This window comes from Sphingobium sp. CFD-2 (genome assembly GCF_024611135.1).
Taxonomy (GTDB): Bacteria; Pseudomonadota; Alphaproteobacteria; order Sphingomonadales; family Sphingomonadaceae; genus Sphingobium; species Sphingobium fuliginis.
In genome coordinates this window covers 3,433,807-3,488,141 of record NZ_CP084405.1, presented here as the reverse complement: position 1 = coordinate 3,488,141, position 54,335 = coordinate 3,433,807, and the positions used below count along the sequence as shown (strand labels likewise).

The 54,335-nt window shown below is 65.1% G+C and carries 59 protein-coding genes and 1 tRNA gene (2 of these 60 only partly in view); 34 read left to right on the top strand and 26 right to left on the bottom strand.

Annotated features, from left to right (window positions below; translation table 11 throughout):
• Positions 1-411, bottom strand: partial view of an alpha/beta fold hydrolase gene (locus tag LDB29_RS17265; protein WP_257554972.1) — the 5' end (the start) only. Its footprint begins 642 nt before the window's first position; 411 of the gene's 1,053 nt are visible here — the first part of the coding sequence; its start codon is at positions 409-411; the stop codon falls past the left edge of the window.
• 385 nt (positions 412-796) lie between these two features.
• Here LDB29_RS17265 and LDB29_RS17260 point away from each other — a divergent pair, with 385 nt between their 5' ends.
• Genes LDB29_RS17260 through LDB29_RS17250 form a run of 3 tightly spaced genes read left to right on the top strand, consistent with a single transcriptional unit; the run spans position 797 to position 2,886 of the window.
• Positions 797-1,321, top strand: a complete 525-nt coding sequence (locus tag LDB29_RS17260; RefSeq protein ID WP_157220401.1) for a hypothetical protein — start codon at positions 797-799, stop codon at positions 1,319-1,321.
• 12 nt (positions 1,322-1,333) lie between these two features.
• Entirely contained in the window at positions 1,334-1,972 is a 639-nt protein-coding gene (locus LDB29_RS17255; protein ID WP_257554967.1) for a cysteine hydrolase family protein, read from the top strand.
• A 2-nt stretch (positions 1,973-1,974) separates the two neighbouring features.
• Positions 1,975-2,886 carry an alpha/beta fold hydrolase gene (locus LDB29_RS17250; RefSeq protein WP_157220498.1) on the top strand — a complete coding sequence of 304 codons (912 nt, stop codon included), beginning with the start codon at positions 1,975-1,977 and terminating at the stop codon, positions 2,884-2,886.
• A gap of 101 nt (positions 2,887-2,987) precedes the next feature.
• Here LDB29_RS17250 and LDB29_RS17245 read toward each other — a convergent pair whose 3' ends face one another.
• The 3 genes from LDB29_RS17245 to LDB29_RS17235 are packed head-to-tail and all read right to left on the bottom strand — an operon-like array spanning position 2,988 to position 4,866.
• The gene (locus LDB29_RS17245) at positions 2,988-3,416 is read right to left on the bottom strand and encodes an epoxide hydrolase N-terminal domain-containing protein (protein WP_257554962.1); all 429 of its coding nucleotides are present in this window, start codon (positions 3,414-3,416) and stop codon (positions 2,988-2,990) included.
• Positions 3,413-3,556: a hypothetical protein gene (locus LDB29_RS17240; protein ID WP_257554960.1), complete on the bottom strand. Its 144-nt coding sequence runs from the start codon at positions 3,554-3,556 to the stop codon at positions 3,413-3,415. The genes LDB29_RS17245 and LDB29_RS17240 overlap by 4 nt, the downstream gene beginning before the upstream one ends.
• 23 nt (positions 3,557-3,579) lie before the next feature.
• The gene (locus LDB29_RS17235) at positions 3,580-4,866 is read right to left on the bottom strand and encodes a carbohydrate porin (RefSeq protein WP_257554958.1); all 1,287 of its coding nucleotides are present in this window, start codon (positions 4,864-4,866) and stop codon (positions 3,580-3,582) included.
• A 204-nt stretch (positions 4,867-5,070) separates the two neighbouring features.
• Between LDB29_RS17235 and LDB29_RS17230 the strand changes: the two genes are divergently transcribed.
• The 3 genes from LDB29_RS17230 to LDB29_RS17220 all read left to right on the top strand — a co-directional run bounded on the left by LDB29_RS17230 (position 5,071) and on the right by LDB29_RS17220 (position 8,468).
• On the top strand, positions 5,071-6,021 hold the full coding sequence (locus LDB29_RS17230) for an enoyl-CoA hydratase/isomerase family protein (RefSeq protein ID WP_257554957.1): 951 nt from the start codon (positions 5,071-5,073) through the stop codon (positions 6,019-6,021).
• Complete coding sequence (locus LDB29_RS17225) at positions 6,018-7,094, top strand: TonB-dependent receptor (protein WP_257554956.1); 1,077 nt, start codon at positions 6,018-6,020, stop codon at positions 7,092-7,094. The genes LDB29_RS17230 and LDB29_RS17225 overlap by 4 nt, the downstream gene beginning before the upstream one ends.
• 411 nt (positions 7,095-7,505) lie before the next feature.
• Positions 7,506-8,468: an alpha/beta fold hydrolase gene (locus tag LDB29_RS17220; RefSeq protein WP_257554955.1), complete on the top strand. Its 963-nt coding sequence runs from the start codon at positions 7,506-7,508 to the stop codon at positions 8,466-8,468.
• A 3-nt stretch (positions 8,469-8,471) separates the two neighbouring features.
• Here LDB29_RS17220 and LDB29_RS17215 read toward each other — a convergent pair whose 3' ends face one another.
• A complete protein-coding gene (locus LDB29_RS17215; RefSeq protein WP_257554953.1) occupies positions 8,472-9,710 on the bottom strand; it encodes an integrase arm-type DNA-binding domain-containing protein in 1,239 nt (412 codons plus the stop codon).
• A gap of 166 nt (positions 9,711-9,876) precedes the next feature.
• Positions 9,877-9,963: transfer RNA gene (locus LDB29_RS17210), tRNA-Leu, on the bottom strand.
• Between the two features lie 142 nt (positions 9,964-10,105).
• Between LDB29_RS17210 and LDB29_RS17205 the strand changes: the two genes are divergently transcribed.
• From LDB29_RS17205 to LDB29_RS17195, 3 genes are all read left to right on the top strand, one after another.
• Positions 10,106-10,861, top strand: a complete 756-nt coding sequence (locus tag LDB29_RS17205; protein WP_257554951.1) for an alpha/beta fold hydrolase — start codon at positions 10,106-10,108, stop codon at positions 10,859-10,861.
• Complete coding sequence (locus LDB29_RS17200; protein WP_257554949.1) at positions 10,861-11,733, top strand: tetratricopeptide repeat protein; 873 nt, start codon at positions 10,861-10,863, stop codon at positions 11,731-11,733. Before LDB29_RS17205 ends, LDB29_RS17200 begins: the two co-directional genes overlap by 1 nt.
• Before the next feature lie 77 nt (positions 11,734-11,810).
• Positions 11,811-12,020, top strand: coding sequence for a hypothetical protein (locus tag LDB29_RS17195; RefSeq protein WP_257554947.1), 210 nt, complete (start codon positions 11,811-11,813; stop codon positions 12,018-12,020).
• 3 nt (positions 12,021-12,023) lie between these two features.
• On the opposite strand, the gene LDB29_RS17190 is transcribed toward LDB29_RS17195, so the two are convergent.
• Positions 12,024-12,728 (bottom strand): SIMPL domain-containing protein, encoded by a 705-nt coding sequence (locus LDB29_RS17190; RefSeq protein WP_257554945.1) that lies wholly within the window; start codon positions 12,726-12,728, stop codon positions 12,024-12,026.
• A gap of 103 nt (positions 12,729-12,831) precedes the next feature.
• On the opposite strand from LDB29_RS17190, the gene LDB29_RS17185 reads away from it, so the two are divergent.
• From LDB29_RS17185 to LDB29_RS17175, 3 genes are read left to right on the top strand one after another with little or no spacing between them, the layout of a single operon-like run.
• A complete protein-coding gene (locus LDB29_RS17185) occupies positions 12,832-13,266 on the top strand; it encodes a VOC family protein (RefSeq protein ID WP_257554943.1) in 435 nt (144 codons plus the stop codon).
• Between the two features lie 3 nt (positions 13,267-13,269).
• Positions 13,270-13,992 (top strand): hydroxyacylglutathione hydrolase, encoded by a 723-nt coding sequence (gene gloB, locus LDB29_RS17180; RefSeq protein WP_257554941.1) that lies wholly within the window; start codon positions 13,270-13,272, stop codon positions 13,990-13,992.
• Between the two features lie 54 nt (positions 13,993-14,046).
• On the top strand, positions 14,047-14,463 hold the full coding sequence (locus LDB29_RS17175; RefSeq protein ID WP_048577989.1) for a hypothetical protein: 417 nt from the start codon (positions 14,047-14,049) through the stop codon (positions 14,461-14,463).
• A 57-nt stretch (positions 14,464-14,520) separates the two neighbouring features.
• Here LDB29_RS17175 and LDB29_RS17170 read toward each other — a convergent pair whose 3' ends face one another.
• Positions 14,521-16,299 carry a long-chain fatty acid--CoA ligase gene (locus LDB29_RS17170; protein ID WP_257554937.1) on the bottom strand — a complete coding sequence of 593 codons (1,779 nt, stop codon included), beginning with the start codon at positions 16,297-16,299 and terminating at the stop codon, positions 14,521-14,523.
• Positions 16,300-16,564: 265 nt separating this feature from the next.
• Positions 16,565-17,065, bottom strand: coding sequence for a flavin reductase family protein (locus LDB29_RS17165; protein WP_257554935.1), 501 nt, complete (start codon positions 17,063-17,065; stop codon positions 16,565-16,567).
• A 167-nt stretch (positions 17,066-17,232) separates the two neighbouring features.
• Here LDB29_RS17165 and cofE point away from each other — a divergent pair, with 167 nt between their 5' ends.
• From cofE to cofC, 3 genes are read left to right on the top strand one after another with little or no spacing between them, the layout of a single operon-like run.
• On the top strand, positions 17,233-17,991 hold the full coding sequence (gene cofE, locus LDB29_RS17160; RefSeq protein ID WP_257554934.1) for a coenzyme F420-0:L-glutamate ligase: 759 nt from the start codon (positions 17,233-17,235) through the stop codon (positions 17,989-17,991).
• Positions 17,988-18,923, top strand: a complete 936-nt coding sequence (gene cofD, locus LDB29_RS17155) for a 2-phospho-L-lactate transferase (protein ID WP_257554932.1) — start codon at positions 17,988-17,990, stop codon at positions 18,921-18,923. Before cofE ends, cofD begins: the two co-directional genes overlap by 4 nt.
• Positions 18,924-18,928: 5 nt before the next feature.
• A complete protein-coding gene (gene cofC, locus LDB29_RS17150; RefSeq protein WP_257557049.1) occupies positions 18,929-19,507 on the top strand; it encodes a 2-phospho-L-lactate guanylyltransferase in 579 nt (192 codons plus the stop codon).
• Positions 19,508-19,701: 194 nt separating this feature from the next.
• On the opposite strand, the gene LDB29_RS17145 is transcribed toward cofC, so the two are convergent.
• Complete coding sequence (locus LDB29_RS17145) at positions 19,702-21,963, bottom strand: NADP-dependent malic enzyme (RefSeq protein ID WP_257554930.1); 2,262 nt, start codon at positions 21,961-21,963, stop codon at positions 19,702-19,704.
• A gap of 283 nt (positions 21,964-22,246) precedes the next feature.
• On the opposite strand from LDB29_RS17145, the gene mutS reads away from it, so the two are divergent.
• A complete protein-coding gene (gene mutS / locus LDB29_RS17140; protein WP_257554928.1) occupies positions 22,247-24,898 on the top strand; it encodes a DNA mismatch repair protein MutS in 2,652 nt (883 codons plus the stop codon).
• A gap of 9 nt (positions 24,899-24,907) precedes the next feature.
• Entirely contained in the window at positions 24,908-27,667 is a 2,760-nt protein-coding gene (locus LDB29_RS17135; RefSeq protein ID WP_257554926.1) for a [protein-PII] uridylyltransferase, read from the top strand.
• A gap of 57 nt (positions 27,668-27,724) precedes the next feature.
• Here the strand turns inward: LDB29_RS17135 and LDB29_RS17130 are convergent, their stop codons facing one another.
• From LDB29_RS17130 to LDB29_RS17115, 4 genes are all read right to left on the bottom strand, one after another.
• The gene (locus tag LDB29_RS17130) at positions 27,725-28,225 is read right to left on the bottom strand and encodes a L,D-transpeptidase (protein WP_044660570.1); all 501 of its coding nucleotides are present in this window, start codon (positions 28,223-28,225) and stop codon (positions 27,725-27,727) included.
• Positions 28,222-29,280: a GTP cyclohydrolase II gene (gene ribA, locus LDB29_RS17125; protein ID WP_025551736.1), complete on the bottom strand. Its 1,059-nt coding sequence runs from the start codon at positions 29,278-29,280 to the stop codon at positions 28,222-28,224. Before ribA ends, LDB29_RS17130 begins: the two co-directional genes overlap by 4 nt.
• On the bottom strand, positions 29,280-30,077 hold the full coding sequence (gene xth / locus LDB29_RS17120; protein ID WP_044660572.1) for an exodeoxyribonuclease III: 798 nt from the start codon (positions 30,075-30,077) through the stop codon (positions 29,280-29,282). Before xth ends, ribA begins: the two co-directional genes overlap by 1 nt.
• Positions 30,078-30,590: 513 nt before the next feature.
• The gene (locus LDB29_RS17115) at positions 30,591-31,244 is read right to left on the bottom strand and encodes an outer membrane lipoprotein carrier protein LolA (protein ID WP_257554923.1); all 654 of its coding nucleotides are present in this window, start codon (positions 31,242-31,244) and stop codon (positions 30,591-30,593) included.
• Between the two features lie 335 nt (positions 31,245-31,579).
• On the opposite strand from LDB29_RS17115, the gene LDB29_RS17110 reads away from it, so the two are divergent.
• Positions 31,580-32,023 (top strand): hypothetical protein, encoded by a 444-nt coding sequence (locus LDB29_RS17110; protein ID WP_257554920.1) that lies wholly within the window; start codon positions 31,580-31,582, stop codon positions 32,021-32,023.
• Positions 32,024-32,044: 21 nt separating this feature from the next.
• On the opposite strand, the gene LDB29_RS17105 is transcribed toward LDB29_RS17110, so the two are convergent.
• From LDB29_RS17105 to LDB29_RS17080, 6 genes are all read right to left on the bottom strand, one after another.
• The gene (locus LDB29_RS17105; protein ID WP_025549602.1) at positions 32,045-34,366 is read right to left on the bottom strand and encodes a DNA translocase FtsK; all 2,322 of its coding nucleotides are present in this window, start codon (positions 34,364-34,366) and stop codon (positions 32,045-32,047) included.
• Between the two features lie 231 nt (positions 34,367-34,597).
• Complete coding sequence (locus LDB29_RS17100) at positions 34,598-35,089, bottom strand: GNAT family N-acetyltransferase (protein ID WP_257554918.1); 492 nt, start codon at positions 35,087-35,089, stop codon at positions 34,598-34,600.
• Positions 35,090-35,099: 10 nt separating this feature from the next.
• Positions 35,100-36,029, bottom strand: coding sequence for a DMT family transporter (locus tag LDB29_RS17095; protein ID WP_257554915.1), 930 nt, complete (start codon positions 36,027-36,029; stop codon positions 35,100-35,102).
• Positions 36,030-36,069: 40 nt separating this feature from the next.
• Positions 36,070-36,294, bottom strand: a complete 225-nt coding sequence (locus tag LDB29_RS17090) for a hypothetical protein (protein ID WP_137710059.1) — start codon at positions 36,292-36,294, stop codon at positions 36,070-36,072.
• A gap of 50 nt (positions 36,295-36,344) precedes the next feature.
• A complete protein-coding gene (ispG, locus tag LDB29_RS17085; RefSeq protein ID WP_044660577.1) occupies positions 36,345-37,505 on the bottom strand; it encodes a flavodoxin-dependent (E)-4-hydroxy-3-methylbut-2-enyl-diphosphate synthase in 1,161 nt (386 codons plus the stop codon).
• Between the two features lie 180 nt (positions 37,506-37,685).
• Positions 37,686-38,990 (bottom strand): OmpP1/FadL family transporter, encoded by a 1,305-nt coding sequence (locus LDB29_RS17080; protein ID WP_257554910.1) that lies wholly within the window; start codon positions 38,988-38,990, stop codon positions 37,686-37,688.
• Here LDB29_RS17080 and LDB29_RS17075 point away from each other — a divergent pair.
• Positions 38,989-39,189: a hypothetical protein gene (locus LDB29_RS17075; RefSeq protein ID WP_257554908.1), complete on the top strand. Its 201-nt coding sequence runs from the start codon at positions 38,989-38,991 to the stop codon at positions 39,187-39,189. The genes LDB29_RS17080 and LDB29_RS17075 overlap by 2 nt on opposite strands.
• A gap of 199 nt (positions 39,190-39,388) precedes the next feature.
• Here the strand turns inward: LDB29_RS17075 and pgmG are convergent, their stop codons facing one another.
• The 3 genes from pgmG to LDB29_RS17060 are packed head-to-tail and all read right to left on the bottom strand — an operon-like array spanning position 39,389 to position 42,092.
• On the bottom strand, positions 39,389-40,828 hold the full coding sequence (gene pgmG, locus LDB29_RS17070; RefSeq protein ID WP_257554906.1) for a phosphoglucomutase/phosphomannomutase PgmG: 1,440 nt from the start codon (positions 40,826-40,828) through the stop codon (positions 39,389-39,391).
• 20 nt (positions 40,829-40,848) lie between these two features.
• Positions 40,849-41,286 carry a DnaJ domain-containing protein gene (locus LDB29_RS17065; RefSeq protein ID WP_140042747.1) on the bottom strand — a complete coding sequence of 146 codons (438 nt, stop codon included), beginning with the start codon at positions 41,284-41,286 and terminating at the stop codon, positions 40,849-40,851.
• A complete protein-coding gene (locus tag LDB29_RS17060; RefSeq protein WP_257554902.1) occupies positions 41,286-42,092 on the bottom strand; it encodes a division plane positioning ATPase MipZ in 807 nt (268 codons plus the stop codon). The genes LDB29_RS17065 and LDB29_RS17060 overlap by 1 nt, the downstream gene beginning before the upstream one ends.
• A gap of 109 nt (positions 42,093-42,201) precedes the next feature.
• Between LDB29_RS17060 and panC the strand changes: the two genes are divergently transcribed.
• Positions 42,202-43,047 (top strand): pantoate--beta-alanine ligase, encoded by an 846-nt coding sequence (gene panC / locus LDB29_RS17055; protein WP_257554899.1) that lies wholly within the window; start codon positions 42,202-42,204, stop codon positions 43,045-43,047.
• Positions 43,048-43,085: 38 nt separating this feature from the next.
• Here the strand turns inward: panC and LDB29_RS17050 are convergent, their stop codons facing one another.
• Both LDB29_RS17050 and hemE read right to left on the bottom strand, forming a co-directional pair.
• On the bottom strand, positions 43,086-43,526 hold the full coding sequence (locus LDB29_RS17050; protein WP_025549611.1) for a CopD family protein: 441 nt from the start codon (positions 43,524-43,526) through the stop codon (positions 43,086-43,088).
• Positions 43,527-43,540: 14 nt separating this feature from the next.
• The gene (hemE, locus tag LDB29_RS17045) at positions 43,541-44,602 is read right to left on the bottom strand and encodes a uroporphyrinogen decarboxylase (protein ID WP_257554896.1); all 1,062 of its coding nucleotides are present in this window, start codon (positions 44,600-44,602) and stop codon (positions 43,541-43,543) included.
• A 287-nt stretch (positions 44,603-44,889) separates the two neighbouring features.
• Between hemE and LDB29_RS17040 the strand changes: the two genes are divergently transcribed.
• From LDB29_RS17040 to LDB29_RS16990, 11 genes are all read left to right on the top strand, one after another.
• Positions 44,890-45,711 carry a pyruvate, water dikinase regulatory protein gene (locus tag LDB29_RS17040; RefSeq protein WP_025549613.1) on the top strand — a complete coding sequence of 274 codons (822 nt, stop codon included), beginning with the start codon at positions 44,890-44,892 and terminating at the stop codon, positions 45,709-45,711.
• Positions 45,712-45,715: 4 nt separating this feature from the next.
• Entirely contained in the window at positions 45,716-46,309 is a 594-nt protein-coding gene (locus LDB29_RS17035) for a nucleoside triphosphate pyrophosphatase (RefSeq protein WP_025549614.1), read from the top strand.
• Positions 46,306-47,127: a shikimate dehydrogenase gene (locus tag LDB29_RS17030; protein ID WP_025549615.1), complete on the top strand. Its 822-nt coding sequence runs from the start codon at positions 46,306-46,308 to the stop codon at positions 47,125-47,127. Before LDB29_RS17035 ends, LDB29_RS17030 begins: the two co-directional genes overlap by 4 nt.
• A gap of 19 nt (positions 47,128-47,146) precedes the next feature.
• Positions 47,147-47,740 carry a dephospho-CoA kinase gene (coaE, locus tag LDB29_RS17025; protein WP_025549616.1) on the top strand — a complete coding sequence of 198 codons (594 nt, stop codon included), beginning with the start codon at positions 47,147-47,149 and terminating at the stop codon, positions 47,738-47,740.
• Between the two features lie 45 nt (positions 47,741-47,785).
• Positions 47,786-48,478 (top strand): DNA polymerase III subunit epsilon, encoded by a 693-nt coding sequence (gene dnaQ / locus LDB29_RS17020; RefSeq protein ID WP_025549617.1) that lies wholly within the window; start codon positions 47,786-47,788, stop codon positions 48,476-48,478.
• Positions 48,479-48,573: 95 nt separating this feature from the next.
• Entirely contained in the window at positions 48,574-49,170 is a 597-nt protein-coding gene (gene hpf, locus LDB29_RS17015) for a ribosome hibernation-promoting factor, HPF/YfiA family (RefSeq protein WP_099185541.1), read from the top strand.
• A gap of 119 nt (positions 49,171-49,289) precedes the next feature.
• Positions 49,290-49,757 carry a PTS sugar transporter subunit IIA gene (locus LDB29_RS17010; RefSeq protein ID WP_025549619.1) on the top strand — a complete coding sequence of 156 codons (468 nt, stop codon included), beginning with the start codon at positions 49,290-49,292 and terminating at the stop codon, positions 49,755-49,757.
• The gene (locus LDB29_RS17005) at positions 49,717-50,226 is read left to right on the top strand and encodes a PaaI family thioesterase (RefSeq protein ID WP_037482870.1); all 510 of its coding nucleotides are present in this window, start codon (positions 49,717-49,719) and stop codon (positions 50,224-50,226) included. The genes LDB29_RS17010 and LDB29_RS17005 overlap by 41 nt, the downstream gene beginning before the upstream one ends.
• Entirely contained in the window at positions 50,216-50,566 is a 351-nt protein-coding gene (locus LDB29_RS17000; protein ID WP_025549621.1) for a DUF1491 family protein, read from the top strand. Before LDB29_RS17005 ends, LDB29_RS17000 begins: the two co-directional genes overlap by 11 nt.
• A gap of 176 nt (positions 50,567-50,742) precedes the next feature.
• Positions 50,743-51,390 (top strand): cell wall hydrolase, encoded by a 648-nt coding sequence (locus LDB29_RS16995; protein ID WP_025549622.1) that lies wholly within the window; start codon positions 50,743-50,745, stop codon positions 51,388-51,390.
• Positions 51,391-51,490: 100 nt separating this feature from the next.
• Positions 51,491-51,985 carry an MmcB family DNA repair protein gene (locus LDB29_RS16990; protein WP_025549623.1) on the top strand — a complete coding sequence of 165 codons (495 nt, stop codon included), beginning with the start codon at positions 51,491-51,493 and terminating at the stop codon, positions 51,983-51,985.
• Positions 51,986-52,100: 115 nt separating this feature from the next.
• On the opposite strand, the gene LDB29_RS16985 is transcribed toward LDB29_RS16990, so the two are convergent.
• Positions 52,101-52,724: an ankyrin repeat domain-containing protein gene (locus LDB29_RS16985; protein ID WP_257554886.1), complete on the bottom strand. Its 624-nt coding sequence runs from the start codon at positions 52,722-52,724 to the stop codon at positions 52,101-52,103.
• A 47-nt stretch (positions 52,725-52,771) separates the two neighbouring features.
• On the opposite strand from LDB29_RS16985, the gene LDB29_RS16980 reads away from it, so the two are divergent.
• The 3 genes in view from LDB29_RS16980 to LDB29_RS16970 are tightly spaced (at most 3 nt apart) and all read left to right on the top strand, a layout consistent with a single transcriptional unit that may run on beyond the window.
• Positions 52,772-53,428: an SCO family protein gene (locus LDB29_RS16980; RefSeq protein ID WP_257554884.1), complete on the top strand. Its 657-nt coding sequence runs from the start codon at positions 52,772-52,774 to the stop codon at positions 53,426-53,428.
• 3 nt (positions 53,429-53,431) lie between these two features.
• Positions 53,432-53,857 (top strand): YcgN family cysteine cluster protein, encoded by a 426-nt coding sequence (locus LDB29_RS16975; protein WP_048577548.1) that lies wholly within the window; start codon positions 53,432-53,434, stop codon positions 53,855-53,857.
• Positions 53,838-54,335 carry the 5' portion of a M48 family metallopeptidase gene (locus LDB29_RS16970; RefSeq protein WP_257554882.1) on the top strand. The gene runs 213 nt beyond the window's last position, so the window shows 498 of its 711 coding nt (coding positions 1-498); its start codon is at positions 53,838-53,840; the stop codon falls past the right edge of the window. Before LDB29_RS16975 ends, LDB29_RS16970 begins: the two co-directional genes overlap by 20 nt.

The following is a 54,335-nucleotide window of genomic DNA, read 5'->3' as shown; positions in this document are numbered from 1 at the left end:
GTCCTGCGCGAGCGCCGCGGGCTGTCCGTTGCGGAGGCTGTCCGCCGCAAGGAAGCGTGTCGGGCCATAGCCACGCAGATAGGGGATGAGGACGCGATAGCCCTTCGCGACCAGCAGCGGCGCGACATCGGCGAAGCTGTAGATGTCATAGGGCCAGCCGTGCAGCAGGATCGCGACCGGCCCCTTGGCAGGGCCCATGTCGATATAGGAAATATTGAGGACACCAGCGTCGACCGATTTAAGCGGCGGGAAACCTCGGCCGGTCGGGGGTGCAGTCTGGGCAATTGCCGGTTGTGGCGCTGCACCGGCGCTCGCGAGACTCAGTCCGAGCTGCGCCGCGACGGCAACGCCGGCGACGCCGAGAAATTGCCGGCGGTCCGACAGGCCCTGTTCGAAAGCGGATAGCTGCACGTCGTTACACCCCTTTGTCTGGGCCTGTCGGGCCGGAAGTGGGACGCGGACGGACTGGGCGGGGGAGGGAGGAGAGTCCGTCCGCGTCCTCTGCCCAGCGTGGCGAGCGGGTGCCACGCCGGGAATTCGATTGACTCAGTCGTTCGCTTACGTCGGCGTCCGACCCAGCCAATATCGCGGGGCTTCGGCGGCAAATCGATTATACGTTTGTGTTGTCGACACCATCGTATCGATGGGTCGTGCAGGCCCTCGGCGACGGCCGCATGCTGACACCAAAGTTCAATAACGGTGGCGATAGCGCCTTCCTATCTCGCCTCACAGGCTCGTTGCATGGATTGCTTCCATGCCCGTGCAACGGTGCCGCCCTCCGGCAAAGGATAGAGACATGGCCAACCCCGAAATCGTCGATTCCAGCTTCACCGCGATCATCAACGCTCCGATCGGCAAGATCGACCTGCCCGCCTGGGCGTTTTCGCTCCCCGAACATGAATATCAGGGCTGTTCGCCCGCGCATGTCGCCGCGGGCGCCACCACCGCGCCTGACGGCCGGCGGATGTCGATCAACGTCGAGATCATCGGCGGAACCTTGATGGTCCAGCATTACGTCGAAACGCTGGCCGAGAAGGATCATCTGGTGCTGGAATCAGTGTCGGACATCTTCCCGCCCGCGGGCCGCACGACGATCCACGTCAAATGGGAACTCAGCGTCAAGGATCTGGGCGATGGCCGCTGCGAGTTCGTCAACCATGTGCAAACGCACGCGACCGATGAATTCCTAACCTACCTCGATCGGCAGGGCATCCCTTTCGAAGCCTTTGCGGCGCAGCGAAAGCCGATGTCGCTCGCGCACAATGCCGGCGAGACGCCGCTCTTCGCCGAAAGCATCGAACGCTTCGCGCTGCGTGGTTGAAGGAGAGCGGCCATGGCATTGCTGAGCTACAAACGAGCGTCGACCGCCCTTCTTTTCATCGATCCCTATAATGATTTCCTCTCTGAAGGCGGAAAGGCATGGCCGCGCGTCGGGCCGATCGCCGAGGAGATCGGCCTGCTCGACAATTTGCGCGCGATCGTCACGGCCATCCGCAAGGCGGACATCCGCGTCGTCATCGCACCGCACCGCCGCTGGGAGCCAGGCGACTATCAGGATTGGGATCATCCCAATCCCACGCAGATCGGGATCATGAGCCGTCACAGTTTCGCCCGCGGCGAATGGGGCGGTGAATGGCATCCCGACTTCGCGCCGCAACCCGGCGATATCGTCGCCAAGGAACATTGGGCGCAGAGCGGTTTTGCCAACACCGACCTCGATCAGCAGCTCCGCCAGCACGGGATCACGCATGTCATTCTTGTGGGGCTGCTCGCCAATACCTGTGTCGAATCGACCGGGCGCTATGCCATGGAACTGGGTTATCATGTCACGCTGATCCGCGACGCGACCGCCGCCTATTCGAAAGAGATGATGCATGCGGCGCACGAGCTCAACGGGCCGACCTATGCGCATGCGATGTTGAGTACCGCCGAGTTGCTCGACGCGATAGCGACGGTGGAGGTGGCCGGGTGAGTATGGCCACCCTGCTCACTGCGGCGGCGCTTGCGTCGTCGCCCGTCACCTATCAGCGCATCGAGGTCGACGGGGTCGGTATATTCTACCGCGAGGTCGGCCCGAAGGACGCGCCGGTGGTCGTGCTCCTGCACGGCTACCCCTCTTCGTCGCGAATGTACGAGCCTTTGCTGCGCCGGCTGTCGGGACGCTATCGGCTGATTGCGCCCGACTATCCGGGCTTCGGGCACAGCGATGCGCCGCCGCCGGGGGAATATATCTATACGTTCGACCGTCTGGCGGCCACGACCGGCGCGTTTCTGAAACGGCTGAAAGTCGACCGCTACACGCTCTTCCTGCAGGATTACGGCGGCCCCGTGGGATTCCGCATCGCGATGAAAAATCCCGAAAAGGTTCAGGCGATCATCGTCCAAAACGCGAATGCCTATAGCGAGGGGCTTGGCGCCAAATGGACTGCGATCGCTAATTATTGGGCCGACCGTGCTCTGCATGGCGATCAGGTCGACAAATTCGTCTCGCTTGAAGGGGCCCGGGAGCGCCACATCGGGCTCAGCCCGAACCCCGAGCGATACGATCCCGACAGCTGGACCGACGAATATACGTTTCTGTCGCGGTCAGGGCAGCGTCAGATTCAGGCCGATCTGCTCTACGACTACCGTACCAATGTCGCCTCCTATCCCGCATGGCAGGCGTGGCTGCGCAAGCACCGCCCGCCGCTGCTCGTGATGTGGGGGCGTTACGATCCCTCGTTCATAGTCCCGGGCGCCGAAGCCTATGCGCGCGATGTTCCGGGTGCCGAGATCCACCTGCTCGATGCAGGGCATTTCGCGCTCGACGAAAAGGCCGACGAGGTTGCCGGCCTAACATTCGATTTCCTCGATCGCCGCTTAGGGAAATCTAATCCCGCTCCCTGAAGCTGGCGACGGGAGGGGGCCGGTCTACCCGGTCCCTCCCTATCGAGAGCGCAGCGACTTGAGGGTTGCACGCAGCTCCGACGTGACCGCCACGGGCTATTCTAAGCCGCGAAATGGCCGCTCTTGGGCAAGCGATTATAGTGGACCAGCTTCGGATAGGCTTGCTCCGCCCAGCTCTGCGGCGCAATGTAGTTTGCGTCGGGAAAGGCGCTAACTCCCATCAGAATCTTCACGCCTTTCGGCGCGAAGAAAGGCAGCTTGCTCTCCCAATAGAGCCGCGCCGATGACACTGCGGTGCCGGTCAGCCAATATAGGGTGACATTGTCGAGGACGTCATCATGCGCCTCGCCTTTGCACCAGTCCTGCTCCTTCTCCCAATAGGTTGCCAGTTTGCGCATCGTCGCGAGCTTTACGCCTTGCGATGCGTCGGGGACGAGTTTCTGGCTCCGCCATTTGGACGCAGCGATGCGGCACTTGAGGTCCGCAAGCGCCGCATCGGTCGCACGGAATTTGAATGGAGGGATGCTCACCCTCCCGATCCCGATGGGCTCGACAGAGCCTCGTCCACCGCATCGCTCGCCTGGGCCCAGACGAGGATGATCAGGCTCGATCCCACCGCCGCGGAGGCAAGGAAATTTCGTCTTCCGAGCAAATTATGGAAAATGGACATGCTGTTTCTCCTTCGTTGAAAAATCAGAGGCGCAGCACTGCCTTGAGTCCCGCGACACCGACCGCACCCGCATCGCGGCGGCCGCCGGGATGGTGTATCCACTGGACATTGGGGCGAAGGTCGAGCCAGCCGACTGGCCTAAAGCCGTAGAAAAGCTCGAACGCATATTCTGCGCCGCGTGGCGGCCGTCCGGCGAGGCGTTCGGCCTGATCGAGCCGGTTGTTGACGTGCGTTCGGGCGGCGGCGAAACCCACCATGTCGCCCGCGACATCCGACAGCGGATCGCGCAGGAAAAGCCCAACGACGACCTGATTGTCGATGCGCGATGTGCGGCGATCGGCGGCAAGGGCGTTGAAAAAGACGCTGACTCCCGAGATACTGGTGCCGCGTGCCGAACGCCCGCTCACTTGCTGCTCGATCGCCAGCCAGACGCCATGCGCCGATCCGCGTTGCAGCGGCGCCCGGCCGGTCAGAATTGCGGCTTCTCGAGCGACGTCGAGGAACAGGTCGGGTGCGTCAGCGGTGCTCACCCAGCCACCGATCTTAAAGCTGCCCACCGCGCCGCCATCGCCGCCCCCCGTCAGACCGAACTCGATCGGAATCAGCGCGCCGGTCGCGCCCCTGAAACGCCCGATGGTAAAGATCTTGTCGAGATTACGAGGATTTTCCTCATAGATGCCGATCTGTGCGTAGGCACCGCGATGCGCGGCCCGAAGTCGTAGCCCCCATTGGCTGACGGGCCAGTTGTACCAATAGTCGGTGACGATATTTCCCGGCTGCGAGCCGCAGAAGCTGAGGTTCTGGAAGGTGCAGGAAAAGGCGGAGAAGTCTTCGCTCGGCGCAGTCCTGCCGCCCTTCACCGCGATGGCCCCATTCGCAAAGCGGTGCTCGTACCAGAATTGCGTCAGGCGCCAGGTCCGGCCGCGGCCATAGATCTCCTGCACTTCCTGAAGCGTGCCGAGCCCCGCCTTCGTATCGAGCTGCAGACCGTGGCGGTAGGTAATCGTCGCCTGAAAGCTGCCGTCCGTACCCGCGATCCGCTGCATGTCAAACTGTAAGCCGACACCGAACTCGCCGGTTTCAGTGACCCCTTGCCGTTCGCCGCCGCGAAAATTCCAGGCGGTTTCGGCGACATAATGCCCGGTGAGCTCGATCCCGGCATCGGTGAGGCGAGGGCGAAGGCCCAAAACGTCACCTGCCATCGTAGACGCGGGCGCCGTTTCGTCGGCGTTTTCCTGCGCCTGCGCGGCCGCAGTGATCGACAATGCGATCAGAAGTGGCGCAACGATCTGTCTGCCCGAAAATGTCACCAACGCGCCCTCCGTTGACCGATCGGTTTTCCGACCGACTTCGATGTGGCGCGGGCGCCGCGGGCGGCCCTTGTCCGATGGTATTCATAGACCTTAGTATCGGAGCCGAACTCGGCACCGATGTTAATACCATGGTGCAATTGGGATCGTCCGACCGCCTCCCATCTGTCGACCCGAACCCACCAGTTTCGGGAAGGTCGGATTATGGCAATTGCAAAGAAAGTCGCTGCGGCTTTTGCGCTGGCATCGCTCACCATCGCCGCTGCGGAAGCGAAGCCCAAGGCATCAGCCACAGCGGCCGCATCTGCGGCCGCCAGCGAACACTTTCGGATCATGAAGGTGACGCCGGCCTACTGGCGGGTGACGATCGACAAGCCGCCGTTCAATATCTATGGCCCGGACTCGATGGCGCCGTTCAATCGGGTCATCACCGCGATCGAAAATGATCCCGTGCTGAAGGTCGTCGTATTCGATAGCGCGATCCCGGGATTCTTCCTGACACACTATGATTTCTCGGTGCCGCTCGACCAGACGACCAGCATGCCCCCCGGACCGACCGGGCTGCCGCAGCTCCCCGACATGCTCGTCCGGCTCAGCAAGGCGCCCGTCGTATCGATCGTGTCGATCCGCGGCCGCGCAACCGGCGTCGGCAGCGAATTGTCGCTGGCGAGTGACATGCGATTTGCCAGCCGCGAAAAGGCAATCCTCTCGCAGTTCGAGATTGGCGCGGGTTTCGTGCCGGGCGGCGGGCCGATGGCGCGGCTTCCGCGCCTCGTGGGCCGCGGCCGGGCCCTCGAAATCCTGCTCAGCGGGAATGATATCAATGGCGAGATCGCCGAACGCTACGGCTATGTGAACCGCGCTCTTCCCGACGCCGAACTCGACGGCTACGTTGATGCGCTGGCGCGCCGCATCGCCTCGTTCGACAAGCAGTCGATCGCCCAGATCAAGGCGTTGGTGAACGTGGCGAGCCTGCCGCCTGATGGCGCGATAGGCGCCGAGTGGGCCGCGTTTCTCGAATCGGTTCAGCGTCCTGCGGCGCAGGAACTGATCCGCCGGTTGATGCAGACGGGCCTTCAGAAGAATGCCGACGTTGAAACCAATCTCGCCAAATATACCGGGGAAGCGAACATCCAGCGGAACGCAGGGCAATGACGGTGCATCCGCTGCTCGCCGAAGCGCTCCATGCGCATGGCGGCCTCGAACGCTGGCGGCAAGCTGGTCTTACATGGTCCCCGGTCGATGACATCACATTCCGAGTCACACGGTCTCGCGACATTCGGGCGCCCACCATGGGCGAGCTGTTCCAGAGCCCGCTCGCGCTCCTGAATACGGTCAGCATTCCTGCCAACACGACGCTGAACCCAACCAATACTGCTGTCAGCAGAAGCGTATTCGCCCCCCAGTCGGGATCGAGCACGCTCAAGCCCGAGGTGGCCAACACGTTCGGCGTCGGCGTCGTGTTGAAACCCAGCTTCCTGCCCGGATTTGGCGCCTCGATCGACTATTACAGGATCGACATTCAGGACGCGATCATCACGCCCACGGCCCAGAACACGATCGACCAATGCAACCAGGGCGATGCGGCAAGTTGCCAGCGAGTGAATCTAGCAGCATCCCCCGGTGTTGTCTCGGTGAACCCAGTCAACTTTGCCAGGCAACTCGCGCGGGGCATCGATTTCGAGGCCAGCTATAGGCAGGATCTCGCGAACATCTCGTCGGGATTGAAAGGCGCGTTGACGCTGCGATTCCTGGGCACGAGGTTCCTCGAGAACACGCTCAATTCAGGTATTCCCGGCGTTCCGGTGTATAACAACGTCGGCTACGAGTACATCTACGGGGCTGCTCCGCCCAAGTTCAAATATTCGATCAACCTGGTGTATGAGGGCGGCCCGCTGCTCGCGAGCGTCACCATGCGCGGCATCAGTGCCGGCACGTACAATCCCTCGTACATCGAATGCACGTCGAGCTGCCCGGCGGCAACGCTGGCGCACCCGACGATCGAGGACAATCACGTTCCCGGTGCGACCTATTTCGACACGAGTTTCACGTACAAGTTGCCCGGAGGATTCGAGGCGTATCTTGCCGTCGACAATCTTCTGAACAAGGATCCCGTGATGGTGGCGGTCGGCCCTTCGATCGGTCAGGCGCCGCTCAGCGTGAATCCCAATAACTACGACGTTCTCGGCCGGACATTCCGCCTCGGCGTCCGGTTCAAGCTTAAGTGAGGTTGGGCGTTGCGGCTCCCTGACTGTCGGAGCCGCAACGCGCACGCCGCAAGTAGCAAAGTGGTGCTTCTTCGTTGAAGCTGACTTAGGACTTCGACGGAGGAAGCCGAATTGAGAATATTTATTCGAGGTCCCTGGTCTCGTAGGAATGCACTGATAGCGGTTGCTGCCGGCGCGGTTGCCGCTTCATTGTCCGGTCAGTTGCCGGCACAGCCCGTGGGGAGCAAAGCCCAGTCGGCGCTTCCGGGGTCGAGCACCGGTTCAACGGCCAACTCGCAGCCCGACGGAGCTGCGATAGCGTCCCGCAGCATATTCTTCGTGGGCGGGACCTATGCGGACGACGCGACCCCAGGCCGCGTGCGCTCGCCGCGTCTCGATGGGGGCGCTGCTCCCAAGGTCATGCGAGATCAAATGTATGTCGAGAAGCTGACCCCCATCAGAGCTCGGCAGCCCTATCCGATCATCCTGATACATGGCGGATCTGCCACCGCTTCCTATTGGACTGACACGCCGGACGGGCGTGAAGGCTGGGCACAGTATTTCGTTGCGCAGGGCTTTGTCGTCTACTTGGTGGACCAGCCGGCGCGTGGTCGCTCTGCCTGGCAGGAAGGGCTGGACGGCAAGCTGCACGTTGTCGGTGCGGAGGCGATCGAGCAACTCTTCACTCAGCCCGAGGCATTCGACCTCTGGCCACAGGCAAGGCTGCACACGCAGTTCCCGGATGGCGGCCTGGGACATAGTCGAATCGGAGACCCGATCTTCGATCAGTTCTACGCGTCGATCGTCCCATATCTTTCGAATAATGCGGAGACGCAGCGGCTGTCTCGCGATGCCGTGGCAGCGCTACTTGACCGGATAGGACCGGCAGTGCTGCTGACCCACTCTGACTCGGGGCCCATCGGCTGGCTTGTCGCGGACGCTCGTCCCGACCTCGTCAGAGGGATCGTCGCAGTGGAGCCAAAGCGCCAACGGCTCGAGGATTTGGTCCCGGCAATGATCGATGCGCTCGAGGGTTGGTCTGTTGCGGTGAAGAGGCGCCGCGAGGAGCGCGCCGAGCAGAAACGGCAATGGGAGGAACAAGACCGCAAGCGCAAAGATATCGAGCGGCAGGTCCGGGTCGAGGGCTACCGGATCAAGTTCCTGCAGCGCCAGGTCGAGCGGAAGCGCGAGATCGACGGCTTAGCCGGGCTTATCGAGCTATGGGGCCAGGCCGAAAATCCCGATCCGAGATTTGCCGAGTTGCTCGACTTTGCGGGTATTTACCAAAAATGGCTCGAGGCGAAGCTCGCACCTGAGGCGATCGCCAAGCGGATTGCCGAACTCAAGCTCATGGATGATGACGTCTACATCTGGGACGACAAGCGCCTGGACTGAGCGTCATCCGGCGGCCGCGTGTCGGCCACCGAAGTTGGGCTTGAGCACCTTGGCGCCGCTGCGCAGCCGGTCGAGTTCGTTAGACCAGAACTGCATCATCGTGACCCGTTCGTTCCAATATTCCCCGCGCGTGTAGGCGCGGCGCACGCCATTGGTCTCGATGTGTGCCAGCTGGCGCTCGATCGCGTCGGGATGGAACTGGCTGCTTTCGTTGAGCAAGGTCGCCGCCATGGCGCGGAAGCCATGCGCGCTCATCTCGGATTGCTCGAAACCGAGCACGCGCAGCGCTGCGTTGACGGTGTTCTCCGACATCGGCCGCCGGTCAGTCCGAAAAGACGGGAAGCAATAGCGCCCCGTGCCGGTCAACTCCCAGAGCTCCTCGAACAGGCTGGTGACTTGGGTCGAGAGCGGCACACGGTGCGCGCGGCGCATTTTCATCTTCTCTTCCGGGATGTTCCAGACCGAGTTGTCGAAGTCGAACTCCGACCACTCCGCCTGCCGAAGCTCACCAGGGCGTACGAACAGGTGGGCGGACAGCCTCAGAGCGTAGAGCGTGATCGCGTGCCCGCTGTAGCTTTCGATCGCCCGCATCAGTTCGCCGGCGCGCTTGGGGTTGGTGATCGCTGCAAGGTGCTTGGCCTTCGGAACGGTGAGAGCGCCGCGCAAATCCCCCGTCGGGTCGCGCTCGGCTCGCGTGGTGGCGACGGCGTAGCGGAAGACCCGGCCGAGCACGCTGCGCATCCGCCGGGCACTCTCGTAGCGTCCCGTAGCCTCGACCGCTCGGAGGACGACCAGGACTTCCTGCGTCGTGATCTTGGCGATCGGACGGTTGCCGATCTTGGGATAGGCCATGTCGAGCAGCCAGCGGATCTTACTGAGCGTGATCTCGGCCATATTCTCTCGCTCGAGCTTCGCGATCCATTCCTTGGCGACCGTCTTGAAGGTGTCGTTCTCCTCGACGCGCGCCTTGGCCCGCGCGACTTTCTCCTCGTGCGAGGGGTCGAGCCCGGCCGCGATCAGCCGGCGCGCCTCGTCGCGCTTGCCGCGGGCATCGGCGAGGCCGACGTCCGGCCAGACGCCGAAGGCGAGCGTGCGGTGCTTGCCGCAGTGGACATAGTTGAAGCGCCAGAGCTTTGACCCGTTGGGTCGGACGAGCAGGTATAGCCCGGCGCCGTCGCTGAGCTTATAGTCCTTTTCGGCTGGCTTCGCGTTGGCCACGGTCGTGGCGAAAAGGGTGCCCATCTGAGGTATCGCCTCCAAAAAGGGAGGAGAACGATACCTCACGAGATACCCGAATTGTTCTCGATTGGTGCCGTATCCGCCCGGATTTCGCCGGACGGTTATAGCATAAGAATCGACGGATTTCAGCCATTTCCGGGACGTTCTCGGACGTCCCCGGAAGAACAAATGGTGCCCAGAAGAGGACTCGAACCTCCACGACCTTGCGATCGCCAGCACCTGAAGCTGGTGCGTCTACCAATTCCGCCATCTGGGCACGGGGTAGGAGCGCGCAACTAGCCGCTGGCCGGGGGGCTGTCAATCACGGCAGGCGCATTATTTTTTATTTTTCTGGTTTCCAGGCCAAGAGCTTTTTACGGGCCTTTTTCAGGGCCCTGCCGTTGAACCGGAGAAATAGCATGGATCGTCCCGACGTCACGCCGCCCGCCTTTCACCCTCGGCCGGACGGATTGCGGCTGGCCTGTCGGCACCGGCCCGGCACCGGCCCCACGATCGTCTTCCTGCCCGGCTACATGTCCGACATGGAAGGCGGCAAGGCGGTTGCGCTGGACGGTTGGGCGCAGGATCAGGGCCGGGCGATGCTGCGGCTCGATTATGCCGGCAATGGCGCGAGCGAGGGACGGTTTGAGGATGGCACGCTGGCGAGTTGGCGCGACGATGCGCTGCTGCTGATCGATTCCCTGACCCAGGGGCCGGTGGTGCTGGTGGGATCTTCCATGGGCGGCTGGCTGGCGCTGCTGATCGCGCTGGCCCGGCCGGAGCGGGTGGCGGGGCTGGTCGGCATCGCGGCGGCGCCGGATTTCACCGAATGGGGCTTTACCGACGCGGACAAGGCCCTGCTGGCGACGGAAGGACGGATCGTCGAACCGACCCCTTATGGCGATAACCCCTATGTCACCACCTTGGCCTTCTGGGAATCGGGCCAGTCGCTGCGGCTGCTGGAGGGGGAGATCGCGATCGATTGCCCGGTGCGGCTGTTGCAGGGGCAGGCCGACCCAGACGTGCCCTGGCGAACGGCGTTGCGGATCGCGGAGCGGCTGCGTTCATCCGATGTGCAGACGCTGCTGATTAAGGATGGCGACCATCGCCTTTCCCGCGACCCGGACATCGCCCTGCTGATCCGGACCGTCTCCAGCCTGTTGGACAGCCTCTGATGCCCTTCCTCTTCCTCCCGCTGCTGCTGCTCGCCCCGCAGGCCTATGATCCGGAGGTCGAGGCGGTGATGAACCGCAAGAGGAAGGAAAAGGCGGAAGCGGCGGCTTCTGCGTCGGCCGCTCCGGCGCGGTCAGGAGCAGGAGCGAGTGAGAGCCGCATTCCGGTGCCGGACAAATATGCGGCGAAATTCCAGGCCTGCCTGGACCAGGCGGTGGAGGCGCCGGACAAGGGCGTCGCCTTCGCGCAGCAATGGCGGATCGACGGCGGCAGCTTCTATGCGCGCAACTGCATGGGCTTTGCCTATGCCCGCGCCGAACGCTGGGCGCCCGCCATCGTCGCCTTCGAACAGGGGGCGGACGAAGCCGAACGCAATGGCGAAATGGTGCAGAGCGGCCGGCTCTGGGCGCAGGCCGGCAATGCCGCGCTGGCTGGTGGCGACGCCGCCAAGGCGCGGGACGATTTCGACGCGGCGCTGGCGCGTGGGTTGCCCGACGGTCTGGAGAAGGGCGAGGTCCATCTGGACCGTGCCCGCGCGCTGGTGGCGCTGAACGATGTGAAGGGCGCCCGCGCTTCGCTCGATGCGGCGCTGGATCAGGTGCCGCGGGACCCGCTGGCCTGGCTGCTTTCGGCCACGCTGGCCCGGCGATCGGGGGAAATGAAGCTGGCGCAGGCGCATATCGCGCGGGCGGTGCAGCTTTCGCCCGACGATGCTTCCGTCGCGCTGGAGGAAGGCAATATCGCCATCCTCACCGATCATGAGGATGTGGCCCGTTCCGCCTGGCAGCGGGCGGTGAAGCTGGCGGCGGAAGCGCCGGCGGGAAAGGCGGCCGCCGACAATCTTTCCCGCCTGCCGCCGAAGCCCGCCCGCTGAAGGGCGACCAAGGAACCTCCGCCCGCCATTCTCCGTTGGCCCGCCAGGCGGGACGCGAGGGGAAAAGGAGCATGAGGATGCCGGATCGTCATGGAAGGATCGCGGCGCTGGGCCTGCTGACGGCGGGCGCGCTGGCGCTGACCGCCTGTTCGCATGGCGCGACGCGCGGCGGGCTGATCGGCGGGGCGGGCGGCGCCGTGGTGGGCTCCGCCACCGGCCTTGGCACGGTGGAGGGCGCTGTGATCGGCGGCGCTGCCGGTGCGATCATCGGCGACGACCAGGATTGATGGCTATTTGAGGTAAAAGTCGACGGTCGTGACGACGCGCACCTTCTTATAGGGTGTGTCGCTCGACCCGTCGGCTTCGCCATCACGCGCTTCGATCGAGAAATAGCCTTGCGTCGCGCTCTTGATGCCGCCGACGCTCGCCCCGCTGTCGCGGGCGAACTGCTCGGCGGCGGCGCGGGCATCCCTGGTCGCGGCGGCGACCATCCGGGGCTTCACGTCGTTGAGCCTTGTGAAACTGTAGCGCATGCCCGACCCCTCCTGCAGCGTGACGCCCCGCCGGACCAGGTCGAATTGCTGCGCCACGGCGCGCTGGGCGCGGGAAATGTCGGTGGTGCGCAGCAACATCCGCTGGGTGATGGTGATCGTGTTGACGCCATTGTTGATATATTGGTTGACCCCGGCGCCGGTGGCGGTCAGCGCATCCGGCCTGAAGCCGAGGCCGGCGAAATAGGCGCGCAGTTCGCGGGTGTTATTGTCGATCTCCGCCCGGACAGCGGGCAGGTCGAAACCGGTGGCGGAATAGCTGATCGACCAGGTGGCGAGGTCCGCGGTCACATCCCTTTCCGCCAGTCCGCGCACGGTGACGGATCGGTCCGCCGCCTTCGCCCGCTTGAGCCCGTCGCCCAGCAGATAGCCGCCGCCGACCATGCCGAGCGCCAGAACGGCCGCGCAGCCCATGAAAAGCTTGTCATGATAAGTTAAGGCCATGCCTGCCTCCCTCTTCCGTCGAAGCCCGACGCATCTTATCTTGGAAGCGTCTTAGGTCTTCAGAGATGAACCGTTGCTTTATGGCGACGAATGGAGTGATTTCTTGCCCAAATATCTGCACACGATGATCCGCGTGACCGACATCGACCGCACCGTCGACTTCTTCCGCCTGCTTGGCCTGGAGGAGCAGAAGCGCATCGACAATGCGCAGGGGCGGTTCACGCTGGTCTTCCTCGCCGCGCCCGGCGATGAAGAGGCGCAGGTCGAACTGACCTATAACTGGCCGGCGGAGGACGGTACGCCGCCGGAGGTCTATGGCGGCGGACGCAATTTCGGGCATCTCGCCTATCGGGTCGAGAATATCTACGAGACCTGCCGGCGGCTGATGGACGCGGGCGTCACCATCAACCGGCCGCCGCGCGACGGTCACATGGCCTTCGTGCGGACGCCGGACAATATCTCGATCGAACTGTTGCAGGACGGACATCTTGATCCGGCCGAACCCTGGGCATCGATGCCCAATGTGGGAGCCTGGTAGGCCATGCTGGAGGTCGTCCGCATACCCGTTCTCAGCGACAATTATGTCTGGCTGCTGCATGACGACGCCAGCGGGGAGACTGTGGCCGTCGATCCCGCCGTGGCGGAGCCGGTGCTGGAAGCGGCCCGGCAGAGGGGTTGGACCATCGGCCAGATCTGGAACACCCACTGGCATGGCGACCATGTCGGCGGCAATGCGGCGATCAAGGCGGCGACGGGCTGCATCATCACCGGCCCGGCGGCGGAGGCGGAGAAGATCGGCACGCTGGACCGCCCGGTGCGGGAGGGCGATAGCGTCCGCATCGGCGCCCATCAGGCCACCGTGCTGGAGGTGCCAGCCCATACCGCCGGGCATATCGCCTATCATCTGGCCGACGACCGCCTGATCTTCGTCGGGGACACGCTGTTCGCCATGGGTTGCGGCCGGCTGTTCGAGGGAACGGCGGCGCAGATGTTCGCCAATATGCAGCGCTTCGCCGCCCTGCCCGACGATACGGCCGTCTATTGCGCGCATGAATATACGCAGTCGAACGGCCGCTTCGCCCTGACTGTGGAGCCGGACAACGCCGCCTTGCGCGCCCGCATGGGGGATGTCGACGCGGCGCGTTCGCGGGGAGAGGCCACGGTGCCGACCAGCATCGGGCAGGAACGCGCAACCAATGTCTTCATGCGCGCCCGCGATGTCGCGCAACTGGCCGAACGGCGCGCGGCAAAGGATGCGGCGTGACGGTTTTCGCGCTGCTTTGTCGTCCTGAAAGCGGGACGAATGAGGAGAGATGCCATGCGTCCATGGATGTTGCGTTCCAGCCTGTGCCTGGCCCCGCTGCTACTGGCCGGATGTTCGGACAGCTATGAGCCGCCCAGGCTGACCGAAAAACAGACGAGCGAGCTGGAACGGGCGCTGGCGGGCAAGGTGCCGGGCGAAAGGACGAGCTGCGTCAATCGGGAATCCCAGTCCAATCTGACGGCCATCAGCAACAGCGTCCTGCTCTACCGGGTCAGCCGGCGGCTGGTCTACCGCAACGACCTGATCGGCAGTTGTTCCGGGCTGTCGCGCGGCGACACGCTGATCATCAGGACCTGGGGATCGCAATATTGCCGCGGGGACCAGTTGACCAGCGCCGACCTGATGACCGGCATGGTGACGGGAAATTGCGCGCTGGGTGACTTCATCCCCTATCGCGCGCCGTCGAAATAGGGTTGCTTCCTTATGGCGTCCTGGTCCTGCAAAGGCAGGAACAGGATCAGCCAGGCTTCACCCCTTGTACAGCGCGTCGAGCCGTTCCTGATAGCGGGCGCGGATGACGTGGCGGCGGATCTTCATCGACGGCGTCATCTCGCTATTGTCGATGGTGAAGGGCTCATCCGCCAGAATGAACCGCCGCACCCGTTCGATCACGGACAGGTCGTCATTCACCCGGTCGACCGCCGCGCGCAGCGCCGCCTGATAGGCGGCATCGGCCGCGATCCCTTCAACCTTCCGTCCCTGCGCCTGCGCCCATTCCCGCGTCCATTCGGCATCGGGCACCAGCAGACCCACCAGATGCGGACGGCGGTCGCCATAGACCATCGCCTGCCCGATCTCCGGCTGGAGCGTCAGCATGCCCTCCACCTTCTGCGGCGAGACATTGTCGCCCTTGTCGTTGACGATCAGGTCCTTCTTGCGGTCGGTGATGCGGATGCGGCCCTTTTCATCGATCTCCCCGATGTCGCCCGTGTGGAGCCAGCCATTTTGCAGCGCCTTCTCCGTTTCCGCGGGATTGCGCCAATAGCCGTGCATCACCAGCTCGCCGCGCACGAGAATCTCGCCATCCTCCGCGATCCGCACCTCCACCCCGTCGAGCGGCGGACCGACCGTGTCCATCGCGATCCCGGCGCGGGGGCGGTTGCAACTGATCACCGGCCCCGCCTCGGTCTGGCCATAACCCTGGAGCAGCGTCAGCCCCATCGCGTCGAAGAACAGGCCGACATCCGGATTGAGCGGCGCCCCGCCTGACACCAGCGCCTTCATCCGCCCGCCGAAGCGCGCCGCGATCTTCGGCTTCAGCGTGCGCGCCAGCAGCGCCTTCATCGGCAGGTCGAGCAGCGATTTCCGCCCGCGCTGTTCCCTGGCCGCGATGCGCAGCGCCTGACCCAGCAGATAGGTGGGGAATTTGCCCTGCTTCTCGACCGACTTGATGATGCGGGCGCGCAGCACTTCGAACAGGCGGGGGACGACGACCATGATCGTCGGCCGCGCCTCCTCGATATTGCTGGCGAGTTTTTCCAGCCCTTCCGCATAATAGATCTGCCCCGCCGCCATGATCGGCAGGAACTGGCCGCCGCTATGTTCATAGGCGTGGGACAGCGGCAGGAAGGACAGGAACACCTCTTCGTCCCGGCCGAAATCCTCCTCCAGCAGCTTGTCCGCCCCCTCGATATTGCAGAGGATGGCGCCATGATGCTGCATCACCCCACGCGGCGCGCCGCCGGTGCCGCTGGTGTAGATGATGCAGGCCAGATCGTCGCGCTTCGCCGTCTGGCCGGCGGCGCAGGCATCGATGTCGGTGGGATAATGGGCGATCAGGTCGCTCCACAAATGGCAGGCGACATGACCCTGCATGCCGCGCAACGGCTCCATGCCGATGACGAAGCTCGCCTGCGACCGCAGCACGGCTGGCATCAGGTTCTGCGCCAGCCTGGCGGTGGAGACGATGACGGCCCGGGCGCCGCTGTCGGTCAGGATATGCTGGTGATCGCGCGTGGTGTTGGTGGTGTAGGTCGGCACGGTGACGCAGCCCGCGGCCATGATGGCAAGGTCCGCGATGCAGAATTCCGGCCGGTTCTCGCTGACCAGCATCACCGGATCGCCGGGCCTCAGTCCCTGCGCCTGCAATGCGCTGGCCAGTGCGGCGACGTCATGGGCGACTTCGGTCCAGCTCAGCGACTTCCATTGGCCAGCCACCTTGCGCCAGAGGAAGGGCGTGTCCCCCATCGCCTTGGCGCGGGCGAAGAACATGGTCACCAGATTGGGAAAACGCTCGATCGCGCTCAAAACGGCATCTCCTCATTCGCGGCGCGTCTTCGGCGCGCCTATCCGCCTGCCCGGCAGGCTATACCCTCGCCATGCCGTAACGGCCATGATTTTTCGCGGGTTTTCGGAGATCCCCTCCGGGCCGCGGGGAGATGCGATTCAGCGGCGGCAATGGGGGGATGGAAAGCGGACATGCGCTTCCATAGGGCCGGCCATGGTCCTGCGCAGGATCATGGCGCGCCGGGGGACGGCCCAGTGTTCCCCCGCACAACGCTGATCGACAGGATCAGCTCAGATGAGCGAATTCGCCATAGCCGCCCTGGAAGAAGAGCAGCGGCTTGCCCGGCGTTTCCACCTCCAGCGCGATGACCCGGCCCAGCACGATATAATGGTCGCCCGCTTCATGCACCGCTTCGAGCCGGCAGTCGATCCAGGCCACCACCCCATCCAGGATCGGGGAGCCATTGGCGGAGACGCGATGCGTCACCCCGGCGAACTTGTCGTTCGCGCCCTTGGCCGAAAATTGCTGGCAAAGCAGCTTCTGGTCGCTGGCGAGGATGTTGACGCAGAATTTCCCTGCCCTTTCGATCCGCGGCCAGCTCAGCGAATTCTTGGCAGGGAAAAAGGCAACCAGCGGCGGATCGAGCGAAACGGAGGTGAAGGAACCGACGACCATGCCGGTGGGCGCATGATCGTCCTCCACCGCCGTCACCACGCAGACCCCCGTGGGATAATGCCCCAGCACACGGCGGAAAGTGCCGCTGTCGAAGGCGATGGCCTCGCTCATGCGCGGACGCCCTGAAGGGGAAAAATATCGTCACTGATCTTCATCGTCGCCTCTCTTCCAGACTCGGCCGGGGCATGGCAAGCGAATCCCGCTGATAAGCTCATGAGTTTCCTTTTCCGGGAAATCGCAATGCTACCTTAACCGGCAATTGCACGCTACAGCACGGCATGATCTCGATTCATCCGCTATGCGATATTCCTGAAATCCGGGCCGGCGACGATCTGGCGGCGGTGCTGCGCGACAGTCTGGCGAAGGCGGGCCTGTGGCCGCTCCAGGCCGGCGATGTGCTGGTCGTGACGCAGAAGATCCTGTCCAAGGCGGAAGGACGGATGGTCGCGCTGGACAGCGTCGAGCCGGGCGCGCAGGCGCTGGAGCTGGCCGCCACGACGCGCAAGGACCCCCGGCTGGTCGAACTGGTGCTGCGCGAAAGCAGCAGCGTGGTGCGCGCGGTGCCCCATGTGCTGATCACCCGCCACCGGCTGGGCCATGTGATGGCGAACGGCGGCATCGACCGGTCCAATATCGGGCCGGGGGAGGAAGATCGCGCATTGCTGCTGCCGCTCGATCCCGATGGATCGGCGCGCGGCCTGCTGGCGGCGCTGGCGGGGCCCGAGGCGGCCGGGATCGGCATCGTCGTTTCCGACAGTTTCGGGCGGCCATGGCGCCACGGCGTGGTGGGCGTCGCAATCGGCGCGGCGGGATTGCCCGCGCTGGTCGACCGCCGCGGCGAGGAGGATCGGGACGGACGGCGGCTGGAGGTGACGCAGATCGCGCTGGCCGACCAGATCGCCACCGCCGCGACGCTGGTGACGGGCGAGGGCGCGGAAAGCGTGCCCGCCGCCCTGCTGCGCGGCGTGGCCCTGCCCAAAGGAGATGCAGGCGCGGGCGCGCTGGTCCGCCCGCTGGAAGAGGATCTGTTCCGGTGAGCGGCCGCATCGTCGTTCTGACCGGGGGGGTCGGCGGCGCCAAGCTGGTGCTGGGGCTGATGCAGGTCTGCCCGCCGGAGGACATCACCGCCATCGTCAACACGGGGGACGATTTCCGTCATCTCGGGCTGGCGATCTCTCCCGACATCGACACGCTGCTCTATACCCTGTCGGGCAGGGCCAATGCCGCGCAGGGCTGGGGCCGCGAGGGTGAGACATGGAGCTTCATGGACGCGCTCAAGTCGCTGGACGGCGAGGACTGGTTCCTGCTGGGCGACGGCGACATGGCGCTGCATGTGCTGCGGTCGCACATGCTGGCGTCGGGCGAAACGTTGAGCGCGGTGACGGCCCGTTTTGCGACGGCCTGGGATCTTGGCCTCAAGATATTGCCGATGAGCGACGAGGCCGTCGCCACCCATGTCTCCACCGATGCGGGCGACCTCCCCTTCCAGCGCTATTTCGTAGAGCAGCGCTGCGTCCCGGCGGTCCGGGCGATCCGCTTCGAGGGCGCGGAGCAAGCGCATCCTGCGCCCGGCGTGATCGAGGCGATCAGCGATCCCGCAACCCGCGCCATAGTGATCGCGCCGTCCAATCCCTGGCTGAGCGTCGACCCGATTCTGGCGGTGCCCGGCATCCGCGAAGCGTTGGCGGCAAGAAAGGCGCCGGTCGTCGCGGTGTCACCGATCGTCGGCGGGCAGGCGGTCAAGGGACCGACCGCCAAGCTGATGGGCGAGTTGGGACTGGGCGTCACCAACCAGGCCATTGCCGCCCATTATGAAGGCGTCATCGACGCGCTGCTGGTCGACGTGCGCGACGGGAGCGAGGGTTTGGACATTCCCCACGCCGTCACCGACACGCTGATGAAGACGCTGGACGACCGCGCCCGGGTGGCGCGGGCGGCGCTGGATCTGGCCGAACGGATCGCCGGTTGACGGTCATGAACTGCTGGATCGTCATCCCGGTCAAGGCGCCCGCCGCCTGCAAGACGCGGCTGGCGCCTGTTTTGGACGAAACCGGACGGCGCAATCTGGTTGCGGAGATGCTGCACCGCACGGTGGGGGCTGCGGCGGAAGTGGTCGGGATGGAAAGGCTGCGGCTGCTGGGGCCGTCGAGGCATGGACTGCCGGAGAGCATAGGCTTGCTCGATGATCCGGGCGGCGGCCTTAACCCTGCCGTGACGAGCGCCCGCGATGCGGCATTGGGAGCAGGAGTCGAGCGGATGCTGTTCCTCTCGGCCGACCTGCCGCTGGTCGAGGCAGCGGATGTGGCGGCGCTGCTGGACGCCCCCGGCATTGCGGCCGCGCCCGATGTCCATGGGCGGGGAACCAATGCATTGTCCTTGCCTCTGCCGCGAGCGGCGGATTTCCAGTTCCATTATGGCCAGGGCAGTTTCTCGGCGCACAGGGCGGAAGCGGAACGGCTTGGTTTGATGTTCTCGCCGGTCGTCCGGCGCGGTCTGGGCTTCGACATCGACCAGCCGGACGATCTGGCCGACTGGAAAGGGCGCGCGATCTAGGGTGGAAGGCGGACATTCCCCCTCCCGCAGGCGGGAGGGGGTTAGGGGGTGGGCTGGCGCGGCATCTGCGCTGTTTTGCAACGGCTAAGTCAGAAGCTCGCTACGCTCGCACCCACCCCTAACCCCTCCCGTTTACGGGAGGGGAATGTCCTGGATTGGCCACCTCCGGCCAGTCGCTCACGCCCGCACTTCCGTCAGATCGCCACACCCGCCGAAGCCAGCACCGCCAGCGTCAGCAGTTCCGAAGCGTTGGACGCCATGGTGGCGATCTGCACCGACTTGTCCATGCCGACCAGCATCGGCCCGATCATGGTCGCGCCGCCCAGTTCGCGCAGCAGCTTGGCTGAGATATTGGCCGACTGAAGCCCCGGCATCACCAGGATATTGGCCGGGCCGGACAGGCGGCTGAAGGGGTAATTCTTCATCACCGTGGGGTTGAGCGCCGCGTCGACGGTCATTTCGCCTTCAAATTCGAAATCGACATTCCGCTCTTCCAGCGCCTTGATCGCGTCGCGCACATTGTCGAGGAAGCTGCCCGGCGGGTTGCCGAAATTGGAATAGGACAGGAAGGCGACGCGCGGGTCATGGCCCATGCGGCGGGCGACCGCCACCGTGCCTTCCGCGATGTCCGCCAGTTCCTGCGCCGAGGGGCGCTCATTGACCGTGGTGTCGGCCAGGAACACCGTCTTGTCCTTCGTCACCAGCACATGGATGCCGAAGGGGGTGCGGTCCGCCGCCGGGTCCATCACCCGCTTCACCTCCCGCAGCGTCTGGGCGAAGGGCCGGGTCATGCCGGTGATCATCGCATCGGCATGGCCCATCTTCACCAGCAGCGATCCGAAGATGTTGCGGTCGCGGTTCACCATCCGCTCGCAGTCGCGGCGCAGATAGCCCCGGCGCTGGAGCCGCTTGTAGAGCGTGTCGACCATCTCCGGCACCAGCGGCGAGTTGACGCTGTTGTGCAGTTCGAAGCTTTCCGGGTCCTGCACGCCCAGTTCCTTGAGCTTGTCATAGACATGGCCGCGCCCGACCAGCACGGGGATGCCATAGCCCAGCGTCCGGAACTGGATCGCTGCGCGCAGCACCACTTCCTCTTCCGCTTCGGCAAAGACGACGCGCTTGGGATTGGCCTTCGCCACTTCATAGGCGGTGGTCAGGACGGACGTGGTCGGATTGAGCCGGGCCTTCAACGACTGGCGATAGGCCGCCATGTCCGCAATCGGCTTCTGCGCAACGCCGGTCTCCATCGCCGCCTGCGCGACGGCGGAGGGCACGACTTCCATCAGGCGCGGATCGAAGGGCGCGGGGATGATGTAATCCGGGCCGAAGCTGTGCGAACGGCCATAGGCCTTGGCCACTTCCTCCGGCACCTGTTCGCGCGCCAGTTCCGCGATCGCCTTGGCGGCGGCGAGCTTCATCGGCTCGTTGATCCCGGTCGCCCGCACGTCGAGCGCGCCGCGGAAGATGAAGGGGAAGCCCAGCACATTGTTGACCTGGTTGGGATAGTCCGACCGGCCGGTGGCGACGATGGCATCGGGGCGCACCGCATGCGCTTCGGGCGGCGAGATTTCCGGGTCGGGGTTCGCCATGGCGAAGATGATCGGCTTGTCGGCCATCGACTTCACCATGTCCTGCGTCATCGCGCCCGCGACAGAGAGGCCCAGGAATACGTCCGCGCCCTTCACCGCTTCGGCCAAAGTGCGGGCGTCGGTCTTCACCGCATGGGCCGATTTCCACTGGTTCATGCCTTCGGTGCGGCCCTGATAGATGACGCCCTTGCTGTCGCACATGATGACATTGTCATGCTGGACGCCCAGCGCCTTGATCAGTTCGGTGCAGGAGATGGACGCCGCGCCAGCGCCGTTCACCACCACCTTCATGTCCTTCATGTCGCGGCCGGTCAGCATCGCCGCATTGATGACGCCCGCCGCCGCGATGATCGCGGTGCCGTGCTGGTCGTCATGGAAGACCGGGATGTTCATCCGCTCCTTCAGCGTCTGTTCGATGATGAAGCATTCCGGGGCCTTGATGTCCTCCAGGTTGATGCCGCCGAAGGTCGGCTCCATCAGCTCGACCGCGTCGATGAACTTGTCGACATCCTCGGTCTTGAGTTCGATGTCGATGGAATCGACGTCGGCGAAGCGCTTGAAGAGAACCGACTTGCCTTCCATCACCGGTTTGGACGCCAGCGCGCCCAGATTGCCGAGGCCCAGGATCGCCGTGCCGTTGGAGATGACCGCGACCAGATTGCCCTTCGCGGTATAGTCATAGGCGGTCGCCGGGTCTTCCGCGATGGCCCGCACCGGCACCGCGACGCCGGGCGAATAGGCGAGCGAAAGATCGCGCTGGGTCGCCATCGGCTTCGACGCGATGATCTCGATCTTGCCGGGGCGGCCGGTCGAGTGGAAGAACAGCGCCTCGCGCTCTGAAAATTCCACATTCGACTTGTCGGTCATGGCTGCACCCACCCCTTGTTTGAAACAATAAGCTCGCCCCATAGGGCGCTCCGGCATTCAGTTCAGGCGGAGCCGAAAAGGGTGATTTTCGAGCATCGGAGCGCAGCATACTCAAGTATGTGCGCACCGAAGCGCAGAAAATCGCGCTTTGCAGGCCCGCATGGGCTGAATGCCGACCGCCCTAGCGGTAAGAATATCTTGTGGGCAAGTGCGAGAAGCGCAATTTTCCTGCTGTTTCTTGCAGCACTGGCATGAGGCCGGGCTTCACGCTATCCGCTGTGCCATGGCGCGAACGATCGACACATCCACGCAACAGGCGACGCCTATGATGGCGCAATATCTTGCGCTGAAGGCGGAGGCGCAGGATTGCCTGCTCTTCTACCGCATGGGCGATTTTTTCGAGCTGTTCTTCGAGGATGCGAAGGCGGCGGCGGCGACGCTGGACATCGCGCTCACCAGCCGGGGCGAGCATGGCGGCGCGCCGATCCCGATGTGCGGCGTGCCGGTGCACAGCGCGGAATCCTATCTGGCGCGGCTGATCAAGGCGGGCCATCGCGTCGCCATCGCGGAGCAGACCGAGACGCCCGCCGAAGCCAAGGCGCGCGGGTCCAAGTCCCTCGTCGCCCGCGCCATCGTCCGTTACGTGACGGCGGGCACGCTGACCGAGGAGACGCTGCTCGACAGCCGGCGCGACAATATGCTGGTGGCGCTGGCGCAGGTCGGCGGCGAGGAGGCGGGCGAATATGGGCTGGCCGCCGCCGACATTTCGACCGGGCGGTTCGAGACGCTGACCCGGCGGGCGGCCGATCTGCCCGCCGAACTGGCGCGCCTGCGCCCGAGCGAGATCGTGCTGCCGGACGGGCTGGATCTGGAACTGCCGGACTCCCACCCCTTCGACCGCGCCGCCTTTTCCAGCAGCCGGGCCGAAGCGGCGCTGAAGCGCCTCTTCGGCGTCGCCACGCTGGACGGATTCGGCCAGTTCGGCCGCGCCGAACTGGCGGCGATGGGCGGCCTGCTCGGCTATCTCGACCATGCGGGCAAGGGCACCCTGCCCTTCCTCGCCCCGCCGATGCGGAAAACCAGCGGCGGGCACGTCGCCATCGACGCCGCGACGCGCGAGAGCCTGGAGATCACCGCCACCATGAGCGGTACGCGGGCGGGCAGCCTGCTGGGCGCGGTCGACCGGACCGTGACGGGCGCGGGCGCGCGCCTGCTGGCGCAGGACCTGTCCGCGCCGCTGATGGACCAGGCCGGGATCGAAGCGCGGCTAGGCCTAGTGCAACTGTTCCATGACGACAGCATGCTGCGCGACCAGTTGCGCGTGGCGCTGAGGGCGTTGCCCGACATCGGCCGCGCCTTGGGCCGTCTCGCGATGGGCCGGGGAAGCCCCCGCGATCTTGGCCAATTGCGCGACGGGCTGGGCGAAGCGCGCTTGCTGCGGGAGCGGCTGGGCCGCCTGCCCGACCAGCCCCTGCTGCTGACGCAATTGCTGCCCTCGCTCGACGGCCATGGCGCGCTGGTCGACAGCCTGTCCCGCGCCCTCGTCCCCAGCCCGCCGACCGAGACCGCCAATGGCGGCTATATCGCGGACGGCTATGACGCCGCGCTGGACGAGTTGCGCCGCCTCGCCGGGGACGGCCGCCGCGCCATCGCCGCGCTGGAGGCCAAATATCGCGAGCAGACCGGCATCGCCTCGCTCAAGATCCGGCATAATGGCGTGCTCGGCTATCATGTCGAGGTGCCCGCCCGCGCCGCCGACCAGTTGATGCAGCCCGACAGCGGCTTCACCCATCGCCAGACGCTGGCCGGGGTGGTGCGCTTCAATTCGGTCGACCTGCACGAACAGGCGAGCCGCGTGGCGCAGGCCGGGGCCCATGCGCTGGTGGCGGAAGCGGCGCATCTGGAAGACCTTGTCGAAGCCACCCTCGCCCGCAAGGCGGAGATCGCCCGCGCCGCCGATGCCCTTGCCCGGCTCGACGTGGCGGCGGCGCTGGCGGAACGCGCCGCGGAGGGCGGCTGGCAACGGCCCCATTTCGTCGCGCAGGATGGCGAAGGCCCCTGCCTGGAAATCGTCGGCGGCCGTCATCCGGTGGTCGAGGACGCGCTGCGCCGCGATGGCCAGCCCTTCGTCGCCAATGATTGCCGGCTGTCGGCCGGGGACCGGCTGTGGCTCGTCACCGGACCCAATATGGGCGGTAAATCCACCTTCCTGCGGCAGAATGCGATCATCGTGATCCTTGCGCAGGCAGGCGCCTATGTGCCCGCCGCGTCCGCGACCCTGACGCTGGTCGACCGGCTGTTCAGCCGTGTCGGCGCGTCGGACAATCTGGCCAAGGGCCGCTCCACCTTCATGGTCGAGATGGTCGAAACCGCCGCCATCCTTGCCCAGGCGACCGAGCGAAGCTTCGTCATCCTCGATGAAGTCGGACGCGGCACGTCGACCTATGACGGGTTGGCGCTGGCATGGGCGGTGGTGGAGGCGGTGCATGAGGTCAATCGCTGCCGCTGCCTGTTCGCGACCCATTATCATGAACTGACCCGGCTGGCGGAAACCCTTGCCTCGCTCTCGCTCCACCATGTCCGTGCGCGGGAATGGAAGGGCGATCTGGTCCTGCTGCACGAGGTGGCGGAGGGCCCTGCGGACCGCAGCTATGGCCTGGCGGTGGCGCGGCTGGCAGGGCTTCCACCCGCCGTCCTGAAGCGCGCCAAGGACGTCCTCGCCCGCCTCGAAGCGGGCAAGGCGAAGACCGGCGGCATCGCGGCGGGGCTGGACGACCTGCCCCTCTTCGCCGCCGCCACGGCTCAGGTGGAGGAAAAAGTCGATCCCCTGCGCGCCGCGCTGGACGGCATCGACGCCGACGCGCTCTCGCCCCGGGAGGCGCTGGACCAACTCTACCGGCTCAAGCAACTGGCAGCAGCCGGTCAGGAAGACTAGATAAGCCTTATGGTCATGCAGTTTCCGAAATTGGGGTCCAGGCGCGCGATCATCGACCGGCGCGCCATTTCCGACCGCATCGCCGCCCTGGCGCAGGAGCATCGGGGCGACCAGATCAAGCTGCGCGGCCTGATCGTGAAGGAACTGAAGGACGCGCTGGACGCCGGGCGGGACGATGTCGCCCGCCGCCTCAGCCAGAGGCCGACCCGAGGGCGGGAGGCCGTGACCGCCTTTGCCTTCCTGATCGACCAGATCCTGCGCCTGCTCTACGACGCGACAACCCATCACCTCTACCCGGCGGGCAACCGCAGCACCGGCGAGCGGATCGTGCTGATCGCGGTCGGCGGCTATGGCCGGGGCGAGATGGCGCCGCACAGCGATGTCGACATCGGCTTCATCACCCCGTGGAAGCCCACCGGCTGGACCGAGCAGGTCATCGAATCCATGCTCTATTCGCTGTGGGATCTGGGGCTGAAGGTCGGCCATAGCAGCCGTTCCATCGATGAGACGATCCGCATGGCGAAGGCGGACCTGACCGTGCGCACCGCCCTGCTGGAGGCGCGCTACATCTGGGGCGACCGCGCCCTGTATGAGGAGATCAGCACCCGTTTCGACGCCGATGTGATGCAGGGCACAGCCCGCGCCTTCGTCACCGAAAAGCTGGAGGAACGGGACGAACGGCACAAGCGCATGGGCGACAGCCGCTATGTCGTCGAACCCAATGTGAAGGAGGGCAAGGGCGGCCTGCGCGACCTGCACACGCTGTTCTGGATCGGCAAATATGTGAACCGGGTGAAGTCGGTGGCGGAACTGGTCGATGTCGGCCTGCTGACCGAAACCGAACTGCGCCAGTTCCAGAAGGCGGAGGATTTCCTCTGGGCGGTGCGCTGCCATTTGCACATGATCACGGGGCGGGCGGAGGACCGGCTGACCTTCGACCTGCAACTCGAAACCGCGACCCGCATGCATTTCACCGGACGCGCCGGGCGGTCGGGGGTGGAGCGCTTCATGCGCTATTATTTCCTGAACGCGAAGACGGTGGGCGACCTGACCGCGGTGTTCCTCGCCCATCTGGACGACCAGATGGCGGAGCGGGGGCGTCGCTATATCCCCAGCTTCTTCCGCCGCCCGAAGAAGCTGGACGGCTTCGTGCTGGATCGCGGGCGGCTGGCGCTGCCGGGCGATCATTTCTTCCAGGACGATCCGGTCCGCTTGCTGGAAATCTTCGCGCTCGCCGACAGGCATGGCCTCGCCATCCATCCCAGCGCCATGCGCGCCGCCAGCCGCGACGCCAGCCTGATCACCGCCAAGGTGCGCCGCGATCCCCGCGCCAACGCCGCTTTCATGGAGGTGCTGACCAGCCCCCGCGACCCGGAAACCGTGCTGCGCTGGATGAACGAGTCCACGGTCTTCGGCCGCTTCATCCCCGATTTCCGCCGCGTCGTGGCGCAGATGCAGTTCGACATGTACCACCATTATACGGTGGACGAACATACGATCCGCGCCGTCGGCCTGCTGGCGCGGATCGAAAAGGGCGAACTGAGCCAGGATCATCCGCTGGCGGCGGACCTGATGGGCAAGCTGCTGTCGCGCCGCGTCCTCTATGTCGCGGTGCTGCTGCACGACATCGCCAAGGGGCGCGGCGGCGACCACAGCATATTGGGCGCGGAAGTGGCGGACCATCTCTGCCCGCGCCTGGGCCTGACACCGGCGGAGACGGAGACCGTGTCCTGGCTGGTGCTGCACCATCTGCTGATGTCGGCCACCGCCTTCAAGCGCGACCTGGCCGATTACAAGACGATCCTCGATTTCGTCGACGTGGTGCAGAGTCCGGAACGGTTGCGGCTGTTGCTGTGCCTGACCGTGGTCGACATCCGCGCCGTCGGACCCGGCGTCTGGAACAGCTGGAAACGGCAATTGCTGGGCGACCTCTACGAGGCGGCCGAAGAAGTGCTGCGCCTCGGCCACAAGCAGAAGGGCCGCAGCGAACGCGTCACCGCCAAGCAGCAGGCGCTGCGTCAGGCGCTGGGCCTGTCCGAAGCCGATTTCGAGAAGCTGCGCAAGCGGCTGCCGGAAAGCTACTGGATCGCGGAGCCGGAGGACATCCTCATCCACAATGCGCAGCATATATTGGAGGCGGGCGATTCCCCGCTCTCCATCGCCGCGCAATATTATCCGCAGCGCGGCGCGACGCTGGTGACGGTCTATGCCGCCGACCATCCGGGGCTGTTCTACCGGATCGCGGGCGCCATCCATCTGGCGGGCGGCAATATCATCGACGCGCGCATCCATACGACCCGGGACGGCGTCGCCATCGACAATTTCCTGGTGCAGGACCCGCTGGGCGGCGCCTTCCACAGCCCCGACCAATTGACGCGCATCCGCAAGGCGATCGAGGACTCCCTCGCCAACCGCCACCGCATGATCACCAAGCTGGAGGCGCGCCCCCTGCCCCGCACCCGCGCGGAGGCCTTCCGCATCGAGCCCAATGTGCTGATCGACAACAAGGCGTCGAACCGCTTCACCGTGATCGAGGTGAATGCGCGGGATCGCCCGGCGCTGCTGTTCAGCCTCGCCAACGCGCTGTTCCAGTCGAAGGTGACGGTGCATAGCGCCCATGTCGCCACCTATGGCGAGCGGGCGGTGGATACATTCTACGTCACCGACCTGCTGGCCGGGAAGATCGAGAGCAGGGCGCGGCTGCAAACGCTGGAACGGCGGCTGCTGGAAGCGGCGGGCGGTGAGGTGGCGGAACTGGAGCGGGCTTAGGAAGACCCGCCTCCCCCAACAATCTCGTCATCCCCGCCTTCGCGGAAGGACGAACCTTCAGACGATCTCCATCACATCGCCCGGCGCCAGCAACGGCAACAGGCGCAGCATATCCGCCCGCTCCACCGCCACGCACCCCGCCGTGGGACGGCCTTCGGAAAGATGGAAGAAGATCGCGCTCCCCCGCCCCGGCACCGGCGGCGAGTCATTGTGCCCCAGCACGACGATCACATCATAGGCATCATCGTCCCGCAGCAGATTTTCCGCGGAAAAGGCCCGCGGCAGATGCACGGGCCGGTTATAGGCCGGATCGGCCGGATCATCGGACCAGCCATCCCCTTCCCGCACCCAGCGCCATGGCAGGCGGATGCCCGCCGCCGCCGCCTTGCCGGGCCGCAGCAACACGCCCCGAACCGGCCAGATGCCCAACGGCGTGCAGCCATCCCCCTCCCGCTTGTCCGCCGCTGCACAGACGCCGCCGCGCCCGATGGTGCAGGGCATGTCCAAGTCACCGAAGAAAAGACGCCCCGCGCCCGCATCGACGCGGATGGCGCTCACAACTGATGCCCTGTCCGGTCCCGCTTGGTGGCGAGATAGCGCTCATTATGCGGATTGGAAGGCAGGATGATCGGCAGCCGTTCCGCCACCCTGATCCCGGCGGCTTCAAGCCCCGTCACCTTGTTCGGATTATTGGTGAGCAACCGCACCTCGTCCACGCCCAGCAGGTCCAGCATCCGCGCCGCCACGGAAAAGTCGCGCGCATCGATGGCGAAGCCCAGCCGGACATTGGCGTCGACCGTGTCGAACCCCTGATCCTGCAAGGCATAGGCGCGCAGCTTGTTGACAAGGCCGATGCCGCGCCCTTCCTGCCGCAGATAGAGCAATATGCCCCAGTTCGAATCCGCGATCTGGTGCAGCGCCTGATGCAGTTGCGGCCCGCAATCGCATTTTAGCGACCCCAGCACATCCCCGGTCAGGCATTCGCTGTGCAGCCGGATCACGGGGGGCGAGGAATCGCGCTGGCCCACGATCAGCGCGACATGCTCGCGCGGTTCGTCGGGACTGCGGAAGGCGACGATCTCCGCCGTCTCGCTGGCCGACACGGGAAGGCGGGCGCGCGTGGCGATGGCCAGATGCACGGCATCGTCATAGGCGTCGATGTCGGCGGCGCTGACCTCCGCCTCGCTGTCGCCTTCCGCCGTCACGAAATAGGCCGGCAATATGCCCGCCAGCCGCGCCAGCCGCAGCGCCGCCTTGGCCGCCGAAGGCGCCGCCAGCGGCTTCGCCATGAACGGCCCTTTGAGCGGCGAGGCAAGGTCCAGCACCGGGTCGGAAATCGCGGTCGCCACATCGACGTCGATCCACGGCGCCCGCGCCACCAGCACCGGCATGTCGGGATCGGCCGCCGCCAGCTGGTTGGCGAGCTTCAGCGTCTGCGCCCGCGCCGCGGAGATCAATATGTCAGCCCCTGCGCCCGGATCGAATCCGGCAAGCGTCACGGCATCGGCCCCCTCCACGGCCATCAGCCGCACGGCGCCGTCGGCGGCCTGCACGCGCACCGGCCAGCCCCGGCGTAGCGCGTCAATGGCGCGGGCGGCGGCGCGGGCGCTCATCAGAAGGCGAATTCCGTGATGATCGGCACATGGTCGGATGGGCGCGACCAGCCGCGGATCGGTTCCACCACGCGGTGGCTGACGGCCTTTTCCGCTACGTCCTGCGTCATCCACATATGGTCGAGCCGCCGTCCGCGATCCGATTCCGCCCAGTCGCGGGCGCGATAGCTCCACCAGGTATAGAGCCGCTGCGGCGCGGGATAGAATTTGCGGCCGATGTCGACCCAGTCGTTCGATTCCTGCAGGCGCGCCAGAATCTCGCACTCGATCGCCGTATGGCTGACGACATTGAGAAGTTGCTTATGGCTCCATACATCGCATTCCATCGGCGCGATGTTGAAATCGCCGGTCAGGATGGTCGGCTTGTCCTCCAGCGTGGAGGACCATTGGATCATGCGCTCCAGGAAATCGAGCTTCTGTCCGAATTTCGGATTGACCTCCCGATCGGGCACATCCCCGCCGGCGGGCACATAGACATTCTCGATCCGGACGCCATTGTCCAGTCGTACGCCGACATGGCGCGCCTCCCCATTGGCCTGCCAGTCGAGCCGGTCGTCCTCCCGGATCGGGATCTTCGACAGGATGGCCACGCCATGGTGCATCGGCTGTCCGTTCAGCACCTGATGATTATAGCCCCGCTGCCGGAACAGCCCCGCCGGGAAGGTGTCGTTCACCACCTTGGTTTCCTGCAGACACAATATGTCGGGCGATTCCTCCGTCAGAAAGCGCTCTACAATATCGAGCCGGGCACGAACGCTATTGATATTCCAGGAAGCGATGCTGAGTGTCTGAGGCATGGCTGATCCACTAAGACCCTCCGCCGCCCCGCGCAAGGGCGGCGAATGTCCCGGCAGACGGAACAGCGTTGGCGCCGTTCGACGTTCAGTTCAGGTGGAGCCGAAAATGGGATGTTCAAGCATCGGAGCGCAGCGCACTTCATGTCCGTAAGCACCGAAGAGCGGAAAATCGCGCTTTGCAGGCCCGCACAAGCTATAGCGCTGCGTTAAATCGGACGCAGGTCGCGCGCTCTCAGTTTTCGTTGTCGCATCGTTTGAAGCGGAAAACCGGTTCCCACTTTTCTGCGCGATGCTCTAAATGTCGGATCGCACCGAAAAGGCCCCCGCTCCGGGGGCATGGAACGGGGGCCTCGATCGCGCCCTTGAAGCGCTTTGCGGCGGGAGCGGGGTTCCGGGTAACAGGGGGGAAATCCCGGTTCCGTCTCGCGCCGTGGAGTTCCTTTTAGGGCTCGGGATATGAGCCTCAGATGAACGGTTCTGAAAAGTTTTCGGCCCGTCGCACCTGGGGCCCGCTTAACCGCCCGACGCGCGCCCCTTGGGCCGCGGGTCGGTCCAGCGGAAGGCGGAATCCGCCACGGGCACGCCATAGCGCTGGTTGCTGAGCTTCACCGCCGTCCGGTTGTTCTGCGAATCCAGCGCCACCCAACCATAGAGCTGCAAGCCCGCCGGGCTGCCCGCATCGCGTTTGAAGATCATGGTGATCGTGCCATATTCGGGCCGTTTGGGGTCGCGGGCCTGGACGGACAGCACGCTGGGATCGCCCGTCTGGATCACCTTTCCGAACTTCGACAGGTCCTTGGACGGATCGATCAACGCCCCCAGCGGCGAATTGCCGATCGGCCAGCGCTGCACCTGCCGCACCTCATAATCGATCATGGTCAACGCCTTGCCGTCGCCCACGATCAGCAAAGGCACGCCCTTCTGATACTGGAAACGGATCTTGCCCGGCTGCTTGAGGGTAAGCTGGCCGGTCAGCGTCTGGCCGTTGCGGTCCGTCTGGGCGAAATCGGCGGTCATGGTGGTGACGGCGCGGATATAGGCATTGACCTTCGACAGGTCCGACTGGTCGGCCTGCGCGGCGGCCGGCATCGCCGGCACCGCAAGGGGCGCGGCAGCGATCGCCAGGGCGGCCAGCGCCAGGCTGTGGGGCGCAAGGATGCGCTTCATGCAATCATCTCCGGTTGTTCAGGATGAGAAATGTAGGTGGCAGGGCTTGAACCCGCTGTGAACCCATTCGTTCCTGTCATGCAACGAATGGACTGTCCGCTTCAACGCTCCGCCTGAAGAATATGCGGGCGGGTTGGGAATCGGACACCCGCTTTATCCCTCTCCCTTGAGGGAGAGGGCTGCGCAGACTTGGCAGCTTGCTGCCTTAGTCGTAGCTGGGTGAGGGGGTTGCGATCCAACGGATCGCGCGGCACTCCCCCTCATCCCAATCAGCCCAGGCTCCTTCGCCGCCAGGGCTTCCTATCCTTCTCCTCAAGGGCGAAGGAAGGTCTTGAATGGGCCATTCCCGGGCCTTCGCCATCATGTCACGAAATGAAAACGGGAAGGGGGAGAGCAACATGGTCGCTCAATCCCCCTCTGCTCCCGCTTCGCCAGTGCCGGTCTTTCCGGCGGCCCCTCTCCCGATTTATTTTTTAGGCGCTGCGGTGAGCGGCCTCTGCTTAGCCGGGCGCGAAGACAAAAAAAAGGCCGATCCGAAGACCAGCCTGAAAGTTTTTAGGAGAGGATGCCTGAAAGGCAGGGCCTTCTTCGCCCAGATCGCGTTTCCCGGCAAATGCGAAGAACCGAAGGACGATTGCATGAAACGCAATCAGCCTTGGAAATCAGGGGTTTTTCCCGGCGCCACCGGGGTTTTGCCGCACGGCGATGACCCAGCAATCCACGCAAAAACCCGTTTCAGAGCGAAATGGGCAGTGGTTTTTTGGCATCAGCCCAAATGAAAATTTTTCACGCCGACCGGATCAGAGCGGATTGCCATTCTCGTCGCGCAGCACTTCGCGGCGGCCGACATGGTTGGGCGGACCCACCAGCCCCTGCTCCTCCATCTGCTCGATCAGCCGGGCGGCGCTGTTATAGCCGATGCGCAATTGCCTCTGGAGCCAGCTTGTCGACGCCTTCTGATTTTCGAAGACGAGCTGGCACGCCTTGCGGAAAAGCTGCGCATCCGGGCTGTCGTCGCCCAAGTCGACACCATCGAGCGCGAAGCTGCCCTCCTCCGGCTCCTCGGTGACGGCGGCAATATAATCCGGCTGTCCCTGAGCGCGCCAGTGATCCGCCACCACGCGCACCTCGTCGTCCGACACGAAGGGACCGTGGACGCGCATCAGGCCCTTGCCGCCGTGCATGTAGAGCATGTCGCCCTTGCCCAATAGCTGCTCGGCGCCCTGTTCGCCCAATATGGTGCGGCTGTCGATCTTCGACGTGACGAAGAAGCTGATGCGGGTCGGCAGGTTGGCCTTGATGACGCCGGTGATGACGTCGACCGACGGCCGCTGCGTCGCGAGGATCAGGTGGATGCCCGCGGCGCGGGCCTTCTGGGCAAGACGCTGGATCAGGAATTCGACTTCCTTGCCCGCCGTCATCATCAGGTCGGCCAGCTCGTCGACCACCACCACGATCTGCGGCAACGGCTGGAAATCGAGCTGCTCCTCCTCATAGATCGGCTTGCCGGTCTCGGGATCGTAGCCGGTCTGCACGCGGCGGCCGAGCGGCTTGCCCTTGGCCTTCGCCGCGCGGACCTTCTCATTATAATTGGCGAGGTTGCGGACGGAGATCGACGCCATCATGCGATAGCGGTCCTCCATCTGCTCCACCGCCCATTTGAGCGCGCGGATCGCCTTGGCGGGCTCGGTCACGACCGGTGAGAGCAGATGCGGAATGTCGTCATAGGTCGACAGTTCCAGCATCTTGGGATCGATCATGATCAGCCGCAACTGGTCCGGCGTCATGCGGTAGAGCAGCGACAGGATCATCGCGTTCAGCCCCACCGACTTGCCCGAACCCGTCGTACCCGCGATCAGCAGATGCGGCATGGGCGCAAGATCCGCGATGATCGGCTCGCCCGAGATATTCTTGCCCAGGATGATCGGCAGCGTCGCTTCCTGCCCGAACTGCTCGCTGGTGATGAGTTCGCGGAAGGACACGCCCTCCCGGTTCGCATTGGGCAGTTCGATGCCGATCACGGTGCGGCCCGGAATCGTCGCCACGCGGGCCGAAAGCGCCGACATGTTGCGCGCAATGTCGTCCGCCAGCGCGATCACGCGGCTCGCCTTGATGCCGGGCGCTGGTTCCAGTTCATACATGGTGACGACCGGGCCGGGACGGACCTCCACGATATTGCCCTTCACATGGAAGTCGTCGAGCACCGATTCCAGCAGGCGCGCATTGCGTTCCAGCGCGGCCTTGTCGATCTTCTGCCCCTGGCTCGCGGGGGTTGGATTGAGCAGGTCCGGCGAAGGCAGGGAGCTGTTGCCGAACAGGTCGTCCTGGCTGACCGGCGCCATGGAGCGCTGCACGGGCGCAGGCTTGGGCGTCTGGATGTTGATCGGCGGCTTGGGCTCGTTGGTGACGGTCTTGCGCGGGGTCGCGACGCGCTCGAACGGCTCGTCATCTTCATCCGCGTCGACGACCGGCGCGGGACCGGCCAGAGCGAAAGCCGGCCGGGGCAGCGCCAGGCGCGGCAGAGAGGGCCGGCGCAACGCGATGATCGGCTTTTCCAGCGCCAAGCTGCGATACCAGAGGACAAGGCCCGCGATCAGCGTCAGGACGATCAGGATTCCGGTGATCCAGCCCTGCGCGGCGGGCGCCTGCGCCGCAAGGCTCATGACGCCCCGCGCCGTCACGAGCGCGATGATGCCGCCCCATCCGGCGGGCAGGCCGACCAGCGGATTGGTCTGGAACAGCGCCAGCGCGATGCCGAGCAGGACGATGCCGGCAAGGCACTTTCCGAACTGCGCCTTCCACCCGCTCATGTCCTGATCGCCCCACAGCCGCCGGGCGGTGATCGCCATCAGCGGCAGCACCAGCGCCACCGGCACGCCCAGCAGCCAGAGCAGGAAATCCGCGACCCAGGCGCCGGGCGCCTGCATGATATTCTGCACATGGTCGCCCGCCACCGTGTTCATCGACGGGTCGCTCGGCTGATAGCTGAGCAGCGCCAGCGCGAGGAACAGGGTCGCCAGCAACAGCGCGATCGCGCCGATCAGCGCACCGCTGCGGATCAGGCTGCGTTTCAGCATTTCGCGCCATTCCGGCGTGCGTTTGGCTCCGCGGCTGACAGCCATGGCGTCAATGTCCCCCAAATGTTCCGTTCGGGGACAATGCGCCGAGCGGGGAGTCCCCGTCAAGAGTCCGGCCCATCGGCTCGTCTCTCCGACTCCGTAACAATCCTTATGTCGACGGGCGGCGGACCGGCGCAAAAAGTCCCGCGAAAGGAGACTTTGTCATGATCGCCACGCTTTATCCGACCCTCGTGATCGTCGCCCTAGGGGCCTTCACCGCCGTGCTGCTGGGCGTCAGCGTGCAGGATGCGCTGAGGCGAGGGCGCTGAGCGCATCGCCGTCGACGCGCTGCACCGTCCATTCGTCCATCGGCCGCGCCCCCAGCGAGCGGTAGAAGGCGATGGACGGTTCGTTCCAGTCCAGCACCCACCATTCCAGCCGCGCGCAATCCCGCTCCAGCGCCAGTTGGACGAGGCGGGAAAGCAGCGCCTTGCCCGCGCCCAGCCCCCGCGCTTCCGGGACGACGAACAAATCCTCCAGATAGAGGCCGGGCCGTCCCTCGAAAGTCGAGAAATTGTGGAAGAAAAGGGCGAAGCCGATCGCCCTCCCCTCATTTTCCGCGATCAGCACCTCCGCCATTGGGCGCGGCCCGAACAGATATTTGTTGAGCGAGGCGCGGTCGGCCTTCACCTCATGGGACAGTTTCTCATAGTCCGCCAGGGCGAGGATGAAGGCGTGGATCGTGCCGATGTCCGATGGCACGGCCTCGCGAATGGTGACGGACATGCTTTTCCTTTCAGGCCACGGACGGTTCGACATGGGGCGGTTCGGCCGATCCCGCGCGCGACGCGATCAGGCACCCCAGCACGATCAGCAGCGCGCCGACCACCGTGGTCAGGGTCAGCCGTTCGCCAAAGGCGAGCCAGCCGATGATCGCGGCCCAGAGGAAAGCGCTATATTCGACCGGGATCAGCACCTGCGCCTCCGCCCGCGCATAGGCCCAGGCGAGCGCCGCAAGCGAGGTGAAGGCCAGCGTCGCGGCCAGCACCACCAGCGCCCATGAGGGCGCCGCCGGCACGACCGGCATCCCTTGGACAAACGCCGCGAACAGGACGAACACCCCCAGCATCACGACATGCTGGAAGAAAGCGACCTCGATAGGGGAGGCGAGCTGCGCCTGTTGCCGCTGGAGGATCAGGTTCCAGGCGAACAGCACCGCCGAAACAAGTACCGCACCCGCGCCCAGCAGCGCATCCGCGTCATAATCGCCCCGCACGCGCCCCGACAGGATGACGGCAACGCCGACCAGGCCCAGCAGCGACGCACCGATGGCCTGCCGCCCGATCCGTTCCTTGAGCAGCAGCGCGGCAAGATACAGCGCGACCAGCGGCGCGATGAAGGACAGGGCGATGGCCTCGGCCAGCGGCATCCGCATGATCGCCCAGAAGAACAGGCTGGCCATCACCGCCACCACCGTCCCGCGCAGCATATGCAGCCGCAACACGGCGCGACCGGGCCAGCGCTGCCGGGTCAGCAGCATCAGCACCAGCCCCAGCAGGCTGCCCGCCACGGCGCGCCAGAACAGCGCATTGAACAGGCCGATGGAAAGGCTCAGCCCCTTCATGGCGGCGTCCATCACGGAAAAGAGCGCAACCCCCACGCAGCAGACGGCGAAGGCGAGAGGAAATGCGGTCGCCGGTGCGGCGCGGTCGGTGTCGCTTCCCATCCGGTGGCCTATGGATGCGGAACGCCGTGGATCGGCCCGGTCAATCGCGCGTCTTCCGGATCACGCGGCCGACAACCAGTTCGTCGATCTGAAGGCGCACGATGCGCGCCCCGCCGATACGGAGGCGGCCGATGGCGATCGCACCGATGGCGAGAGCGCCCAGCGCCAACGCCCCCAGCGCCAGGCTGCCGATCGCCCCGGCGCCCAGGGCGGACGCACCCACGGCGGATGCACCCGTGGCTGTCGCAGGACGGAAAGCGGCCATGGCATCCCTCCGTTCAGTCGCCGCATCATCCGGGCTGGGGACGCCGCCGGTCATTCCGCCGCTTCCGCCTTGCCGGCGTCGGTGGTTTCGTCTTCCAGCCTGGCCGCTTCGATCTCCGCCGCCTTGGCTTCGACAAGGCCGACGATATGGTCGATCATGCCTTCGTCCTGCACCGTATGATCGGTGAGGCCGGACAGATAGACCATATGCTTGCCCGCGCCGCCGCCGGTCAGGCCGATGTCGGTTTCCCGCGCCTCGCCGGGGCCGTTCACCACGCAGCCGAGCACGGAGAGCGAGAGCGGCGTGTGGATATGCTGGAGCCGTTCCTCCAGCGCCTGCACCGTGCGGATCACGTCGAAGCCCTGCCGCGCACAACTCGGGCAGGAGATGACCTTGACCCCGCGCGTGCGGATGCCAAGCGATTTCAGGATTTCATAACCCACGCGCACTTCCTCTTCCGGCTCGGCGGAAAGGGAAACGCGGATCGTGTCGCCGATCCCGGCCCACAGGAGATTGCCGATGCCGATGGCGCTCTTCACCGTGCCGCCGATCAGTCCGCCCGCCTCGGTGATGCCCAGATGCAGCGGGCAGTCCACCGCTTCGGCCAGTTGCATATAGGCTGCCACGGCCAGGAAGACGTCGCTCGCCTTCACCGCCACCTTATATTCATGGAAATCCTGGTCCTGCAGCAGCTTGATATGGTCGAGCGCGCTTTCGACCAGCGCCTCCGGGCAGGGCTCGCCATATTTTTCGAGCAGGTCCTTTTCGAGGCTGCCTGCATTGACGCCGATCCGGATCGAGCAGCCATTGGCCTTGGCTGCGTCGACCACCTCCTTCACCCGCGCTTCCGATCCGATATTGCCCGGATTGATGCGCAGGCAGGCCGCGCCCGCATCGGCGGCTTCCAGCGCGCGCTTGTAATGGAAATGGATGTCCGCGACGATCGGCACGCGGGCAGCGCGGACGATCTGCTTCAGCGCGGCGGTCGACGCCTCGTCAGGGCAGGAGACGCGGATGATGTCCACGCCCACTTCCTCGCAGCGGCGGATCTGGTCGACGGTCGCCCGGACGTCATGGGTCGGCGTGTTGGTCATGGTCTGCACCGTGACCGGTGCGCCGCCGCCGACGGGGACATTGCCGACCATGATCTGGCGGCATTGCCTGCGGGCGATGTCGCGCCAGGGGCGCAGGCCGGGATTATGGTCGGACATGAAAAAGGGGCTCCGTGGTGATGGAGCCCCTATAGGGATTTATTGCGTCGGTTAGAAGCGCGAGCTGTCTTGCGTTTCAGCAAAGCTGAAACGTGCGCACCGGTCCTCACCCCACCCGACTGCCCAGACATCGTATCCTGATGGGCGGTCGGGTGGGGGTGAGGGCCGATGCCGCTCCCATCAAAAACGCGCCGTCAACGAAGCGCCGATCTGGTCCGCATTGCCGCTGGTCCGCGACAGGGTGGTCGCCGTCACCGTCGCGGGCGCGGGATAATAGCTGTCCGGACGGATGATGTTCGCCTTTTCCACGAAAGTATGGGCATAGCTGACGTTCAGTGCGAAGGCGGGCGAGATGTTGAAGGTCGCGCCAGCCGTCAGCCAGGAACGGTCGCCATCGGGCACGCGGGTCGTCAGGTGCTGCGGATTGGTCGGCGTGCGGTCGAACATCGTCCCCGCGCGCAGGGTCAAGGCCGGGCTGACATCATATTCGCCGCCCAGGCTGACGCTGTAGCTGTCCTTGTAATCCAGTTCCTTGTTGCTGGTGCCGGCGGCGGAGGTGATGGCAATGCCCTTGAACTTCGACCAGTTATACCAGCGGGCGCTGATCATCGCGCGCAGCTTCGGCGTCAGGCGGTGCCTGAAGCCCACGGTGACGATGTCGGGCAGGTCCAGCGGGGCGGACGCATCCAATTCGCCATTGGCCGTGGCGATGGGCCCCAGCAGGCCTGAAATGGTCTGCGTGCCGATCAGCTTGTGCTTGACGCCGGAACGGTAGGAAACGCCGACATTGGTGTCGCCATTGGTGTAGAACAGGCCCGCATTCCAGCCGACCGTCCAATCGTCGCCCTTCAGCCGCGCGAAGCCGTCGGCCGGGGCCAGGGGCGAAAGCTGCGGCAGGGCGTTGGTCAGCGTCGCTTTCACATATTGCACGTCGACGCCGCCGCCGATCGAGAAATTGTCATTGAGCTTATAGGCGGCGCTGGGCTGGATATTATAGGTTTTGAGGTTGGTGTAGAGCGAGTCATAGCGGCCGAAGAAGCCGTCGTCATAATCCAGCTTCAACCCGAACGGCGCGTTGACGCCCAGGCCCAGCCACAGACGGTCGGTCGCCTGCGCCGTGACGTAGAAGCTGGGGATCGGAATGACCTTGTCGAACGGATTGCCGCCGTCATTGCCCGCAACCGGCACCCGCGCGCCCGGCAGGGTGGGAACGGTGCGATAGGTGCCGCGATTGGCCTGATGCGCGGAGGCCATCAGCGCGATGCCGCCGATCGAGGTCTGGATGCCCGACAGTTCCGTCATGGCCGCAGGATTGAAATAGACGGTGGACGGATCGTCCGCCGCCGCGCCGGCGCCGGCCAGCGCGCGCCCGGTTTCCTTGGGCGCCTGTTCCTGCAGGTAGAAACCACCCGCCAGGGCCGGGACGGGTGCCGCGAATACGCCCGACAACAGGACACTGGCAATGATGGGGCGGCGCAAGGGCATGATGAATCCTCTCTTCAAACTCGTCTGTGGCAAATGGCTTTCGCCGGAAAATAATCCCCTCGAAGCCACGGCATTATTAGCAATATGGTTAAATTATCGTTCGAAAAGCCCTAATTTGCGGGGGTTTCCGTATCCTGCGCCGCCGGAATGCGAAACGACGCTACGGCAGGAAGCAAAAAGAAGGGCGCTGAGCGGATGAAAAAAAAGCCGCCCCGGAGGACGGCTTGAAAGTTTTAGGAGAGGATGCCTGAAAGGCCTTTTCCTTTTGCGGTGCAGCGATGATTTTCGCAAATGCGAAAAGCTGATGTTCGATTGCATTTCATGCAACTGTCATGTTCCAGCCTGATTTCCGTAACGGAAAGGCAGGTCCGAACGGGCCGCTTTTTCTGCCCGTTCGATCAGGAATCGTCCTCGGAAATCCGAATCACGCCCGAATCGGCCAATTGCGCATCGATCTCCGCGATCAGGCGCGCCAATCCTTCCTCATCCTTCGCCTCGGCTCGGATCACGAGCGAATCCTGGGTGTTGGAGGCCCTCAGCAGCCACCATCCATCGCGCGAGCCGACTCGCAGGCCGTCGGTTTCGTCGACGCTTGCGCCCAAGGCCTGCAATCGGGCGCGGACTTCCTCCACCACGGCGAACTTGCGGCTATCCTCCACCGGAAAGCGGATTTCCGGCGTATTGACCATGGCCGGCATCTCATCGTGCAGCGCCGTCACGCTGCGGCCAAGCCGGGTCAGCCCCCGAATAAGCCGCACCGCGGCATAGAGCCCGTCGTCGAAACCATAATAATCGTCCGCGAAGAAGAGATGCCCGGTCATCTCCCCGCCCAGCGGAGCGGCAATCTCCTTCATTTTGGACTTGATGAGGCTGTGGCCGGTCTTCCACATCAACGGTCGCCCGCCGAGCGCGGCAATCCGGTCGAACAGGGCCTGGCTGGCCTTCACATCCGCGACGATCGTGGCGTTCGGCCGGTCCTTAAGCACCAGTTCCGCGAAGATGCCCAGCAACTGGTCGCCCCAGATTACCCGGCCCCGGCCGTCGACCACGCCGATCCTGTCGCCGTCGCCGTCGAAAGCCACTCCGAAATCGAGCTTCTTCGAGCGGACAAGCGCCTTCAGGTCCGCCAGATTCGCCTCGACAGTGGGATCGGGGTGATGATGGGGAAAATGTCCGTCTATCTGGGTGAAAAGCACATGATGCTCACCTGGCAGGAGCTTGACGAGCTTGTCCACCACCGGCCCGGCGGCGCCATTGCCGGCATCCCAGCCAATGCGCCAGGCGGCGCCGTCGAACCGCTCCACCAGCCGGGCGGCATAGCGGTCCATGATGTCGACGTTCTCGACCCGGCCCCCGCCTCCGCTTCCGGCGGTGCTCCAGTCGCCCGCCGCCGCCATCGCTCCCAGCTTCGCGATGGCCGCGCCGAAAAAGGCTTCATGCTGAAGCACAAGCTTGACGCCGTTATGATCGGGGGGATTGTGGCTGCCGGTTATCTGAATGCCGCCGTCCACATCCAGGACCGCTTCGGCATAATAGAGCATGGGCGTCGGGCCCAGGCCTATGCGCACGACATCGGCGCCGGAATCCTGAAGGCCCTGGACGACCGCCTGTTCCAGCGCCGGGGAACTCAGCCGCCCGTCATAGCCGACCGCGACCCTTGATCCCCCGGCCCGCCTGACGCCCGCCTTTTCGACGCCTGCCTGTCTGACGCCCGCCTGTCTGACGATCGTGCCGAAGCTGCGGCCCACGGCATAGGCATCTCCCTCGCCCAGCGTCCGGCCCACCACGCCCCGAATGTCATATTCGCGCAGCAGCGTGGGATGAAAGCGATGGGCCATGGCATCTTCTTCCCTTGGCTTCAGTGGCGCTGCGCGGCTTCCCTGATCAGCAGGTCACGGGCGGCGTTGATCTGGGCCGCCAGCGCTTCGGTGCCACCCTTGTCCGGATGGACGGAGGCGATGAGGCGGCGATGCGCGGCGCGGATGGCGCTGGCATCGGCATCGGGGCCCACGCCCAGCAGCTTGCGGGCGTCGATCACCGCCTGAGGGGAAACGGCCCGGGTGGCGGGCTGGTCCGACCCCGCCTTCGCCTTGCCGGGACGGCTCTTGGCGAAGAAAAACAGGGTGGCACCCAGCAGCAGCGGCGCGCCGACCAGCGGCTTGCCCTTGGCCGCCATGACCGCGCCGACCAGAGCGGCGCCCAGCGCCATGCCATCCTTCGCGCTCATGCGTTGCAGTCGTCCCGTCCAGATAAGCCAGGCGGCAAGCCCGATCAAAGCCAAGGCAAGCAGACCCATCAGGCCGCGCCGAGCAGATCCACCGGCGCGGCCTCATCGCGCGAGGGAAGGGCGAGGCCCGACACCATCTCGCGCAGTTCCTGCCGCGCGGCGATATGGCTGACGCCCAGTTCGCCCAGATGCCCCTTGTCCAGCAGCGTAAGCCCCGAAGGGAAGAGTTCGCGGAAGATCACGCGCTCCGAAAGGCCGGGAATCACGCGGAATCCGACGCGGCGGGAAAGCTCCATCAGGGCATCTCCGACGCGCTTCTTGTTGCGCGCGTCATGATGCTGGACGCGGTTGCGCAGCACCACCCAGTCGATGGTCACGCCGTCGGCCTTCGCCCGGGTCTTGCGCGCCTCGAAGATCAGTTCGGAATAGAAGGAAAGGCGCTTCACCTTGAAGGTTTCCGCATCCACCTGCCCGATCAGGTCGAAATCGACGAAGCTGTCGTTCATCGGCGTCACCAGCGTATGGGCGCGGGCGGCCATGTGGCGGGCATAGTCATCGTCGCGGCCGGGCGTGTCGATGACCAGGAAATCCTTGCCCTCGGCCATGGCGGCGGCCTGTTCGTTCAGCGCCTCGACGCTGTCGCCCTGGAACACCGCGAAGTCCGGTGTAGGCAGGTCGATGCCGCGGCGGCGCGCGGTGTCGGCGCGATTCTCCATATAGCGGGTGATCGTGCGCTGGCGCGGGTCCAGGTCGATCATGCCGACCCGGTGACCCAATACCGTCAGCGCGATGGCCGTGTGCACGGCGGTGGTCGACTTGCCGGTTCCGCCCTTCTCATTGGCGAAGACGATATGGTGCGTTTGGGCGTTCGCCATCGGACCTTTATAACCCCGTTGATTGTCGCAATGATTCTTGACCGTTTCAGCCGGTCGTGCCTTAGCAGGATATACCCCTGTCGATGCCCTTATCGGAGCCGTTCCTGTCGTGCAAATCCTCCGTGACCTGCCTTCCCTGCGTGCCGCCGTCGATGCGCTGAAAAGCGACGGAAAACCGCTGGCTCTGGTGCCCACCATGGGCGCGCTGCATGACGGGCATATGGCGCTGGTCGAGGAAGCGCGCCGCCATGCCGGGCATGTCGCGGTGTCGATCTTCGTCAACCCCCGCCAGTTCGGGGTGAACGAGGATCTGGACGCCTATCCCCGGCGCGAGGCGAAGGACGCGCAGATGCTGCAGGCGGCCGGAGTCGACATCCTCTGGGCGCCGAGCGTGGACGTCATGTACCCGGCGGGCTATGCCACCAACATCTCCGTCTCGGGCGTGACCGAAGGTCTGGACGGCGCGGCCCGGCCCGGCCATTTCGACGGCGTGGCGACGGTAGTGGCGAAGCTGTTCAACCAGGTCCGCCCCGATGTCGCGCTGTTCGGGGAGAAGGATTATCAGCAGCTCGCCGTGATTCGGCAGATGGTGCGCGATCTGGACGTGCCGATCGAAATCATCGGCGTGCCGACCCAGCGGGCCGAGGATGGATTGGCGCTGTCGTCGCGCAACGCCTATCTGACCGAGGAGGAGCGCAAGGATGCGCTGGCCCTGCCCCGCGCTCTGGGCGAAGCGGCCCGGCAGATGGAAAAGGGCGCGACCGTCGAGGCGGCCCTGGCCAGAGCCGTTGCCCTGCTCGCGGCGCATGGTTTCGATCCGATCGACTATGTGTCGCTGTGCGATGCCGTGACGCTGGAACCGATGACGGTGCTGGACCGCCCGGCGAGGCTGCTCGGTGCGGCGAAGCTCGGCAAGACACGGCTGATCGACAATATTCCGGTCGATCCGCTTTGATTTCCGTCATCCCGGCTTTGGCTGGGATGACGGCCATGTCAAAAGGGCTTCACGATCACCGCGATCACGATCACCGCAGCGGCGATTCCCGGAATCTCGTTCACCAGCCGCAATTGCTTCTCGCTGAGCGGCCGCAGCCCCTTGGCCAGCTTCTTGGCATAGCCCGCGATCCAGCCATGATAGCCCGACAGGCCCAGCACGAAGAGCAGCTTCAGGTGGAACCAGCCGAAATGCCAGGCGCCGATCTCGACCATCAGCATAAGCCCGAAGACCCAGACCAGGATGAGGGACGGATTGAGGATGATCCTGAGCAGCCGCCTTTCCCGGTCGATCCACTTCCGGTCCTCGTCCGACCCCACCGGACATTGATGGTGATAGACGAAGAAGCGGGGCATCATGAACAGGCCCGCCATCAGGAAGATGACGAAGATGACATGCGCGGCTTTGACCCACAAATAGGCTGCTCCCAGATAAGGCATGGTTCAGTCTCCCGCTACGACCGCATCCGGCGCACATGGCTAATCAGCGCTTCGACATGATCAATGGGGGTGTCGGGGAGAATCCCGTGGCCCAGGTTGAAGATATGCGGCCGACCGGCAAAGGCGGCGCGGATATTGTCCACGGCCTCTTCCACCGCCCTGCCGCCGGCGATCAGCGCCAGCGGATCGAGATTCCCCTGCACCGGCAGGCCCTGCGGCAGCGCCCGGTCGGCCCAATGCGGGTCGACCGTTTCATCCACGCCCACCGCATCCACGCCGGTCCCCGCCGCATAATCCGCCAGTTTCGCGCCCGCGCCCTTGGGAAAGCCGATCACCGGAATCTCCGGATGGATCGCCTTCAGCTTCTCCACGATTCGCCGATTGGGCTGGATCACCCAGCGGTCGAATTCCAGCGGGGCCAGGCTGCCCGCCCAACTATCGAACAGCTGCACGGCCTCCACGCCCGCCTCGATCTGGCCGGAGAGATAGACCACGGTGGCATCGACAATGGCATCGATGATCGCGCCGAATTTTTCCGGCTGGCTGTAGGCAAGGTGGCGGGCGGCGCCCTGGTCCTTGCTGCCCTGCCCGGCGACCATATAGGTCGCGATGGTCCAGGGACTGCCCGCAAAGCCCAGGAAGGTCACATGGCTGTCCAGCGCCGCCTTGACCTGCCGCACCGTCTCATAGACCGCCTCGAAGCGGCTGAAATCCGGTTTCAGGACCGACAGCTCCGTCTCCGCCAGGACCGGCGCGAGGCGCGGGCCTTCCCCCGCCTCGAACCAGAGGTCCTGCCCCATGGCATAGGGCACGATCAATATGTCGGAAAACAGGATCGCGCCGTCGAAACCGAAGCGGCGCAGGGGTTGGAGGGTCACTTCCGCCGCCGCCGCGCTGTCATAGACCAGTTCGAGGAATCCGCCCTTTTCCGCCCGCAAGGCGCGATATTCCGGCAGGTAACGGCCCGCCTGACGCATGAGCCACATGGGCGGCACGGCAGGGCGCGCACCCTTCAGGACCGAAAGCAAGGGCTTGGCCGTCAGGTCATTCGAAAGGGCGGCATCGGGTCCCGTCATAAACTCTCTTATATTTAGATTCAAAAGGATGATGGAGATAGTGGGGCGGTTGGCAGCGGGGTTTATGCGCTGTGCCCCGATTTGCCAACAACTTGACTCCTCAAGGCCGCCGATTCCGGTCCGAGTCAGTCAGCTTATTCCCGTTATCCACAGGCTGTGGGTGGAAATTTCCTTCTGTTGGCGGGCTGTGGAGAAGATTCCCGGAATCGGGGAGGACGAAAGGCGCCTGATTTCACCCGCAAGCTATGCCTTGATTTATCCACAGCCTCCCCACAGAGATGTTCTTCATGTCGCGCATCCATCTCCACCTGCTTTCGGACTCGACCGGCGAGACGCTGGAAAACATAGCGAAGGCTGCCATCGGCGCGTTCGAGAATGTCGAGGCGGTGCGCCATTTCTGGCCGATGGTTCGGTCCGACGTCCATCTCGACCGGATCATGGAGGAGATCGCCGCCAATCCGGGGCTGGTGCTGTTCACCCTCTCCAACCATCAGCTCCGGCGGCGGCTGGAGACGCGCTGCCGGGCGCTCGGCCTGCCCCATGTGGCGGCGCTCGACAGCGTGACCGACGCCCTCTCCAACATATTGGGGCAGGAAACGCGCAACCGCCCGGGGCGCAAGCATATATTGGATGAGGCCTATTTCGCGCGGATAGAGGCGATCCAGTTCACCATCGCCCATGACGATGGCGTGGGCCATGAAAATTGGGAGGAGGCGGACATCGTGCTGGCCGGCGTTTCCCGCGCGTCCAAGACGCCGACATCCATCTATCTCGCCAACCGCGGGTACAAGACCGCCAATATCCCGCTGGTGATCCAGTCGCCGCCGCCGCGCAGCCTGTTCTCGCTGAAGCATCCGATGGTGGTCGGCCTGACCGTCAGCCCGGAACGGCTGGTGCAGATCCGCCGCAATCGCCTGCTGTCGCTCAACCAGGCGCCGGAGACCAGCTATGTCGACATCGACCGGGTGCAGGAGGAGCTGTCCTTCGCCCGGCGCATGTTCGCGGACAATGGCTGGCCGGTGATCGACATGACCCGCCGGTCGATCGAGGAAGCCGCCGCCGCCATCATCAACCTGTTCAACGACCGCGTGCTGGCGGAAGGAGCATGAGACCATGATCGTGCTGGCATCGCAAAGCGCGAGCCGCCGCGCCCTGCTGGAAGCGGCGCAGGTGCCGTTCGAGGCGCTGTCCCCCGGCGTCGACGAGGAAGCGGCGAAGGAAGCGCTGCGCGCCGACGGCCTGGATGCGCGGCAACTGGCCGATGCGCTGGCGGAACTGAAGGCGATTCGCGTCTCGCGCCGGGTGCCGGGCGGGCTGGTGCTGGGCTGCGACCAGACCCTCAGTCTGGATGACGGCGCGATGATCGACAAGGCGGTCGACCGCGCCGATGCGGAGCGCATAGTGAAGCTGCTTTCCGGGCGGGTGCATCATCTCCACAGCGCGGCGGTGATCGCGCTCAACGGCGAACCGATCTGGCGGTATGTCGAGCGGGTGCGGATGACGGTGCGGCCTCTGTCGGACGCTTTCATCACATCCTATCTGGACGGCGATTGGGAAAATTGCCGCTGGTGCGTCGGCTGCTACCGGATCGAGGGGCCGGGCGCGCAGCTTTTCAGCCGGGTCGAAGGCAGCCAGTTCGCGATTCAGGGCCTGCCGCTGCTGCCTTTGCTTGACTTTCTGCGCGTCCGGGGCGTTCTGGCGACATGACCGACAAGCTCCCCTATGCCGAAGTGATCGGTGATCCGATCGAACACAGCAGGTCGCCGCTGATCCACAATTTCTGGCTCGATGCGCTGGGGATCGAGGCGGAATACAGGAAGACCCATGTCACTGGCGATGGCCTGTCCGCCTATTTCCTGGCGCGGCGCGCCGATCCGGACTGGCTTGGCTGCAACGTCACCATTCCGCACAAGATCGCGGTGATGGACTATACCGACGATCCGGGCGGCGTCCGGGAACGGATCGGGGCGATGAACACCATCGCCAGCGAGACGGGCGGACCGCTGATCGGCACGAATACGGATGCGGGCGGATTCCTCCAGCCATTGCTGCGCGACAGGTGGAAGGGGCAGAGCGCCGTTCTGGTGGGGGCGGGCGGCGCGGCGCGGGCGATCCTGTTCGCCCTCACCAGCCTGGGCGTGCCGGACATCACCGTCATGGTGCGCGATGCAGCCAAGGGTCAGGCGCTGCTCGACCGTGCAGGGGTCAGGGGCCGCGTGATCGGCATGACCGACGCGCTCCCTCGGGCGGACCTGCTCGTCAACACCAGCTCGCTCGGCATGGTGGGCCAGCCGGTGCTGGACCTGGACCTTTCCCCCCTGGGCCCGGAAGCGACGGTCTATGACATCGTCTATGCGCCGCTGGAGACGGAGTTGCTCAAGGCGGCGCGCATCCGGGGCCTGAAGACCCTCGACGGGCTGGAGATGCTGATCGGGCAGGCGGCGCTGGCCTTCGACATCTTCTTCGATGCGGAGGCGCCGCGCGAACGGGACGAGGAATTGCGCGCCTTGCTGCTCGCCGCCTGAGATTCATGAAGATGATGGGATGAAGATCTACGGTCTCACCGGCTCCATCGGCATGGGGAAGTCCGCCGTCGCGGCCATGTTGCGGCGGGAAGGCGTTCCCCTGTTCGACGCCGATGCGGAGGTGCATCGCCTGCAGGGGCCGGGCGGCGCGTTGCTGCCGGCGATAGAGGCGCGCTTTCCCGGCACGACCGGTCCCAAGGGCGTCGACCGGGCGAAGCTGGGCGCGGCGGTCTTCGGTCATCCCCAGGAATTGAAGGCGCTGGAAGCCATCGTCCATCCCGCCGTGCAGCAGAGCCGCAAGGCCTTTCTGCAACGGAACCGATCGCGCCGGTTCGTCGTGCTGGACATTCCGCTGCTGTTCGAAACCCATGGCCATCGCCGGCTGGCCGGCGTCATCGTGGTCACCGCCCCTGCCTGGAAGCAGCGCAAGCGGGTTCTGGCCCGGCCCGGCATGACCGCTGCAAAATTTCGCCGGATTGTCCATCTGCAAACACCCGATGCTGAAAAGCGGCGGCGGGCCGACTATATCATCCATACGGGCACGACCTTCGCTGAGACCCGCTTCCAGGTTCGCCGCTTGGTCGCTTGCCTTGGTGCGAAGACAGGCCGATAAGAGGGGGCCGGCGAGGTTGGCCGGCAAGAGTCGTTGTAGAGGGCGATGCGCGAGATCATTTTCGACACCGAAACGACGGGATTCGACCCAGCCTCCGGCGATCGCCTGGTCGAGATCGGATGCATCGAACTCCTCAACCGGGTTCCCACGGGCCGCACCTTCCACGCTTATTATAATCCGCAGCGGTCGATGCCGATCGCGGCCGAGGCGGTGCACGGCCTGTCCGACGCTTTTCTGAAGGACAAGCCGCTATTTTCCCATGGGGTGGAGGAACTGCTCGCCTTTCTGGAGGACAGCCATCTGGTCGCCCATAATGCGCGCTTCGACTTCGGCTTCCTCAATCACGAACTGAAGCTGTGCAAGCTGCCGGAAGTGTCGATGGAGCGGATGATCGACACCGTCGCCATCGCCCGGCAGCTTCACCCCGGCGCCAAGCACAGCCTCGACGCGCTCTGCACCCGCTACGGCATCGACCGCAGCCATCGCATCAAGCATGGCGCGCTGCTCGACGCCGAATTGCTGGCCCAGCTTTACATCGAACTGACCGGCGGCCGTCAGATCGGCCTCGGTCTTGCACAGGAGGAAGAGAAACTCGTTGTAAATATGGAACTTGCGGCGGAAGTCGCGGTTCGCCCTGTTCGTCCCGCGCGTGTCTTTGCGGCAAGCGCGGAGGAGCTGGAGCGGCATGCAGCGTTCGTCGCGACGCTGGACAAGCCGCTCTGGCTTGAGGAGGCCTGATTACGGCTGTCCCTTCGGGATGGGCTGCCTTCACGGCCTCCACGCCAACCGGGTCGCCAATCCCGGGCGGTCCGGCAAGAATAAGGAGAAGGCATATGGATATTCGTGTTTCCGGGCATCAGGTCGATACGGGTGACGCGCTCAAGCAGCATGTCTGGACCCGTCTGGAGGCCATGGCCGAGAAATATTTCTCCCGCGCGCTTTCCGCCCAGGTCACATTCCGGCCAGCCCCGCACGGCGCCTTCCATTGCGACATCGTCTGCCATGTCATGACCGGACTGATCCTGAAGGGCGCCGGAGAGGCGCAGGAGGCGCATCCTGCCTTCGATCAGGCGGCCGAACGGATCGAGAAGCAGTTGCGCCGCTATCTGCGCCGCCTGAAGGACCGCAGCGCGCAGGCCGCGGCGGCGGAGGCCAGCCGGGCCAATGGATATGGCGCCGATGAACTGGACGGCGCCGGCTACACGATTTTCGCGTCCCCGGCCGATGAAGAGGAACCGGCCGAAGCGCCGCTGATCGTGGCGGAAACCCGGGTCGACATTCCCGAAGCCAGCGTGTCGGACGCGGTGATGATGCTCGACCTGCGCAACACCAATGCGCTGCTGTTCGTCAATGCCGGAACGGCGGCGTACAACATGGTCTATCGGCGGCAGGACGGGACCATCGGCTGGGTAGAGCCCCGCCTGGGCTGATCGCCTTCCCCCGGCCGCCGGTTGACCTCGATCCGCTGGCGGCCTATGGGGCCGGACTTTAAAGATCCGGGCATTGCGTCATTTTTCCGAGGCTGGGCGCGGCTCGGCTGGGATTCGGCATGGTTCATTTCAATGATATCGTCGCACCGGATGCATTGGGCACCGCCCTTTCGGTGAACGGCAAGAAGCAGTTGTTTCAGAAGGTTGCGGCCTTGGCTGCGCAGGCCTACGGCTTGGCTGCCGATCCGGTGGCGGAGGCGCTGCTGGAGCGTGAGAAATTGGGCTCGACCGGCTTTGGCGGCGGAGTTGCGATTCCCCATGCGAAGATTCCCGGCCTCCAGAAAATGTGCGGGGTGGTGGTGCTGCTCGATCCGGCGGTTCCTTTCGACGCTGTGGACGAAGCGCCGGTGGACATCGTCTTCGCGCTGCTCTCTCCGGTGGATTCCGGCGCCGAACATCTGAAGACCCTGGCCCGCGTTTCGCGCTACCTGCGTGACGAGGGGCAGATCGCCCGGCTGCGCGGCGCCAAGTCGACGGCGGCGCTCCATGCCCTGCTCGCCGGTGGCGAGGCGCGTGACGCTGCCTGATCCGGGTTCCGCCGCCAGCGCCTTGCCCAGCGGGGAGCAGGCGCATTTCCGGGCGCTGGAGTCCCTCTACCGTTCCGCACCGATCAACCGGCTGTTCCGGTCGGAACTGACGATTCCGGAAGAAGGCCGGTCGATCATCCATTTCGACGTGGACGAGACGCAGTTCCATGCGGCCGGCGCGGTGCACGGCACGGTCTATTTCAAGATGCTGGACGATGCGGCCTTCTACGCGGCCAACAGCCTGGTCAGCGATCGCTTCCTGCTGACCACCAGCTTCAACCTGCTGTTCACCCGCCCGATCGGGCCGGGCCGGATTCGGGCCGAAGGGCGCTGGATCAGCGGAAAGCGGCGCGTCTATGTGGCGGAGGCCAGCCTGATCGACGCCGACGGCGAGGAGGTCGGGCGCGGCACCGGCACCTTCATGCGGTCGCAATTCCCCCTCTCCTCCCTGCCGGGCTATGCCGGCTGACCCATCCGACGCGCGGCTGACCAGCGCCATGCTGGTCGGTGTCCTGATGCGCCGCTGCGCCGCGGCGGGCGGCTTTGCCACGGTGCTGGTGAAGGGCGATGCCGTCAGCGGCGTGATCCTGCTCCAGGCGCTGGAAAATGGCCGGGAACAGGGACTGTTCGAACGCGTTCCTGATTATGCGGGCGGCTATCGCCTCACCCGCTGCGGCCCGGACCCGGAAAAGGGGGCCGAGGCCATGGCTCAATATCTTGCGCGCCGGCGCGGATCGGACCCCGATCTGTGGGTCATCGAACTCGACATCGCGGATGCGGAACGGTTCGCCGCTGAAACGATCTGTTGATCGTTGACTCATTTTCCGCGCGCGGGCACAGGCCTCCGACGCTTTCAACGCGCAGGTTGCCGGTTTTCGTCCATGGGGGGCGGATGCGGTAAACACGCAGACGGGGGGCGGCCGAACGTCGTGTTTTAGGGGTTTTTTGACGTTCCCGGCCAAGAACCGCACGATTTTGAGCTGTAATGAGTTTTCGTCTGAAGGCTGCGATCTTCGCGGCATTTTCCCTTTCCGCCACAGCGGCGGTTACCGCGGCCGACATGTCGAGCGCTTCCGAGGCGGCTCCGTCGGTCCTTTCCCTTCCGGGAAGCAATGAGCTGAATGCAGCTCCGGCCGGCGCCACGCCCGCCGTCACTTTCGCCGCGCCGCGCGAAGTCGTGCAGCCGCTGGCTCCCCTTTCCGACAGCGCCGATGTGAAGGCCGACAATCTCGCCGCCCTCGTGGACGCGCAGGGCGCGGCCGAGGATGTTTCCGGCGACATGAAGTGCCTGGCCGGCGCCGTCTATTTCGAATCCAAGGGCGAAAGCCTGGAAGGCCAGTTGGCCGTTGCCCGCGTCATCATCAATCGCGCCCGGTCCGGCCGCTTTGCCGATAGCCTGTGCGGCGTCGTCTATCAGCCCGGCCAGTTCAGCTTCGTGCGCGGCAATGGCATGCCGTCGATCCGCCTGGGCAGCGAAAGCTGGCGCGAGGCCGTCGCCATCGCCCAGATCGCGATGGACGATAGCTGGGACAGCAAGGCAGAGGGTGCGCTCTATTTCCACGCCCGTCGGGTTTCGCCCGGCTGGGGCAAGCGCCAGCTCGCCGCGATAGACAATCACGTCTTCTATCGCTGACCGTTTTCGCGCCGGGCGCGCAGGGGGTGAAGAAGGGCCGGTTCGGGCGATCCTGAATCGGCCCTTTCCTTTTGTTCCCTTCCTGTTCTAAGAACCGGACATGGAATCCGATCTTTCCGACAGTTGTTCGCCCCTCACGGACGGCACGGCTCTGGCCGTGGCGCGGGGCACGCTGCGCCTGTTCTTCCGCCATGACATGAGCGGGATATTGGAAGTGCCGCTGCCCAATGGCCGGCGCGCCGACATCATGGCGCTGGACGGGGCGGGTCGGATCACCATCGTGGAGATCAAGTGCAGCCGCGCCGACCTGTTGGGCGACATGAAATGGCCCGACTATTTCGATTATTGCGACCGCTATTTCTGGGCCGTGCCGTCGGGCTTCGACCTGTCGCTGTTCGAGAGCGAGGCGCTATGGCCGGGACGGACGGGATTGATCGTCGCGGACCAATATGACGCCGAACTGGTGCGCCCCGCACCCATGGAGCCGCTGGCGGCCGCGCGGCGCAAGGCGGAAACGCTGCGCTTTGCTAGACGGGCGGCCAGGCGGCTGACGGCGCTGGCGGACCCGGATCATGCCGCGGAACTGGGGTGGTAGTCTGATCTGCGTGGAGATCGACGAGGGGACGGATAGTCTCCCGCGACATTTCCCTTAAGCGATACGTGCTCCTGCGCAGGAACACGCATCGTCTGATGTTCGCTTCAGGAAAAAATCAGAACACCGGCCCCTGCACCGGTCCCTTGGGTGCTGTCTTCGTCTTCGCAGCGCTCAGCGCTTCCACCAGCCCCGGCGTCCTGGCGTCGCGCTCCGCATAGTCCCGCGCCGACATGCCGGCGATCGTGTCGCGCTTGTCGGGATTGGCGCCTTGCGCGACCAGCAGCCGGACCAGCGCCACGTCGCGAAGCTGCACCGCCCGGATCAGCGGCGTCTCGCCGCTGCCATTCGCCTTGTCCACCTGCGCATTATAGGTCAGCAGGCTGCGCACGCCTTCCTCGAACCGGGCCTGCACCGCGTCCATCAGCGGCGTGTTGCCGTTTTTGTCGGTCAGGTTCGGGTTCGCGCCCTTGGCGAGCAGGAAGGTCAGCCATGTATTGTCCCGCCGGGCGACGACCAGGTGCAGCGCGGTGTCGCCGGTCGTCACGTCGCGGCTGTTGATGACGGTCGATCCCGGCTTCTGGATCAGGTCGGTCACCTTCTGCCCGTCGGCGTCCTTGACCGCCTTCAGAAAATTGTAATTGTCGGAAAACTGCGCCTGCGCCGCGACCGGCGACAGCAGCGCCAGGGCCAGAGCGGCGGCACGGCCAAGGCCCATCCAAGCCGGAAAACGTCCTGTCATTATGTCCATAGCCCCGTTGGAATTTGCAAATCGGGCCATAGCAGGGCATGGCTGGCGGCGCCATGAACAAAGCGCTGATTTCGCTCGCCCTGCCGCTGACCGCCCTGCTGGCAGCCTGTAATATGGGGGCCGGGGGCAATGCATCAAGCGGCGATGAAAGCGCCCAGGGGGATCTGCACGGGGCCAGCATCGGCGCGCCCTTCACCCTGACCGATCAGGACGGGAAGAAGGTCCGCTGGGACGATTTCAAGGGCAAGTATCGCCTGGTCTATTTCGGCTACACCTATTGCCCCGATGTCTGCCCGATCGACCTGCAACGCATCATGCAGGGCTTTTCGAAGTTCGAGAAGGATAAACCGGCGCTCGCCGCAAAGGTCCAGCCGATCTTCATCAGCGTCGATCCGGATCGGGACACGCCCGCCGTCCTCAAAACCTATGTCGCGGCCTTCCACCCCCGCCTGATCGGCCTGACCGGCACGCCGGACGAGATCGCCAAGGTGGCGAAGGATTTCGTCGTGCTCTACAATAAGGAAGAGACGAAGGGCGCGAGCGGCTATCTGGTGAGCCACAGCCGCACGCCCTATCTCTTCGGGGGCGACGGCGCGCCGGTCGCGCTGGTGCCGGTGGACGATCCGGGAACGCCGGATGTGGATGAGGGCGATCCCGCCAGGGTGACGGCCTTCCTCGAAAAATGGGTGAAGTGACGGTTGGACTTCTGGGAAAAGCCCCTCGACAGACTGGACCGCGCGGAGTGGGAAGCGCTGTGCGACGGCTGCGGCAAATGCTGCCTGCACAAGGCGGAGGATGAGGATACGGGGCACATCTACCCCACCAATGTCGCCTGCCGCCTGCTCGACCGGCATAGCGGGCAGTGCACCAATTATAAGGAACGCCGCCGCTTCGTGCCCGATTGCGTGCGGCTGACCCCTGCCAAGGTGAAGACGATAAGCTGGCTGCCGCGCACCTGCGCCTATCGGCTGCGGGGCGAGGGCAAGCCATTGCCCGAATGGCACTATCTGATCTGCGGCGACCGCGAGGCGGTGCACCGGGCCCAGGAGTCCGTGCGCGGCTGGACCATTGCGGAAGCCGACGCCGGCGATTGGGAAAACCATCTTGTCGACAGAGAGCTCTGACGCTGAAATTCTGATCGACGGCATCGCCGTTCCGGTGCGGATCCGCCGGTCGGCGCGGGCCAAGGCCTATCGATTGTCGCTGGACCAAGCGCGGGGGGAGTTGCGGCTGTCGCTGCCGACCCGCGCCAATCTGAAGCGCGCGCTCGGCTGGGCGCAGGAACATGAGGGCTGGGTCCGGTCGCAAATGGCGCGGCAACCCGCGTTTGTCACGCTGGGCGATGGCGCCGTCTTCCCGCTGGAGGGGCGGGAGGTGCGCATCTGCTGGGTCGAAGGCGCTTCCCGCACGATCCGGCTGGAGGGCGACCGGCTGCTGCTGGGCGGCGCGGCGGAATCAGTCGGGTCGCGGGTGCTGCGCTGGCTCAAGATGCGGGCGAAGGCCGTGCTGGAGACCGAAAGCCATGAAATGGCGCGGGACAATGGGCTGATCGTGGCGTCGGTCGGCATTGGCGATCCGCGCAGCCGCTGGGCGAGCTGCGCC

Bases quoted from the DNA above. Each gene is read 5' to 3' on its own strand.
- LDB29_RS17260 (WP_157220401.1), top strand. From the start codon at position 797: ATGGCCAACCCCGAAATCGTCGATTCCAGCTTCACCGCGATCATCAAC.
- LDB29_RS17255 (WP_257554967.1), top strand. From the start codon at position 1,334: ATGGCATTGCTGAGCTACAAACGAGCGTCGACCGCCCTTCTTTTCATC.
- LDB29_RS17250 (WP_157220498.1), top strand. From the start codon at position 1,975: ATGGCCACCCTGCTCACTGCGGCGGCGCTTGCGTCGTCGCCCGTCACC.
- LDB29_RS17240 (WP_257554960.1), bottom strand. From the start codon at position 3,556: ATGTCCATTTTCCATAATTTGCTCGGAAGACGAAATTTCCTTGCCTCC.
- LDB29_RS17230 (WP_257554957.1), top strand. From the start codon at position 5,071: ATGGCAATTGCAAAGAAAGTCGCTGCGGCTTTTGCGCTGGCATCGCTC.
- LDB29_RS17225 (WP_257554956.1), top strand. From the start codon at position 6,018: ATGACGGTGCATCCGCTGCTCGCCGAAGCGCTCCATGCGCATGGCGGC.
- LDB29_RS17220 (WP_257554955.1), top strand. From the start codon at position 7,506: ATGTATGTCGAGAAGCTGACCCCCATCAGAGCTCGGCAGCCCTATCCG.
- LDB29_RS17215 (WP_257554953.1), bottom strand. From the start codon at position 9,710: ATGGGCACCCTTTTCGCCACGACCGTGGCCAACGCGAAGCCAGCCGAA.
- LDB29_RS17205 (WP_257554951.1), top strand. From the start codon at position 10,106: ATGGATCGTCCCGACGTCACGCCGCCCGCCTTTCACCCTCGGCCGGAC.
- LDB29_RS17200 (WP_257554949.1), top strand. From the start codon at position 10,861: ATGCCCTTCCTCTTCCTCCCGCTGCTGCTGCTCGCCCCGCAGGCCTAT.
- LDB29_RS17195 (WP_257554947.1), top strand. From the start codon at position 11,811: ATGCCGGATCGTCATGGAAGGATCGCGGCGCTGGGCCTGCTGACGGCG.
- LDB29_RS17190 (WP_257554945.1), bottom strand. From the start codon at position 12,728: ATGGCCTTAACTTATCATGACAAGCTTTTCATGGGCTGCGCGGCCGTT.
- gloB (WP_257554941.1), top strand. From the start codon at position 13,270: ATGCTGGAGGTCGTCCGCATACCCGTTCTCAGCGACAATTATGTCTGG.
- LDB29_RS17175 (WP_048577989.1), top strand. From the start codon at position 14,047: ATGCGTCCATGGATGTTGCGTTCCAGCCTGTGCCTGGCCCCGCTGCTA.
- LDB29_RS17165 (WP_257554935.1), bottom strand. From the start codon at position 17,065: ATGAGCGAGGCCATCGCCTTCGACAGCGGCACTTTCCGCCGTGTGCTG.
- cofE (WP_257554934.1), top strand. From the start codon at position 17,233: ATGATCTCGATTCATCCGCTATGCGATATTCCTGAAATCCGGGCCGGC.
- cofC (WP_257557049.1), top strand. From the start codon at position 18,929: ATGAACTGCTGGATCGTCATCCCGGTCAAGGCGCCCGCCGCCTGCAAG.
- LDB29_RS17145 (WP_257554930.1), bottom strand. From the start codon at position 21,963: ATGACCGACAAGTCGAATGTGGAATTTTCAGAGCGCGAGGCGCTGTTC.
- mutS (WP_257554928.1), top strand. From the start codon at position 22,247: ATGGCGCGAACGATCGACACATCCACGCAACAGGCGACGCCTATGATG.
- LDB29_RS17135 (WP_257554926.1), top strand. From the start codon at position 24,908: ATGGTCATGCAGTTTCCGAAATTGGGGTCCAGGCGCGCGATCATCGAC.
- ribA (WP_025551736.1), bottom strand. From the start codon at position 29,280: ATGAGCGCCCGCGCCGCCGCCCGCGCCATTGACGCGCTACGCCGGGGC.
- xth (WP_044660572.1), bottom strand. From the start codon at position 30,077: ATGCCTCAGACACTCAGCATCGCTTCCTGGAATATCAATAGCGTTCGT.
- LDB29_RS17115 (WP_257554923.1), bottom strand. From the start codon at position 31,244: ATGAAGCGCATCCTTGCGCCCCACAGCCTGGCGCTGGCCGCCCTGGCG.
- LDB29_RS17110 (WP_257554920.1), top strand. From the start codon at position 31,580: ATGGGCCATTCCCGGGCCTTCGCCATCATGTCACGAAATGAAAACGGG.
- LDB29_RS17105 (WP_025549602.1), bottom strand. From the start codon at position 34,366: ATGGCTGTCAGCCGCGGAGCCAAACGCACGCCGGAATGGCGCGAAATG.
- LDB29_RS17100 (WP_257554918.1), bottom strand. From the start codon at position 35,089: ATGTCCGTCACCATTCGCGAGGCCGTGCCATCGGACATCGGCACGATC.
- LDB29_RS17095 (WP_257554915.1), bottom strand. From the start codon at position 36,029: ATGGGAAGCGACACCGACCGCGCCGCACCGGCGACCGCATTTCCTCTC.
- LDB29_RS17090 (WP_137710059.1), bottom strand. From the start codon at position 36,294: ATGGCCGCTTTCCGTCCTGCGACAGCCACGGGTGCATCCGCCGTGGGT.
- ispG (WP_044660577.1), bottom strand. From the start codon at position 37,505: ATGTCCGACCATAATCCCGGCCTGCGCCCCTGGCGCGACATCGCCCGC.
- LDB29_RS17075 (WP_257554908.1), top strand. From the start codon at position 38,989: ATGATGAATCCTCTCTTCAAACTCGTCTGTGGCAAATGGCTTTCGCCG.
- LDB29_RS17080 (WP_257554910.1), bottom strand. From the start codon at position 38,990: ATGCCCTTGCGCCGCCCCATCATTGCCAGTGTCCTGTTGTCGGGCGTA.
- pgmG (WP_257554906.1), bottom strand. From the start codon at position 40,828: ATGGCCCATCGCTTTCATCCCACGCTGCTGCGCGAATATGACATTCGG.
- LDB29_RS17065 (WP_140042747.1), bottom strand. From the start codon at position 41,286: ATGGGTCTGCTTGCCTTGGCTTTGATCGGGCTTGCCGCCTGGCTTATC.
- LDB29_RS17060 (WP_257554902.1), bottom strand. From the start codon at position 42,092: ATGGCGAACGCCCAAACGCACCATATCGTCTTCGCCAATGAGAAGGGC.
- LDB29_RS17050 (WP_025549611.1), bottom strand. From the start codon at position 43,526: ATGCCTTATCTGGGAGCAGCCTATTTGTGGGTCAAAGCCGCGCATGTC.
- hemE (WP_257554896.1), bottom strand. From the start codon at position 44,602: ATGACGGGACCCGATGCCGCCCTTTCGAATGACCTGACGGCCAAGCCC.
- LDB29_RS17040 (WP_025549613.1), top strand. From the start codon at position 44,890: ATGTCGCGCATCCATCTCCACCTGCTTTCGGACTCGACCGGCGAGACG.
- LDB29_RS17035 (WP_025549614.1), top strand. From the start codon at position 45,716: ATGATCGTGCTGGCATCGCAAAGCGCGAGCCGCCGCGCCCTGCTGGAA.
- LDB29_RS17030 (WP_025549615.1), top strand. From the start codon at position 46,306: ATGACCGACAAGCTCCCCTATGCCGAAGTGATCGGTGATCCGATCGAA.
- coaE (WP_025549616.1), top strand. From the start codon at position 47,147: ATGAAGATCTACGGTCTCACCGGCTCCATCGGCATGGGGAAGTCCGCC.
- dnaQ (WP_025549617.1), top strand. From the start codon at position 47,786: ATGCGCGAGATCATTTTCGACACCGAAACGACGGGATTCGACCCAGCC.
- hpf (WP_099185541.1), top strand. From the start codon at position 48,574: ATGGATATTCGTGTTTCCGGGCATCAGGTCGATACGGGTGACGCGCTC.
- LDB29_RS17010 (WP_025549619.1), top strand. From the start codon at position 49,290: ATGGTTCATTTCAATGATATCGTCGCACCGGATGCATTGGGCACCGCC.
- LDB29_RS17005 (WP_037482870.1), top strand. From the start codon at position 49,717: ATGCCCTGCTCGCCGGTGGCGAGGCGCGTGACGCTGCCTGATCCGGGT.
- LDB29_RS17000 (WP_025549621.1), top strand. From the start codon at position 50,216: ATGCCGGCTGACCCATCCGACGCGCGGCTGACCAGCGCCATGCTGGTC.
- LDB29_RS16995 (WP_025549622.1), top strand. From the start codon at position 50,743: ATGAGTTTTCGTCTGAAGGCTGCGATCTTCGCGGCATTTTCCCTTTCC.
- LDB29_RS16990 (WP_025549623.1), top strand. From the start codon at position 51,491: ATGGAATCCGATCTTTCCGACAGTTGTTCGCCCCTCACGGACGGCACG.
- LDB29_RS16985 (WP_257554886.1), bottom strand. From the start codon at position 52,724: ATGACAGGACGTTTTCCGGCTTGGATGGGCCTTGGCCGTGCCGCCGCT.
- LDB29_RS16980 (WP_257554884.1), top strand. From the start codon at position 52,772: ATGGCTGGCGGCGCCATGAACAAAGCGCTGATTTCGCTCGCCCTGCCG.